Below are 57,671 nucleotides of genomic sequence, written 5' to 3' on the forward strand. Positions count from 1 at the left end.
CGGTAACAGTTGGTACGCCAGTAGCATTATCAGCGAGTTCGTCGATAACAGCTCCATTGAATTGTACTACAGGAAATGCGCCAACAAAAGCTGTTGTAACCGTAGTTGGAATAGACGGAACATCGCCATACCAATACAGTTATGATGGAGGCTTAACATACTCTACAAATGATAAATACGAAACATACGCAGGAATTAGATTCGATGTTTATGTTATGGATGCCAACGGATGTAAGTTCAAATTAGCAGATGGAGTTAATGTTCCGGCATTAAATGCTCCAACTGATATGGACATTACAGGAACTCTAGTATTCTGTCAGCCAGCTGCCAGACAAACAAGTACAGTTACAATAAATTCAGTAACTAAGGGAGTTGGAACACCTCAATATGAGATTTTATCTCCTATTGTAAGAGCAAAACAGTTATTAAATGTATTTGCAGGATTGGCTCCAAGTAATGATCCTTATGTATTCCAGGTTACAGACGCAAACGGATGTACGTATCAGGAATCATACATTGTAAAACCAGCGGTAAACATTACAGTTTCAGGAACAGTGGTTAGCGATGTAACTTGTAATCCAGGTGCAAACGGAGAAGTATTATTTACAGTAGGTAACTTTACAGGAACTTACAGTTATGTACTTAACGGAGGAGTTCCGGTTACAGGACAAACAAGTAAAACAATATCAATTACAGGATTAAGTGCTGCAAGTACACAAAGTATTGTAGTTACTGATGAAGTTACAGGTTGTATAGCTCCGGCTTCAGTAAATGTTATTCAAAACCCTGCATTAGCATTGTCAGTTATTGCCAATGTACCTGCAAATTGCGATAACAAAGCTAAAGTACAAGTATTAGCTTCTGGCGGAGTTGCACCTTACGAATATTCATTTGTAGTTTCAACAGCAACAGGACCAGGTACCTTTACACCATCAGATACTGCATTTTTAGATACAGCGACTTCTTTCAATTGGAAAGTTTATGTAAAAGATGCTAATAGTTGTATAATTACAGCACCACTTGCGGTAATTATTACCAAAGATGCTGCACCAGTTATTGCGATGCCNGCATTGTCAGTTATTGCCAATGTACCTGCAAATTGCGATAACAAAGCTAAAGTACAAGTATTAGCTTCTGGCGGAGTTGCACCTTACGAATATTCATTTGTAGTTTCAACAGCAACAGGACCAGGTACCTTTACACCATCAGATACTGCATTTTTAGATACAGCGACTTCTTTCAATTGGAAAGTTTATGTAAAAGATGCTAATAGTTGTATAATTACAGCACCACTTGCGGTAATTATTACCAAAGATGCTGCACCAGTTATTGCGATGCCAGCTTCAATATGTTATGTTGGATCAAATGTTACAATAGATTTGGCTGCATTATCTACAGTAGCCGTGGCTCCTGCGAAATATACACTAAACGGTGTAGAAATACCAGGTACTACTTATACGGTTACAGGTGCGGGAACTTATATATTTGGTATCATTGACGGTAACGGATGTAAATCAAACCAAGTAAGTTTTGTAGTAAAACCACAAGTGTTTTTACAAGCAGACCTGAATCAGGATTTAACATGTGCTGTAGATGCTACGATCAAGTTAACTCCAAGAGGAGGAACAGGAACATATAATCTTTACGAAGTAGATATTGATGGAGCTGGATATAATGCCTTCACAACATTGCCATATGTTGCAACAGTTGATGGAACGTATACTTTTAGAGTAACAGATTCTCAGGGATGTCCTGCAGTATCAAATGCTGTAATAGTAACTCCAAAAACAGTTCCAAAAGGAATTGCAGTAGCAACGAAAGTAAGTTGTTTTGGAGATAGCAACGGAAGTATTGTTGTTACAGCTTCAAACGGAATCGAGCCTTATAAATATAGAATCRWTGGAGGAGCTTTCCARGATTCAAATGTATTCAAAGGATTGGCARCAGGATCTTATAATATTGAAGTTAAAGATGCTAAAGAATGTATCTCAGTATTAATTCCGGTAACAGTTGGTACGCCAGTAGCATTATCAGCGAGTTCGTCGATAACAGCTCCATTGAATTGTACTACAGGAAATGCGCCAACAAAAGCTGTTGTAACCGTAGTTGGAATAGACGGAACATCGCCATACCAATACAGTTATGATGGAGGCTTAACATACTCTACAAATGATAAATACGAAACATACGCAGGAATTAGATTCGATGTTTATGTTATGGATGCCAACGGATGTAAGTTCAAATTAGCAGATGGAGTTAATGTTCCGGCATTAAACGCTCCAACTGATATGGACATTACAGGAACTCTAGTATTCTGTCAGCCAGCTGCCAGACAAACAAGTACAGTTACAATAAATTCAGTAACTAAGGGAGTTGGTACACCACAATTTGAGATTTTATCTCCAATTGTAAGAGCAAAACAGTTATTAAATGTATTTGCAGGATTGGCTCCAAGTAATGATCCTTATATATTCCAGGTTACAGACGCAAACGGATGTACGTATCAGGAATCTTATATTGTAAAACCAGCAATAGTTATTACAGTTGCTGCAGGATCAACTACCGATCCTTCTTGTAATGGTGGAGCAAATGGTTCAGCGAAATTTAATGTAGATAATTTCACAGGAACTTATTCAGCAGCACTTATTGCAGGAACGGGAACGGTATCTCAAGTAGGTAAAGTTGTGACAGTTACAGGACTTGTAGCAGGATCTTATACTTTAGAAGTTACGGACAATGTTACAGGATGTAAAAACACTGCAACTATTAAAATAGGAGAGCCAGCTGTTCTGGACGTTAAATTAATTTCTCAAACAGCAGCAAATTGTTATTCAGGAGCTATTGTTACAGTAAAAGGAATTGGAGGAACACCGAAATACAAATATGCATTTGTTGTTTCTGGAGCGACACCACTTGCCGGGGATTATTTTGAAGAGGATTTTGCAGTTTTAGATTTTGCAAAAGGACCTAACTGGGATGTTTATGTACTAGATGCAAACCTAACATGTTCTAATAAATTAGCGATAACAATTACTAAAGATGATGCACCAACAATAGATGTTATCACAGATAAATATTGTTATACAGGTGGTCCGGTTCCAATTAAAATTAATGGTACGACTGATCCGGATATCGTAAATCCACCAATGTACAGCATTGGAAACGGATATTATTTAAGTCCTAATTTCACATTAAATGCACCAGGAACGTACGACTTCTATATTAAAGACGGTAATGGTTGTATTGCACATGCGAAATACACATTAAAACAAGAATTATTATTACAGGCAACACTTGTACAAGATTTGAATTGTACAACAAATGATGCTACGATTACATTATTGGCGACTCAGGGAACAGGAATATATCCTACTTTCCAAGTTTCCAAAGATGGAGGTCTTTATAATACAGTTACATCACCGTATAAACCTACAGTAGCAGGAACTTATACATTCAAAGTAAATGATGGTCAATGTGATGCGGTTTCTATACCAGTAGTTATTACACCAATTACAACTTCAAAATTTACAACTACTCACGTTGATGTAAGATGTAAAGGAGATTCTAACGGTAGTATAACCGTTACAGCTTCAAATGGAGTTGCACCTTATGAATACAGTATTAATGGAGCAGCATTTGGTTCATTGAATGTTTTCTCTGGATTAAAAGCAGGTACTTATACTATTGTAGTTAGAGATGCTAAAAAATGTCCATCGCTTCCAGTTGATGTTACAATTGCAGAACCGGAAACATTAACAGCAACTCATGTGGTAACACCATTTACATGTAGTACAACAAATACTGCACAAGATGCTTTCATCACACTAACAGCTCATGATGGTACAACGCCATATAGTTATAGTTTTGATAATGGAGTAACTTTTGGAACTTCTCCGGTACATACCATGAATGCTGCAGGAACAATTAACTATGTAATTGTAGACATTAATGGTTGTAGAGCAACAGGATCAGCGACAGTTGTTCCTTATACACGACCTACTAAGTTTGATATTGCTACAACACCAATTTATTGTAAAACTGCAGGTGGTTTCAGTACAATATCTGTAGATCCAACAACTATTGTTGGAGGAGTTGCACCATACAAATATGCAATAATCAGCCCGGCAGCTTCGGCTACTGCGCCAAGTGCAGTAAATAGTTTTGCTGGTTTATTGCCTGATACTTATGTAATAGAAGTTACTGACGCTAACGGTTGCAGCACAACAAATTCGATTATTGTTAAAAAAGCAAGCGAAATTAATGTTGAGGCTCAATTATTAAGTGATGTATTATGTAATGCAGGATCAACAGGATCAATTGCATTCACAGTAAGTAACTACATTACAGTTAATAATTATGATTTTGGATTAAATCCGAATAATGGAACATTTACACAAACTGGAGATGTTATTACGTACACAGGATTAACTGCGGGTAAATATACTTTCACGGTTACGGATAGAACTTCAGGATGTACAGACAGTGTAGTTGATTTTGAAATCAAACAACCAACTGCAGCGCTTACATTTACGACTGTGGCAACAAATATTAGTTGTAACAATAAAAATGCGACAATTACTGTAACTGCTACAGGTGGAACACAGGCTTACAGTTATGCAGCGGTTGTTGCAGGTAAACCGGCTCCAACAACTTTCAGTGCAGATAACAAAATTGTGGTAGACACTAATAATGGTGTAGATATGGTTTGGGATGTTTATGTGAAAGATCTGAACGGATGTTCAGCAGCTATACAACAGCAAACTATTTCAGTAGATCCATTACCAAGTGCTATTGCAGCAATTGTTACAAGTCAATGTGCAAGTCCGGCAGGAACGTATGAATTTATAGTTTCGGCTACAGGAGTAGCTCCTTTACAATATAGTATTGGAGGTGATTTCCAAACAGATCCTAAATTTGTTGTAACAGCTCCGGGATCTTATAACATTACAGTAAAAGATGCCAACGGATGTACAACAACTGTAAATGCAGCGGTTGTTATTGAAGGTGCTTTAGATTTACAAGTTCAGACTAAAGCTTTACCAAGTTGTGATTTCCAAGACGGAATTGTAATTGCTAAAGCGACAGGAGGTTCAGGAAGTTACAAATATAGTTCTGGGGCTTATATCCCGGTTATAGTAGGAACTACTGCCACATTCAACAATATGCCTGCGGGAACTCATACAATATTGGTAAGAGACCTTGTAAACGGTTGTACAGATACTGTAACTGTTGAGTTGAAAAAAGCAACAGAAATTACAGGTTTAAGTTTAACTGGTAACGATGTTTCTTGTAATGGAGGTTCTGACGGATTAATTATCGTTAACCTGGATCCGGTTAAAGACGGAGTAAATGATAACCCGGTTTACATGTACACGTTGACTGGAACAACAGTAGGAGGAACTCCGGTAAGTACAATTCCGCAGGAATCAAATGTATTTGATAACCTTGAAGCAGGAGATTATACAGTACTGGTTACTTCAGGAAGAGGTTGTCATGCTCAGGTAGATAAACGAATCAAACAGCCTAAAGCGATTATAGTTAATGCTCCGGTTGTGACATCATTTAAATGTACAACAGGGACAAACGCGGTAAATTTTGCTACAATTACTGTTAATTCAGTTCTGGAAGGTTCAGGTAAATATGTTCGTTATGAGTTTAGTAAAAACGGAGTAGTAGTTCAAAACACGGACTCGAATGTTTATACTGAGTTTGATCTTAAAGGTGGTTCTTATACTGTAAGAGTATTTGATGATAAAGGTTGTGAAGGTTCTTGGACAACTCCAATTATTATTGACTCATTCATAACAATGGATAAAGTTAACGTGGCAGTTGTTAAACCAATTACTTGTCTTGCAAACGAAACAATTCAGGTTTCTGTTGCAACAACAGGAGGAACGCCAGCTTTATTAAGCTATACGCTTACAGGAGTAAACGGAACAGTCTTTAGTGAAACTAATTCAACAGGATTATTTAAAGACTTAGCAATTGGTAACTATCAAATTACTGTTTTCAACGCGACAACAGGTTGTACAATAACAGATTACCACTATGTATTTGATCCTAACACTTTTGCGATTGATGTTAAATCAGTGAAAAACGAACTTTGTTATGGAGATGCAGACGGAAGTGTTAATTTGACTTTTGTTGACAACCAATTAGTTCCAATAAATGATGCAGGACCATTTACTTATGTAATTACAGGTCCGGTTCCAAGCACTGGAACGACGACTTCTGCAGGACCAATTTTGGTTTCAGGATTAAAAGCGGGAGTGTATACTGTTACAGCAACATTGAGCGACATTAACGGTCCTTCTTGTACCGTAACAAATACATTTACGATTGATCAGGCAGCAGCTGCTTTAGTAGCAACTAAAACACAATCAGAGATTACTTGTCTTGCAGGTAATAAAGATGGTGTGATAACTGCATCAGCAACAGGAGGATGGCCAGGTGACTATTTATATGAGTTAAGATTAGGTACGACAATTGTAAAAGGTTACAGTACTTCACCGGTATTTGAGAATTTAACAGCAGGAGATTATACTGTTTATGTTAAAGATAGTCATGGTTGTGAAGCGTTTGTTAATGCTAAACTAGTAAACCCAAAACCAATAAAAATTCAGATAAGTGCAACTCCAATGTTAACTTGTTTTGATAATGAGAACGGCGTTGTGACTATTGACTCAGTAACTGGTGGTTCAGGAAATTATACTTATACATTAAACGGTGTATTAGCTGATGGAACTGTAATCGTTGTGGAATCACAAGGTACTAACCAATTTACAGGATTAAAAGCGGGAACTTATACAGTTACAGCAAAAGATACCTGGAGTTGTGAGAACATTTCTAACAAAGTAGTTATTGATCAGCCAACAGAAGTAAAACCTTCTTTAACTATATCAAGAAATGAAACATGTCAATTAGTACCAATCTTGAAACTTACAGTAACAGGTGGAAATGCGCCATATTACTATAGTGAAGACGGAACAAATTATTCAGCTTCATTTAATTCAACCATTGATATTACATTGCCAAAAACAACTGTAAGTAAGGATTACCAATATTTTGTAAAAGACCAAAATGGATGTGTTAGCACTGTATCAAACATCGTTAACGTTCCGGTAATTCCAAAATTAGATTTTACAACTCTTGTAGATGTAGATATTAAATGTAAAGGAAGTGCCGAAGGTACAATTACAGCTATAGCAACAGGAGGTTTAGGAAACTATGTATATACATTGCTAGACGCTGCGGGAGTTAATATTACACCAGCACCAACACAGCTTACTCCAGGAGTATTTACTGGATTGCCAGTTGGAAAATACATAGTAAAACTAGAAAGTTCTGATTGTTCATTGAACTCAGCAGTAGTTGAAATATCAGAGCCTAACGTAGTATTATCAGCTACTGCGATACCAACAGACATTACTTGTAATGGTTACAATAATGGAAAAATTACTGTAAATGCTGCAGGTGGAACAGGAGTTTACAAATATGCAATAGAACCTGAATTCAGACAGTTCTTTGACAAAAATGTATTCGAAAACTTGAAACCAGGCTTCTATGATGTATTAGTTCAGGACGAAAATGAATGTTACATATTCATCAAAGATGTCGAAGTAAAAGAACCAGCCCCATTATCTGGAGCATTAGTAGACGGTACTTTATTCCCTGAAACATGTGCTGGAGAGAAAGATGGTGCGTTTAGTATTATACTTTCAGGAGGTACATTAGATTATAAAGTGAGTCTGGATTCAGAAGCCGGACCATTTACTCAAGGTACTCCAGGTCAGACAACATTTGATTTTGATAATCTGTCAGGAGGTCCTCATGTTGTTTATTTTGTAGATGCATCAGGTTGTAACGGTCAGGTAGACATCGCAATGGATTATGCAGTAACGCTTAATCCAACAAATGAAGTTAACTATGACTGTGTGAACAATGCAGCTTCGAATATGGTAACAGTAGATCCTGGTTATGATGGAGATCCTGCTGACATTGATTACAGTTTAGATGGTGGTAAATGGCAAATGAATAACATCTTTACAGGTCTTACACCAGGCGATCACACAATTACAGTGAGACATACAAATGGATGTAAAGCAGAAACAAGCTTCAACATAAAAGTTGTTAATCCGTTACTATTGACTTTATCTGAAGAGAAAGGTGTTTGGAACGTGATCACAGCAACTGCTACAGGCGGAAGCGGAAATTATGAATACAGTATAGATGGTATCAACTTTAGTTCTGAAAATAAATTCACGATCTATAAAACAGATACTTATACAATTACAGTTAGAGATAAAAACGGTTGTACAGATACAAAATCTATCCCGGTTAAATATGTAGATGTATGTCTGCCTAATTATTTCACACCAGATGGTACTTACTATACCGGATGGGGACCTGGATGTACAAACATTTATACTAATTTAATATTCTCAATTTTCGACAGATACGGACGTGAAATCGCTAAATACCATTACGGTCAAAAATGGGATGGTAGGTATAACGGTCAAGAATTGCCTTCAGGTGATTACTGGTATGTTCTTAAACTAAATGACGAGAAAGATGCAAGAGAGTTTGTTGGACATTTCACTTTATACAGATAACAAAATAACAGCCCCTATGATGTTATCTAAAAAAATTATTACAATGAAAAAATTAATTTTATCCTTAGTACTCATGGCTGTAACAACAAGTTACAGCCAAGAGTTAAACCTACCAGTGTTTACTCAGTATTTGGCTGATAACCCTTTTGTGCTTTCTCCTGCTTATGCAGGTATTGGTGATAATCTTAGAATTAGAGCCAATGGATTAACCCAATGGGTTGGAATTAAGGATGCCCCGGAGAATCAATCGCTATATGTCGATTTTAGAGTTTTGGACCGTTCCGGAGTTGGTATCTCGCTTTACAATGATAAAAACGGATATACCAGACAAACCGGTGCTAAAGTGTCTTTTGCACATCACATTATTTTGGATTATTACTCAAAGCAGTATTTGTCATTTGGACTTTCATACAACTTTAATACATTCAAAATAGATACAGACGAGTTCAACACAGATCCATACGAACATCCTGTTATTGATCCGTCAGTTACAGATAATCGCTATAATGCAAACAACAACTTTGATATTAGTGCTTTATATCGTAATAAAAACTTTTTTGTAAGTTTTAATGCCAATAACGTTCTAAAGAAAAACACCAATAAATACAGAGGAGTTGAACCTAATTTACTTTCAAACTATCAGGTTTATTCAGGCTATACTTTTAAAGATAAAGAAAACAGTCGTATTGAATATGAACCATCAATGTATTTTCAATACTTTGCTAGTGATAAAAGATCTTCAACCGATTTAAACTTCAAGTACAGACGTTACAATCGGTACGAAGATTATTATTGGATAGGAGTTTCATATCGTTTCCTGAACGATCAGTTCCCAAAGCCATTATCAGTAGGACCAATGGCCGGATTCATGAAGTCTAAATTCTATTTTGGATATTCTTATCAAGTAATGTTCAATGATCTTGGAGCTTACAATACCGGTACACACGTAATCACAATTGGATTCGACTTCTTACAAGCAATCAGTGATTGTCCTTGTACACAAGGACCTGTTCATGATTAATTAGATCTGTAAGCATTTTTAGCATTTTTAATACATAATTTATTTTTTTTGATAAATTACAACGTTTTCGTTGTTATTGGTGTATTATTTTTAGATTTTTCAAATTTAATAGTACTTTAAAAGTTCTATATTTGTTTTTCTATCAGAAAAATTAAAAAATTATCAAAATGAAAACTTTAAACGATTTCGATTTTAAAAATAAGAAAGCAATTATCCGTGTTGATTTTAATGTGCCACTGGATGAGAATTTTAATGTAACAGATGCAACCCGTATTGAAGCTGCTAAGCCTACAATTGACACAATTTTAGCGCAAGGCGGAAGCGTAATTTTAATGTCACATTTAGGAAGACCAAAAGGAGTTGAAGAAAGATATTCATTAAAACACATTTTAAAAACAGCTTCTGAAATTTTAGGACTTCCCGTTAAGTTTGCTGAAAACTGTGTTGGAGAAGTAGCTCAGACAGCTGCTAAAAATTTACAGCCGGGAGAAGTTTTATTATTAGAAAATTTACGTTTTCATGCAGAAGAAGAAGCTGGAGATGTTGCTTTTGCAAAAGAATTAGCTTCCCTTGGAGATATCTATGTAAACGATGCTTTTGGAACAGCACACAGAGCACACGCATCGACTACAATTATTGCACAATTTTTTCCAACAGAAAAATGTTTCGGAACATTATTGGCTAAAGAAATCGAAAGTTTAAACAAAGTACTTAAAAACAGCGAAAAACCGGTAACAGCAGTTTTAGGAGGATCTAAAGTTTCTTCAAAAATTACAGTTATCGAAAACATTCTGGACAAAGTAGATCACATGATCATTGGTGGTGGAATGACTTTTACATTCGTTAAAGCACTAGGTGGGAAAATTGGAAATTCTATCTGTGAAGATGATAAACAAGAATTGGCACTTGAAATTTTAAGATTAGCTAAAGAAAAAGGAGTTCAAATTCATATTCCGGTTGATGTAATTGCGGCAGATGATTTCTTAAACACTGCAAATACAAAAGTAGTTGATGTAAGAGAAATTCCTGACGGATGGCAAGGTCTTGATGCAGGTCCTAAATCATTGGAGAACTTCAAAAAAGTAATTTTAGAGTCAAAAACTATTTTATGGAATGGTCCATTAGGAGTTTTTGAAATGGAAAGTTTCTCTAAAGGAACAATCGCATTAGGAGATTATATAGCAGAAGCTACAGAAAAAGGCGCTTTTTCATTAGTTGGAGGAGGTGATTCAGTTGCTGCTGTAAAACAGTTTGGATTTGAAGATAAAATGAGCTACGTTTCCACTGGTGGCGGGGCAATGCTTGAAATGTTAGAAGGAAAAGTTTTACCTGGAATCGCAGCGATTTTAGACTAAAATATCACAATTAACATTTTTTTGCGTATTTTTCATCGTTAATCTATTTAAGTTTGCAAAAGTAAGGCTTCTGTAATGGTTTGAATTATAGGATTTTAAAAAAATGTTATATGATTGTAAAAAAATTATCAATAGTGGTTTCGGCTTTTTTTTCAATGTCGATGTTTGCGCAAGAAGTTGCAACAACATCAACAATAGAAATTAAACCAGAAGTAAAGTTATCTTATCTGGATTCAGTTAAAGGAACTTTCAAAAAAGATGATGTAGCTACCCGCGTAGATAGTCTCTGGATGAAAGAACTTACAAGTTTAGATATTTATGACGATTTGACAAAAGACATTCAAACCATCAATACAGACGTTACCGTTGATGAAGAATTGCCAACAGAGTTGCTAAAACAGCGACTTGCAGCAATGAATGAGAAATCACCTTTTGACATTGAATACAATCAAGGATTAGAAAATATAATAAAGTCATTTCTTAAGAATCGTAAAAAATCGTTTTCTCGATTAATGGCTTTGTCAGAATATTACTTCCCAATTTTTGAGGACGCTTTTGCCAAACAAAACGTTCCTTTAGAAATTAAATATTTAGCCGTTGTAGAATCTGCTTTAAATCCTAAAGCAGTTTCTAAAATGGGCGCCACGGGACTTTGGCAATTCATGTACGGAACCGGAAAACAATACGCACTTAAGATTGATTCTTATATTGACGAACGCAGCGATCCACTTAAAGCTACAGCTGCAGCATCAGAATACATGACCAAGATGTATAACATTTTTGGAGATTGGGAACTGGTTTTGGCTTCTTATAATTCAGGACCGGGAAATGTAACAAAAGCAATTCGTCGCTCTGGCGGAAAAACAAAGTACTGGGATATTCGCAGTTATCTTCCAAAAGAAACACAAGGTTATGTTCCGGCTTTTTTAGCAACAATGTATCTTTTTGAATACCATAAAGAACACGGAATTAATCCCGAAAGAGCTGTTGTTAAAAACTTTGAAACAGACACAATCAATATCAAAAAAGAAATAACATTCAAGCAAATCGCAGATTTGTTGGACATGCCACAATCTCAAATACAACTTTTAAATCCTTCCTATAAATTAAATGTAGTGCCTTATTATCAGGGAGAACAACATTTCCTGCGTTTACCGAAGGACAAAATTGCCACTTTCGCTTCAAACGAAAATAAGATCTATGATTATGTTGCCTATCAGTCAGAAAGAAGAACTCTTCCTGCTAAGTTAGCCTTAAAAGTAGCTCCAAAAGCAAAACCTATGGTAAAAGAGAAACTGGAATTGGCTAAAGATATTCAGTTTTACAAAATTAGAAAAGGAGACAACCTGGGCACAATCGCTGCAAAATATGATGTAAATGTTTCGGATTTAAAAAAATGGAACAATCTTAAATCAAATGCAGTTGCACTTGGAAGAACTTTAAAAATTAAATCAGACACCGATCCGATTGCTAAAAATATTGAAGAGGCAAAATCATCTCCTGCAGTTGAGAAAAACACCGAAACAGCAATTGCATCTTCTGATGAGAATGAAAAATCAAATACAGTAAATCAGGAATATATTGTTGCAGCCGGAGATAATTTGGGAAGTATTGCCAAAAAATTTGGTACGACTGTTGCTGACTTAAAAGATCTAAACAATCTAACATCAAATAATGTTGGTTTAGGTAAAACGCTAATTGTCTCAAAAATTATTACTACAGTCGAAGGAAACAATATTACAACGGCAATTGCAGTAAATAATTCTATGGATCCGTTCAAGAAAAAAGCAGTTTCTGCCAGAACCTTGGGAGAAGATTATTACGTTAAAAAAGGAGATTCGTTATATAGTATTTCTAAAAAATATCCTGGAATAACAATTTCAGACATTAAAAAATGGAATAATATTAAAGATGGAGATATTAAACCCGGAATGAAGCTTAAAATAAACGGATAATAAAAAATCTTATTTAAATTTGGGTTTTATTTCATAAATTAATAAAATGAATAAAACCCATTTTTTTTTGTTGCTATTACCATTTGTGCTGATTTCGTGTTTTAAAAGCGAAAGACAATCCCAGCCTGTATCCGGTAAAACAAATACAATTTCTATAATCATAGACGACCAGTTATGGTATGGAGAAGTGGGCGATACCATTAGAAATAAATTTGCCTCGCCGGTTTGGGGACTTACCCAGGAAGAACCACTATTTACAATCAATCAATATCCGGCTAAATTACTCGAAGGTTTTGTTACCGATAGCCGAAGTATTATAGTGGTCAAAAAAGCAGCCACTGACAAATTCGAGATTATTAGAAGTAAAGCATTACCACACAATACATTTCGTATTTACGGAAAATCCGTAGATGATATAATTTGTAGTATCGAATTGAATTCGGCACAAATTATAAAAATCATTAGAGATGCTGAGATTCAGAAAATTCAGGAAGATAACAGCAAGTCATTACTACATCCCGCTGTGATCAAGAATAAATTTCATATCGACATACAGATTCCAACAGGATATGAATACATGTTGCACAAAAAGAACTTTATTTGGCTGAAAAAAGACATTATCAGCGGAAACACGAGTTTGCTTATTTATCAAATTCCCCTTCACGATTTTAAAACCGGTTCTAACGTAGTTGGAAGTATCATCAAAATGAGAGATTCAGTAGGTTATTATATCAAAGGCCGAGAACCCAATACAAGAATGATTACCGGAGAAGCTTATGCGCCTTATTTTTCGACCACAGAATTAGACGGAAAAAAAGCTTTTGAAACTAAAGGAAGCTGGGAACTAAAAAACGATTTTATGGCAGGTCCGTTTATAAATTATGCCATTGTAGACAAAACTTACAATAGAATATTAGTCATCGAAGGATTTTGTTATTCACCTTCAAACGAAGAACGAGATTTGATGCTGGATCTTGAAGCGATAATAAAATCAGTCAAAATTGATAAAAGGTAATTTGGGAAATTTTTCATAATTTTGTTTTAATAATCATTAAATCAGTTAATTATGAAAAATTTTTATATCACACTATCAATGTTAGCATTGTGTTTTGTTTCATGTAAAAAAGATGTAAAAGCTGACACTGAAACGACAAAAGTTTCAGATAGTGTTAAAACAGAAGAACCAATTGCCGAACAACCTTTAGATTCGGCAGCACAAATGAAGGCGTGGACGGCATATGCCACACCGGGAAATCCACACAAAATGATGGCAGATGAAACCGGAACCTGGAACTGCGATATGACTTTTTGGTCAGAAGCCAATGGAAAACCTGAAAAAGCATCTTCGACAGCAAATATCAAAATGATACTTGGCGGTCGTTATCAGGAAGCTAATTACCAAGGTAAGATGATGGGACAGCCATTTGAAGGAAAAAGCACATTAGCCTACAATAATGCCAGTAAAGAATATACCACCACATTTATTGACAATATGGGAACAGGTATGATGGTTGCCACTGGTAAATATGATAACAAAACGAAAAGCATGGAATTCAAAGGCGAAGTAGTAAGTCCGTTAAACGGAAAAAAAGCACCTTTCAGAGAAATCTATACTATTGTAGATGCAACAACCCGCAAAATGGAAATGTTTGATACCAAGAACGGATCAGAATATAAGAGTATGGAAATCATAATGAAGAAAAAATAATCGGAAGATTAAATTCTTCGATGAAACAAAAACTGACTATATCTAGTAGTCAGTTTTTTTGTTTATATCTGATAAATCCTCGTATTAGTAAGTTTTTTGAATTAATTTAGTGCCCATAAAGTCAACAACAGTAATAATGGAATTAAAATGGAAAATAAAGCCGTTTGAAGCGCTAACGGTTCATGAGTTATATGATTTGCTTAAACTACGAAGTGAGATCTTTGTACTGGAGCAAAATTGCGTTTATTTAGACCTTGACGGCAAAGACAAGAAAGCATTACACTTAATTGGAGAATATGATGGCAAAGTAGTGGCGTACTCCCGAATTTTTGATGCAGGAATTAGTTTTGATAACGCATCTATAGGAAGAGTTGTAGTTGATGCCAATTACAGAGATAAAAAATGGGGACACGATTTAATGCGCGAAGCGATTGCGGGAATAAAAACACATTTTGATAAAGACGCAATCACGATTGGAGCACAATTGTATTTGAAGAAATTTTACGAAAGTCACGGATTTGTTCAATCCAGCGAAATGTATCTGGAAGATGATATTGAGCATATAGAGATGATTCGCGGATAATTTTCCTTTAGAAAAACATATCAAAAACATATCTGTAAAATCATTTTTTATTTGATTCTACAACGCTTCAGACCTTTATCTGCTTTTGCAGATAAAGGTTTTTTCATTTAATCAGTTTTGAATTACATTTTTAATTATTTTAGAAGAAAAAAATTAACTATGAAAAAACTTCTTCTATTCATTTTCGTTTTAACGATATCACTTCCAACTTCTAGTCAAAACAAACTTAAAGTTGGTGAAAAAGCTCCAAAACTTAATATCACTGATTATCTTCAAAATGTTCCAAAAGATAAAAGTCTCGAAAACAAATATATTTTGCTGGAATTTTGGGCAACGTGGTGCCAAACCTGTCTGGAAGAAGTACCAAATCTAAATAAAACCCAAGAACGATTCAAAGACAGAAAAGATTTTGTTTTTGTTTCGATTACAGATGAATCCCCGGCAAAAACGAAGAAAACATTAGAAAGAGTAAAGTTTAATTCGATTGTAGTAAGCGATCAGACAAAACAGGCTTTAAATGATTTTGTTGTTGACGATGCTTATGGAGGATTTGCTTTACCAAAGACAGTTTTGATCGATAATAAAGGAATCGTAAGATGGATTGGAAAACCTTATACAATAAACGATGTTGTAATTAATAAATTTTTGGAAGGAATAGAAATTCTGGAATCTGATAGCGCGGTTTTAAACAGACCTGCAGAACCAACTTTCAAATAAATAATTTTAGATGAGTACTCTATATAAAGAGTACTTTAATGATTATTAAAAAATTGTTAATGTAGTGATGTTGCGATAAAGCAACCGTTTTTTATTTTTAGATATAAAATGTTTAAATGTAATTGATTACTAGTTATGTTTAGAGTAAAACTTTAAGTAAAAAAGTACTAGTGTCTTCAACTTTGTGAAATATACTCTAAACTTTTGTTATCACAAATTCAACACGGCGATCTAAAGCATCGCCTTTTTTTAGCGGATATTTATTGCCGCAACCCAGATAAGTCATACGGCTTTTTGAGACTTTTTTAGAAATCAGATAATAGAAAACGGTTTTGGCGCGGTTCCAGGAAAGCCTTCTTTCTTTGGTATCCCTGTCTATTGCGTCGCTATATATTTCCGGAGTGCAGCAAACGTGACCTCTAATTTCAAATTGATAATTTCTTTTCTGAAGTAGTTTTTCTGCGATTTTATCTAATTCTTTTTTTGAATCATTGGTTAGTTTTGAACTTCCAAGATCAAACAAAATACTATCAAGATAGATTTTATCACCAACTTTTAAATCATTTCTAAGGGAATTATAAATTCCTTTACCAAAACTGTTTCTTTTTACAACAATCAAATCAACGCGACGGTTTTTGGATCTTGTTTCGTGAAGATTTTCGACAGTATCAGGACGTACCACCACGCGCCCTTTTCCTTCCAGAATCACAATGCGGCTTTGATTAAAGCCTTTTGAAATTAATAGTTCCTGAATAGTATTGACACGGTTATTTGATAAACGGAAGTTATATTCGTCATTACCGCGATCGTCGCAGTATCCATAAATCTGTATTGACTCTACTTTTGAAGTGTCAATAGTTTTAATGAAATTAGTTACAACTTCGGTTTGCTGATTCGTAAGATCATACTTGTCGAAATCAAAATAAATAGTTTCGATAGGTTTTTGCTGTGCCGATAAATTGTAAATAATAAACAGAAATAGGGCTCTACAAATCTTCATTATGTTTTTACATTTTTAAAATCGTCTTGTACTCAGTTTGATTATTTAAAACGTTTACTGCTCTTTTAATTTCCGAATTATTTTTGATGTAATATTGATACAAACCTTCCTGATATTGGTATCTTTTGATAAGTTCTTCCTGAATCAGGTTTCTAATTTCTTTTTGATTTTTGTCTAACAATGTAGTCTCGCTTTTTTCAAGAGCGTTTAGTAATTGTTGATATTCCGGCGCAATCGTTTCGTCTATTTTTTCAGTTTTGGCTGCAGCCAAAGTGTTTTTCAAAGCAACTTCAGTGTCCGTATCAAAAGTTATTTTGTTGGTTTTCAGATATTGTTTGAAAGTAGAATAATCAGCATCCGTAACCGTTGGAATCTTATCGCCTAAATTTGGATTTTTGTAATAATATGAGGTTGCGTAATCAAAGATTCCGTCATTTTTTAATAATGCAGTTGTAATAGGACTCATCTTAGCTTCGTCCAATTCGATATCTGGCAAAACACCTCCACCATCGTAAACCGTTCTTCCTTTTCTGGTTTTAAAAGCATTAAAGTTTTTAGCATCTGTTTTTTGAGCAACACCATTTTTGTCTTTATGAGCATAATCCAAAGCCTGAATACAACGACCGGAAGGCGTATAATAACGGGAAATAGTTACTTTTAGTTGAGTTCCGTAAGTCAAATCAACAGAACGCTGCACCAGTCCTTTACCAAAACTACGACTTCCTAAAATTACCGCGCGATCTAAATCCTGCAAAGCTCCCGAAACAATTTCAGATGCAGAAGCACTTCGTCCGTTCACTAAAATTGCCAACGGAATTTGAGTATCTACCGGCTCTTTGTTCGTTTTATACGTATTATTGTGTTTTTCGATTCTTGATTTTGTAGTTACAATAACCTCATTTTTGGGAACAAATAAATTACAAATATCAATTGCCTCATTTAGTAAACCTCCCGGATTTCCTCTCAAATCAAGGACAATTTGAGTAGCTCCATCAGCTTTTAGTTTCTCAAGCGCGTCTTTTACTTCATTGGATGCCTTTCGGCTAAAGTGTGCCAAAACAATATAACCCGTTTTCTCATCGATTTTTCCGAAGAATGGAACCGATTTAATATCAACTTCATCCAAAACCAATTCGGTTGTGAAAGTTTTGCCTTGACGAATGTATTTTATGCTGATTTTTGTGTTTTTTGTTCCCTTCAATAATTGCGACGCATCATCTTTAAAATCAGCAATTAAAACGTCTCCAATCTGAATAATTTCATCGCCGGCTTTTAATCCGGCTTTATCGGCAGGATAATTTTTATAAGGCTCACGAACAATCAAACGATCTTTCTTTCTGGCGATCATGGCACCAATTCCGGTATATTCGCCAGTATTGTTAATCTTGAAGTTTACAACATCCTGCTCATTAAAGTAAACCGTATATGGATCTAAACTTCCCAACATGCTTTTAATCGCCTTATCCATCAAATCACCCGGATTCGTTTCATCGACATAATTGGTATTTACCGCTTTGAATAATGTCGTGAAAATCTCTATTTGTTTCGCAATCTCAAAGAAATCATCTTTGAAACTGGCTCCAACAAATAAAAATCCAGCTGCAACGGTTGGAATAATGAACTTCTTTTTGAAATAAGGATACATGATTATATTTTTTTTCTTTTAAATCTTTTTCTAATAAAATAGGCAAGTACGCAAATTAAAATAATAAACGGCCAAACACTAATAAGGGAGAGTAAAAAATCTGACAAACTAAAGAATCCGGACTGAATGGAGTTCCAGATTTTTGATCCGTATGAAATTTTCACGCCTTCTTTTTGAGCAATAGTTTTGTAGAATTCAATTGTAACAGTACTTTCAGAAACCCGGCTTTCTAAGTATTTTAGCTGACCTTGTTTCGCTTCAATTTCTTCTCTAATAGCTGAGATCTGTTTTTCAATTTCAAGAATCTCACTTACTTTAGTCGCTTTTTTTAATATTTCGATATAACGCTCTTCGAGTTTACGTTTTGTGTTTAACCTCGAAGTTAAGTCAATATATTCTTCTGTAACATTTTGAGACGAAATGTTCTTTTCGTCAAAATAAGAAACACCTTTGGATATGGATTCTAAAAATGCGTCAAAGTTTTGACTCGGAATGCGTATAGTAAGTCTTCTGGTGATTGTGCGATAATCTTTTTCCTGAGAATCACTTTGAACACTTGCCTTGTTCGCAGTAATAGCAGTTTTAATTTGATTATAAGTGCTTTCTAAATCATCAGTTTCAAATTTAAGATAAGCTTCTTTAATTATTTTTTGAGATATTACATCATTTTTATCTTCATTTGGTTGGCTCGGTGATGAAACTCTAATCTCTGAAACGGCATCGTTTGATACATCAGCACTTCCAACTTGTTTTTCACAACTGGATAAGGTCAGAACAGCAAAGAATAAAAGGAAAAATTGTCGCATAAATATTTCAAATTAAAGCTAAAACTACAATTTTTTTATAATTTTTCGTATAATTTGATAAATAAAGTTGCTTTATGAAGTCTGCGGCTCTGTTTTGGTTTCAGAATCCGGGCTTTTATTTACCTGAGACAAGAATTTCTCAAACAACTGAATCGTTTTGGTATTGATTTCTTCGTAGGATAATCTGTCTTTTGTCTGATAAAAAAACATAATAGTATAAGGTTCCTGAATATTGTCTAAAAGTAAATGTTTGTTTAGACGGTAGGTTTCTCTCAAAACACGTTTAAAATAATTACGATCGACGGCTTTTTTAAAGTATTTTTTAGAAACAGAAACGCCCATTTTGATTTTTTCTTCCGGATTTCCTTCCGCTTGACGGTAAACCAAACGCAACGGATATTTAGAAACCGATTTACCTTCAGAAAACAGTAAATCAATTGTTGTCTTGCTCTTTAGGCGTTCATTTTTAGGGTAAGTGAAGTTCATTTAATTCAGAAAAAATTTGCAATTTCAGGGACAAAGGTACAATAGCCGTGTTTATATGAAGTGATTTAATACAAATTCTTTAAACCAATTCGGAAAATCTTCTTCATTTATATGAAGTTTTAGTGATTTGCCATCATTTATTTCAGCAATTAAAATGAGTCTTTCACCTGAATTATCAAAGAGATAGCTTTTATTTGAAATTTCTATTGCTGGAAATAAATTATTTAGAGTTCTTGTATATCTGTTTTTTATAATTTCACTGTCAACAGCATGTCCACCTTTCTGAACTCTGTTTTCAACACGAGAGATGTTTACTTCAGGATCATCTATGCATACAAAATACAAGTATGAAGTGTAGCCTAAAGAATTTGCTTCGGTGATATCTTCTAATTTTGAAACATGACTCATAACAGTTTCAAAGCAAAAGCCTTTATTCTCTTTAAGAAGTTTTTCTCTTAAAAAAGAGGAGATTAGTGAGCCTTCATAACTATTGGGATTCTTTGAAAGTGATAATATAAAGTTTTCTTTTATCTCAAGAGCTATTTGAAATCCTTTTTCGTTGGCAGTTTCTATTAAAGTTTTTGTGTTTTCTTTTTTGTAAAAACTTAGTAACTCTTCCTGAGATGATTTTATATCATAAGAATCTAAATCTATTAAACCTTTAGTTTTTAAAATCTTTTCCAGATAATCTGCATTTATAAAATGCCCTGTATTGTAATTTTTCGAAAATTCTTCAAAGAGAGTGCTTTTTCCAGAGCCGTTTGGTCCGGCAAATATTCTCAGTCTTTTTTTTATTTCCTGCATAAAACCATTCCTTTTTTCAAACCTTTCTCACTATCCTGTTTCTGCTGAAGATCTCGAAGTATTTTAATTTCCCCGTTCGGAAGTTTTTCTATTATTTTTTTTCCTGAAATAGATTTTATAGTTAGTCCTAAAGCTTTAGATTCTCTAATGGCATAACTTGAACTTCTTGAAGCAGATTTTATTAGGATATCTGTTTCATTAGTATTGAGTTTTTCTTTATGTTGCTTTATAACAAATCGTACTATCTTACTTTTCATGACTTTCTAAAAACAAGTTTATTGTCAAATTTACGACTTTTATCTGATTTTCAACCTTACTAATCTAGGCCAATAAAGTTCATTTAATTCAGAAAAAATTTGCAATTTCAGGGACAAAGGTACAATTAAACAAGAAAAACGGTTATTGTTTTCAATTTTTATACCGCTAAAAATTTATTTATTACTTTTGGCCTTTAATTTTCAAAGCATGCAAAAAATAATTTCGTATCCCATATCCGTAATTTACTATTTGTTTTTTAGTTCGGTTTTATTGGTGTTTCATCCAATACAGTGGTTTTGCCTAAATGTTTTTGGCTACCAGGCGCACAAAGTAAGTGTTGATTATTTGAATTTTTTCCTTTTAAGATGTACAAATCTGATAGGAACGACCTATAAAATTGAAAACAGAGAGCGTATTCCAACCGGAGTTCCAATAATTTTTGTTTCAAACCACCAAAGCATGTACGATATTATCACAATGATTTGGTATTTTAGACGATTTCATTGTAAATTTGTAAGTAAGAAGGAGTTAGGAAAAGGAATTCCGAGTGTATCGTATAATTTACGTCACGGAGGATCTGTACTAATTGACCGTAAAGACCCTAAACAAGCGATTCCGGTAATCAAAGGCTTGTCTGAATATATAGAAAAAAACAATAGAGCTGCAGTTATTTTTCCTGAAGGAACAAGAAGTAAAACAGGAAAACCGAAAGAATTTGCTCAAAGTGGTTTAAAAATCCTATGCAAATATGCACCTTCGGCATATGTTGTGCCTGTGAGTATTAATAATTCATGGAAAATGGTAAAATATGGTCTTTTCCCGGTAACCTTAGGAAATCGTCTTACCTTTACCGTTCATGAACCAATGGCAGTAAAGGATTATGATTTTGCCGAGTTAATGAGATTAACAGAAAAGGCTGTTGTAGAAGGAGTAAACGAGTATAAATAGATTTTTGATTCAGAAAATATCTGAAATAGAAATCCCAATCTTAAATAAGTAATGTCTATAAAAAACATTAGATTAGAAGTAATGCAGTTTTTAGAAAAAAACGTGGATAGCTTCGTAGAACAGTATTTAATTCCAGTGGAAAAAATTTGGCAGCCGTCAGACTTTTTGCCTAATTCTGAAGGAGATAACTTCTTTGAGGAGGTAAGAGAGTTACGTGAAATTGCTAAAGAATTACCATATGATTTCTGGGTAACGCTTGTTGGTGACACTATAACTGAGGAAGCTCTACCAACTTATGAGTCGTGGTTAATGGATGTAGAAGGTATAAATCAGATCGAAAATGGTGGAAACGGCTGGTCTAAATGGATTCGTCAATGGACCGGAGAAGAAAACCGCCACGGTGATTTACTAAATAAATACTTGTATTTGTCCGGTCGTGTGAACATGCGTGAAATCGAAATGACAACACAGCATTTAATCAACGACGGTTTTGATATTGGAACTGGATCTGACCCATACAAAAACTTTGTATATACGAGTTTCCAGGAATTAGCAACTTATGTTTCGCACAATAGAGTAGCCCAAATGGCTAAGAAGTTTGGTGATAACAAATTGTCTAAAATGTGTAAAATGATTGCAGGTGACGAAATGCGTCATCATCATGCGTATAGCGAATTTGTTACCCGTATTTTTGCAGTTGATCCTAGTGAAATGATGTTGGCGTTTCAATACATGATGAAACAAAAAATCGTTATGCCGGCACATTTCTTAAGAGAATCCGGTCAAAAGATCAGTTCTGCTTTCGAACAATTTTCTGATTCTGCACAACGTATTGGGGTTTACACTGCAAACGATTATGTAGATATCATGCAAAAATTAATTGATAAATGGGAAATTGACAAAATTTCAAATTTAACGGATGAAGCTGAAAAAGCACGTGATTACCTAATGAAATTGCCAGGACGTATGGCAAGAATCTCTGAGAGAATTGTAATTCCGCAAGAATCACACATCTTTAAATGGGTAGAACCGGCTAGATTGTAAAATTTTAGATTTCTGACTTTAGATTTTAGATTATTCTAATGCTAATTTTAGATTGAAATTGTAAATATATTTGTTGATTGTTAGAGTTTTCAAGCTTTGACAATCAACATTTTTTATTCAATCAACATTTTCGAAAGAGCAAATTAAAAATAATCTGTGCAAAACCCGTCTAATCCGCGTCATCTGCGTGTCATTATCATCACAAGAAAATACAACTATGAATAATTCAGATTTAATAAATAAAACAATAGCTTTCGTAAAAGAAAAACTAAGCGATGCCGAAGGCGGACACGATTGGTTTCATATCGAACGCGTTTATAAAAATGCACTTTTAATAGCAAAAGATACAGATTGCGATTTGGTTGTAGTACAATTAGGAGCTTTGCTTCATGATATTGCCGACAGTAAATTTCATAACGGAGACGAAACTATCGGACCAAAAACTGCACGTTTGTTTCTGGAATCAGAGCATGTTTCTGCAGCTATTATTCAGCATGTGGTTAATATCATCGAAAACATCTCATATAAAGGCGGAAATTTCGAAAAGAAGTTTTCTTCTGTAGAATTAGACATCGTTCAGGATGCGGATCGTTTAGACGCAATCGGGGCGATTGGAGTAGCAAGAGCGTTCAATTATGGCGGATTTAAAAATCGTGCCTTATATGATCCGGAAATTGCTCCAATAACCAATATGACAAAAGAAGAATACAAAAAGAATTACGCACCAACGATAAATCATTTCTACGAAAAGCTTTTACTCTTAAAAGACAAAATGAATACCGAAACCGGAAAACAAATTGCTGCTGAAAGACATAAGTTTATGGAATTATTTTTGGCTCAGTTCTATGCAGAGTGGGAAGGAGTGAAGTAAGTATTCAGTCTCAGTATTCAGTCTCAGTTTTCGGTCTCAGTTTTCAGTCTCTTGATTACTGAAAACTGCGACTGCGACTGAAAACTGAAAACTGAAAACTGAGACTGAATACTTTCTAAAGCGAGTTGATAAACGCTAATAAATCATCGCGATCTGTTTTTGATAGTTTTTTATATTTGTCTTTTGCATTTTGGGCTTCTCCTCCGTGCCATAAAATTGCTTCTTCGACATTTCTGGCTCTTCCGTCGTGCATCAGGTTGGTATGTTTGTTGACCGTTTGTATCAGGCCAATTCCCCATAAAGGCTGCGTTCTCCACTCAGATCCTGTTGCTTTAAAATCGGTTGCATTATCAGATAAACCTTCTCCCATATCGTGTAACAGTAAATCTGTGTAAGGACGAATAGTTTGGTTGCGAAGTGATGTTATAGAATGTGTATTTCCGGTTAGAATCTTCGGAATATGACAACCGGTACAATTGATGGTTTCAAAAGTCTTTTTACCTTTAAGTACATTCTGATCCGTATAGTTTCTGCGAGCCGGAACCGCCAATGTTTGCGCATACAAAGCCATTCGGTTTAAGTTAATTTCTGAAATTTCCGGAGTTCCGCCATTTGGGATTTTTGTTAAATCAACTCCAAAAGGCCCGCTTTCATTAGGAAATAAAGTAGAAGTAATTCCCATATCGCCGGACAATGCGCCAGCAATTTGCTGACGTACATTTGGCTGATTTGCTTTCCATCCAAAACGCCCCATTTGAGTTGTATTGGTTGCAAAATCATGAACATAATTTGGTCTTCCCGAAATACCATCTTTGTTAGAATCGTTTTCATCGGCGAAGCCTAAAATAGTATTTTCAGGAATTGCCTCTAATAATCCCAAACCAATAATTTGATTGGCAATTCTTGGAGATATATGAACATTTGCCAATGCTCCATAACCTAAATTAGTAACACTATAAGTTGGTTTTTGTAAAGTAACAACAGTTCCATCTGCGAGAGTTTCTGAAATTTGCTGATAAATAATTCTAAATTCCCCTTCAGGAGTTTGTCCCAGAATTGAATTGTCCTGTAATTGTCCGCCATAAACAGGATCCGGAAATGCAAGTCCGTTTGCATCTTGTCCATCCATCGAAAAACGTAAAAGAAGACCTTTACCTAATTCTCCGTCTGTTGCCGGTGGTCTTCCTCGTCCATCTTTAAAATGACAGCTTGAACAAGAGATAGCATTAAAAAACGGTCCTAAACCATCTCGTGCAGTAGTTGAAGACGGTGCTGAAATCCAAGTCTGCCTGAAAAAAGAATTTCCTACTCCAAAATCTGTTTGTTCATCTAAATTTAAAGATGTTATAGAAAAACCAAAAGCTTCTTCACTAACATTAAAAACGGTCGCATCTCCTCCCGAAAATTGTTCGCGATCTTCAGCCGTTAACGGAGTATATTTATCATCGTCATTATTACTACAGCTATAGAAGTTAAGACTCAGAATAACAAGAAAATAAGTGGTAAAATTCTTCATGATATAATGCTAAAAAAGTGCTCCCGAAAAGGAACACTTTTTGTTTAATTGTTTTCTTGTTTTTTGCTTAACCGTTTACAGTTATTTTAATTTTTGTAGCTCCTTTTAGTAAAGTAGCACCAAAGTTTAATAATTGTTGCACAGCAGTTTTTACTTTAGCACCTTCAGGAGAATCCGGTCCGCCAGAAATAGCTAAGTCAAACGGAATCGAAATTGCTGCCACTTTTGCAGTAGCAGAATTCAATGAAGTTAAAGTCTCATCATAAGTGGCAACATCAGCTTGCTTTACTAAATCTTCTAAAGAAGGCCCTTCAACATTTTCATATTTTCCTTGGTAAACGTTGATTACACCTTGTAAATTTAAAGCAATATCTCTGTGAGTATTATCACTAAAACAAGAATGTTCGTCTTCTTGATCCGCATTTTCCAATGCAACTTCCATACGCTCGATTGGTAATTCAGCAGTAACAAGAGTCGTTATTCCAAGATAAATGTTTTTGATTGCAATATCTTCTGGCATAGCAAGGAAAGCATTTCTATAAGAACCACCGGATTTCCATTGTTGCACTAAACTATTTAAATCATCGATCAATATACTAGCACAAGCTTTTAAGTAATCTGCTCTACGACCTTGATTTGTAGCAGTTCCAGTTGCTCCATTTACATAATCAGTATAAGGTCTTTGTCCAGGCAATTTTGCAGATGGAGCAGTCAAATCTTGTCCCCACAATAAAAATTCAATCGCGTGATATCCAACACTAATGTTTTTTTCAGGATTGCTTCCTCCAGAATTTGCTTCAATTAAAACCGTTTTGCTGATAGTAGGAAATTCAGTTAAACTATTTATTATTCCTGCATTTGCAGCACCATCAACATAATCAATATAATTTTCATCTAAAGGCCAGGAATTCATATATGCTTCTGGTCCATCTAAGGCCTCATTGTCAATTGGTCCGTTTGCAAAACGAAAAGCTTCCGTAGTACCGTAACTTTCTCTTGATGTTTTCCAAGCCGTTTTTGCCGCTGTGAAATTTGCATTAGTAGGAGTTGTTGTAAATGTTTTGATAGCAGTTTCTAAAAGTACTGCATCATCATATGCCTGTTTGTAGTTAGCATAAACAATGTTCGTGTAGTTTTCGATAACTTGTTTTTTTGTAACAACAGCTTTAGAGTCGTTATTATCATTACTGCTGCAAGCAAAAAAAGTTAGTCCTGCAAATAGTGCAAAAGCAACTTTTGGATATAGGTTTTTCATATTTCGGTTTATTTAGAACAATTAAATTTAGGCAAATGTAAATAATTCTTACATCCCTCCAAATTTTATTTAGAATAAATATGCTTAAGTTAATTGCGCTTTTGTATTTTTGTCGAAATATTCAACAAAATGAAAAAAATAATTTTCCTTTTAGGTTTAGTTGTTACTATAATTGCTTGCTCGTCAGGTGATAATAGTGGAGAGAATTCAGGTGGAAAAAATTATGATCGTGCCGCTCTTTTAACTAATTGGGCAGACAATATAATTATCCCTAGTTATGAAAATTATCAGACAAAATTGGCAACATTGTCAACAGACGCTGCAAATTTTACAGCTACACCTACAACCGCAGCTTTACAAACTCTGAGAACAAGTTGGTACGAAGCTTATAAAGCATATCAATATGTTGCGATTTATGGTTTTGGAAAAGCTTCGGATATTAACCTGAAAGAAATTGCAAATACTTTTCCAACAAGTACAACAGGTATTGAAGATAATATTACATCAGGAACTTATAATCTTAGCCTGCAAGCACAATATGCCAAACAAGGTTTTCCCGCGTTGGACTATTTACTAAATGGTTTAGGTGCCGATGATACAACAATTGTGACATTTTATACCACAAATGCAAAATCAGCAAATTATAGAAAATATCTGGTTGATGTAACCGGAAAACTTAAAACTACTATCGATACAGTTGTTACAGATTGGAAATCGGGAGGTTATAGAGCTGCATATATTGCTAATACAGGAACTTCTGTAAGTGGAGCGGTAAATGTAACGGCTAATAGTTTTGTCAAGAATTTAGAGAAAGACATTCGGACGCTAAAGATGGGTATTCCGGCAGGTGTAGATTCAGAAGGAGTTAAATTCCCTGAAAAAACGGAAGCTTTGTATAAAGGAAATGTTTCAACAGAATTGCTTAATATCTCCATAAAAGCATCTCAGGATTTCTTTAACGGAAAATACTTTAACGCAACAACAACAGGTGTAAGTTTAAAAACATACTTAGATTTTGTAAATGCTGCTCCTGACGGAAAAAAATTAAGCGACATAATCAACACACAATATGCGGCAGTTTTTACTGCAAATAATAATTTGAACGCGAGCCTTACCGATCAGATTAATACAGATAACACTAAAGTTATTACAGCATATAAAGCTTTACAGCAAGCTGTAGGTTTTACAAAACTGAATATGCTGCAAGCGCTCAACATAACAATTGATTATGTAGATGGCGATGGAGATTAATAATGAAAAATAACATTATAAAATATTTAGAAACGAATACTCATGCCGCAACGCTAGCTTTTTTTAGGCTGGCGTTTGGTTTTATGATGACCCTTAGTTTGGTTCGTTTTATGAGTTACAATTGGGTAGAAAAGTTTTATATCGAACCAGTTTTTCATTTTACATATTATGGTTTCGGATGGGTAAAGCCTTTCGGGACGCCCACTTACCTGCTTTTTGTGCTTGCCTTAGTCTCATCAGTTGCAGTTGCTATAGGTTATCGATACAAAGTTGCATCAACGATTTTCTTTCTAAGTTTTACTTATATCGAGCTAATGGATAAGACGACCTATCTTAACCATTATTATTTTATTTCGGTGGTAAGTTTCGTTCTGATTTTTCTGCCGGCAAATGCTTATTTTTCTGTTGATGGGTATCGAAATCCTAAAATAGTCTTTCAAAAGATTCCGCGTTGGACAACTGATATTTTAAAACTGCTTTTAGGAATCGTATATTTTTATGCAGGTTTGGCAAAGATCAATTCCGATTGGCTTTTCAAAGCAATGCCTCTTAAAATTTGGCTTCCAACAAATCATACTCTTCCCTTAATTGGTGGTTTTTTAAATGAAAACTGGGTTCATTTTGCCTTTAGCTGGAGCGGAATGATTTATGACTTAAGCATTCCTTTTTTGTTGCTTTACAAACGAACACGAACATTTGCCTTTGTTTTGGTTGTCGTTTTTCATTTAATGACCAAAATCCTATTCCCAATTGGCGTTTTTCCTTATGTAATGATCGTAAGTTCGTTGCTGTTTTTTGAAAGTGATTTTCATAAAAAATGCCTGAACTATATCGCCGGACTTTTTCGTTTTAGTTTAGAGGTATTTGAAAATGGAAAAGAAAAAGTAATAACATTTACAGGACTTTATAAAGCTAAAATGGCAATTTTGGTTTGTTTTTTAATTTTTCAATTGACATTTCCGTTTCGCTATTTATTTTATCCCGGAGAATTATTCTGGACCGAAGAAGGTTTTCGCTTTTCATGGCGTGTCATGTTGATGGAAAAAGCTGGTTATACCGAATTTACCGTTAAAGACAGTAAAACCAAAAAACAGATAAAAGTAAATAACGGTTATTTTTTGACTGCTTTTCAGGAAAAACAAATGGCATTTCAGCCGGATTTCATTTTAGAATACGCCCATTTTTTACACGATTATTATCAACAACAAGGCTTTAACGATCCCGAAGTTCACGTAGAAAGCTACGTCGCACTCAACGGACGATTGAGCAAACTTTATATAGACCAAAACATTAACCTCGCAAAAGAAAATGAATCATTCGATCACAAAACCTGGATTTTACCTTTCAATGATGAAATTAAAGGATTTTAGCTTTATTATATTTTTACTTTTTTCATTAAATGCCATTTCTCAAACTCATGTTTCAGGAGTTTTGGTGGGAGAATCCGGCGAAAAATTATCCTATGTTGAGGTTTATAATAAATCAAACGGAAGTAAAAGTACCACCAATAAAGAAGGTGCTTTTGATGTTGTTGTTGCCAATTCCGGAACATACACTTTTGTTTTTTATAAAGATGATTACTCCGTTTTAGAGCAGGAAATTACAGCTCCAAGCTCTGGTTTGGTGATTACTTTAAGTAAAATTACCAATTTGTCTGAAGTTGTTGTGAAGAACGAAAGAGACAAAGTTTTTGCGCTTAATAAATTAAAGGATATTGAAGAAACGGCGATTTATGCCGGTAAAAAAACAGAAGTAATTAAGGTCGATAAACTTACGGCGAATAAAGCAGCAAATAATCCGCGTCAAATTTATGCGCAAATTGTAGGTTTGACCATTAACGAAAGTTCAGACGGAGGTTTACAATTGAGTGTTGGAGGTCGTGGATTAGATCCCAATCGAAGTGCAAATTTTAATATACGTCAGAACGATTACGATATAAGTGCCGATGTTTTGGGTTACCCCGAAAGTTATTACGCAACACCGGCAGAAGCTCTGGACGAAATTCAGATTGTTCGTGGAGCCGCTTCTTTGCAATACGGAACGCAATTTGGAGGTTTAATTAATTTTAAAATCAAAAGCCCAAGTACAAAACCAATCGAACTTGTGGAGCGTAATACGATTGGTTCGTATGGTTTGTATACCAATTTTACGAGTTTAAGCGGCACAAAAGGAAAATTTAGTTACTATACTTTTTTTAATTATAAACGAGGAGATGGCTTTCGCCCGAATTCCGGTTTTCATAGTACAAACTTCTTTGCAAACTTAAACTATCAGTTTACGGAGAAAACCTCTGTACATTTTGATTATACGCGTTTTGATTATGTAGCGCAGCAAGCAGGTGGATTAACAGATCAGATGTTTGAGCAAGATCCTACGCAAAGTAACAGAACCCGAAATTGGTTTGCCGTAAACTGGAACTTATTTGCTTTACGTTTCAAACATCATTTTGACAACGATGCTGATTTCTCATTACAATTATTCGGTTTAGACGCAAGTCGAAAAACAGTTGGATTCAGACCAAATCGAGTTGAATTAGCAGATCCGGGTGGTGCACGTGATTTGATTTTGGGAGATTTTGTCAATTGGGGAGCAGAAGCCCGTTATTTGAAAAAGTACAATATTAACGGAAATTCAAATGCTTTCCTGATTGGAGCTAAATATTATCAGGCGCAAAATACGGGAATTCAAGGTCCGGGAAGTTCAGGAAGTGATGCTAATTTTAATTTGGCTACAGCCGAATTTCCGCAAAACCCAAATCAATCCGATTATAAATATCCGAATTTGAATATTTCTGTTTTTGGAGAAAACATTTTCAAAGTAGCTGAAAAATTCTCAATTACACCGGGATTTAGATATGAGAATATAAAAACGCAAGCGAACGGAAGTTATAGAAAAATTAATTTTGACGGCGCCGGAAATATTATTTTAGATAAAACTGTTGCCGAAAACAATGTTAGAAAACGTGATTTCTTTTTGTTTGGAGTTGGTTTAAGTTACAAACCAAAAAACGGAATTGAATTTTACGGAAACATTTCGCAAAACTATCGTTCTGTAACCTATAGTGATTTAAGAACAGTTTATTCGAGTTATGCGATTTCAGCCGATATTACAGATGAAAAAGGTTTCACTTCAGATGTTGGGATTCGAGGTCAGATAAACGATAAAATCAGGTTTGATTCAAGTATTTATGCTTTGTATTACAATGATAAAATTGGAGATTATTGGACGAAAAATGCCGATGGGGTTCCAACTATGTTGAGAGATAATATTGGAACCGCCATTACATATGGTTTTGAAACCATGATCGATTGGAGTTTAAGCAAAACTTTCTTTGAAGCAAATCCTAATTTAATCTGGAATGTATTCTCAAATGTGGCAATTACAGATTCTGATTATTTAAAATCACAAGCTACAGGTGTTAAGGGTAATAAAGTAGAATTTGTTCCGCTTTTTAATATCAAAACAGGAACAGGAATTGGATACAAGAATTTCATGTCAAGTATTCAGCTTACTTATGTTACATCGCAATTTACCGATGCAACCAATCAGGTGGTTAGTACAAACTCAATAAGTGCTGGGATTTCAGGTAAAATCCCAACGTATTATGTAGCAGATTTCTCATCTTCATACAAATGGAAAAACTGGAAATTAGAAGCCGGAGTTACCAATTTTACAGATAATAAATATTTCACAAGACGTGCAACAGGTTATCCGGGTCCCGGAATTATTCCGTCAGATGCGAGAACTTTCTATACAACTCTGGAGTTTATATTCTAAGGAGCTTTCTGTAAAAATATCATTCGACTTCGTTCCGGAAGACAAATTCATAATAGTTGAGATTTGTCAGACTGAATGAAGTCGGAGTTTTTATACCTAAATGAAAGCTGATTTTTCGAAAATTCAGAAGTTGATCTTAATTTATTGCTTTCCCATAAAGAAATAAATAATTATTGACGCAGAAAAAAAGCCTATCATAAACCATAATAAGCGTGATACTCTGTTGTCGCGGATTATCTCAATTTTTTCGAATTTTGGCATTTTACTTTGATTTTAAAAATTTCTCAAAATTACATGGAATGTAAGAGTTAGAACGCCAGTAAAAGCCATTTTTACACCAAAACAGGACAAAGGTTCTTTTGTAAAGTTTCAGAGGAACGATTTGTTTTGTAGCAACGTCCCGAAGCTTAATGTTATTTAAGGTAAGCTTTTAAAAAATAAAATTATTGCAGATCAAATCCGTTTTTATCCGCGTTTTTACGAAGTAAATCTGTTTTATCCGCGTCAAAATTAGACGCTGATTTTACTGATTCGCTAAAGCGAAAACGCTGATAAAAACGGATTTTTCTAATTAGTTTTTTGATTAAACTGTTAAGTAATTTTATAGATTTCCCCGTAATTTAATGACATTGCCCGAAACTTCGGGATTAATCCGTCCAAAGTCAAAGATTTTGAATATAAAAACCTTTGCAACTTTGCACCTCTTTTAAGAACACCCACAATTTCCATCACCGCAATCCTTTTTCTTTTTAGATTTCCAAAAGAATTTCTTGATCAAAAAACCAACGGCAATAAGTAAAATGGCAAAAGCTATAATTTCTTGTATCATGGCGGTTTATTTTAAAAGTTGATAGGCAAGCAGAGCCACTACATAAGCTAATCCGCTCATAAGAACGAGTTGCAAGGCAGGCCATTTCCACGTATTGGTTTCTTTTTTGGTAATCGCAAGCGTACTTGCACATTGCATGGCGAAAGCATAAAAAAGCAGTAACGAAATTCCGGAGGCAAAATTGAAGATCTTTTGACCTGTCTGCGGATTTATTTCTTCCTGCATTTTGCTTTTTATAGTAGCTTCATTATCACTATTTCCAACACTATAAATGGTTGCTAAAGTTCCCACAAATACTTCGCGGGCAGCAAAAGAACTTATAATTGCAATTCCAATTTTCCAGTCGTAACCCAAAGGTGCAATGGCAGGTTCGATTACACGACCCATAATCCCAATGTAAGAGTTCTCTAGTTTTTGAGAAGCAACTTCGTTGTCGAATTCTACTTCAGTCAAAGATTTGTCTGCAAATCTTTCTTTTACAATAGTTTCAGCTTCATTAAAGTTTTCGCCAGGACCGAATGAAGCAAGAAACCATAGAATAACCGATATTGCTAAGATGATTTTTCCGGCTCCAACAACAAATGCTTTTGTTTTTTCAACGACATTAATTCCAACATTTTTGAAAAGAGGCATTTTATAGCTTGGCATTTCAACAACGAAATAAGTTTTGGAGCTTATTTTTAGTATTTTATTTAAGATATAAGCCGAAAGAATCGCAGTTCCAAAACCTAATAAATACAATAGCATCAATGCTAATCCTTGCATATTTAATATTCCAAAAAGGCGTTCATCCGGTATGACCAAAGAGATTATAATAGTATAAACAGGTAATCTTGCAGAACAGGTAGTAAACGGAGTTACCAGAATAGTGATTAAACGTTCTTTCCAGTTTTCAATATTTCTTGTTGCCATAATTGCCGGAATTGCACAGGCAGTTCCTGAAATCAAAGGCACAACGCTTTTTCCGGAAAGTCCGAACTTGCGCATGATTTTATCCATCAAAAATACAACGCGGCTCATATAACCACTTTCTTCCAATATCGAAATAAACAAAAACAAGAAGGCAATTTGCGGAATGAAAATAATAACCCCGCCAATTCCCGGAATGATTCCTTGCGAAAGTAAATCGGTTAGAATTCCACTTGGGAGTTCCTGTGCAGTCCAACTGCTCAAAGAAGCAAAAGTGCTGTCGATGAAATCCATAGGAATAGTTGACCAGCTAAAAATCGATTGGAAAATCAAAAACAAAATAGCTAAGAAAATTACATAACCCCAAACTTTATGTGTCAAAACACGATCTAGTTTGGCTCTGATATCTTTTGCCATCGATTCATCAACTTGTAAACCTTGTTTTAAAACATCATTTATAAACTGGTAACGTTTGATGGTTTCCTTTTGCTGTAAACGTTTTAATTCGGAATGCGACTTCGTGAAAGTGCTTCTGATTTCATTTCGTTCTAAATTCAAAAAGTTCACATCTTGCGTAATCACCAACCACAATTTATACAAAAGTTGATTTGGAAAAGCATGTTGTAACTTTTTAAAATACTCAGCGTCAATAACCGAAGCATTCAAACATGGTTCGTGCGGAATGGTTTTATAAGAAACGATTAGCTCTTTCAATTCATCAATTCCTAAACCTTTACGAGAACTTACTAAAGCAATTTTGGTTTTTAGCTTTTCTTCCAAATAAGGAATATCAAGCGTAATCCCTTTGCTTTCCATACGATCTGACATATTTATGACTAAAATCGTCGGAATTTCAAGGTCTTTTATCTGAGTGTAAATCAGTAGATTTCGTTTCAGATTTTCGACATCTGTTACAACTACCGCGACATCAGGATATAATTTATCGTTTTTATTCAGCAGAAGCTCGATTACAACACTTTCGTCCATAGAACTTGCATTCAAGCTATAAGTTCCGGGTAAATCCAGAATATTAGCTTTAATGTTGTGTGGCAATTTGCAGAAACCCATTTTCTTCTCAACTGTAATTCCGGGATAATTCCCCACTTGTTGATTCAGTCCTGTAAGCTGATTAAAAACAGAAGTTTTTCCAGTATTTGGATTCCCAATAAGGGCAACATTGATATTTTGAATGCTCATTACAAATTGGTTTTGATAAGTTCAACTTCAATTTCACGAGCAGTTTCAACGCGAATGGCTACATGCGAGCCATTAATATCCAAATATAACGGATCTCCAAAAGGAGCAATTTGAAGTAATTCGACTAAGTTGCCCGGCAAACATCCCATCTCTAGTAATTTTAAAGGAATCAAATCGATATCAAAATCTTTGATAATGGCTTTCTCGCCTTTTTTTAAGTTATGGATAGTATTTCGCAAAGCTTATTTAGATTGAATTTAGATTGCAAAAGTAGGCAATTATTCTATATTACAAGGTATTTAACACTTTTGTAAATGCTAAATCTTTCTAAAAATAAAGGATTTTACTCTTGACACAAGAAATTGATGTCTTCAATCAGACGTTGAATTTCTTCTTTATTTGTTCCGTCATAAAAACCACGAACGCGTCTTTTTTGATCTACTAAAACAAAATTTTCTGTATGAACCATATCATATAGCTGATCTGGTCGACCTAATTTTACGGCGAGATAAGATTTTCTTGCCATAGTATAAATTTCTTTTTTATCTCCGGTAACCAAATTCCATTTGCTATCAACAACATGATGTTTTATGGCATATTCTTTAAGGACCGGAATACTGTCAACCTCAGGAAAAACGGTATGAGAAAGTAACATTACTTTTGGGTTATTCAAAATTGCTTTTTGAACATCTTCAAGATTGGTTGTCATTTTTGGACAAATAGATCCGCAAGTTGTAAAGAAAAAGTCAGCAACATAAATCTTTCTTTCGTAGTTTTTCTGAGTAATGGTATCACCGTTTTGGTTTACAAACTTAAAATCGGCAATAGTATGATATTTGCTTTTATATTGAATAGTACTGTCAACCAATTCAGGATTTACATCAGCAGGATTGTAAATTGGCAACGTTTTTTGTGGCTTTAAAGCCGAATAAAATAAGGAAATAGTAACAGCTGAAAATACAATTAGAACAATAAAGAATTTTCGATATTTATATAGGAAGGATTTCATAAGTGCAATTTGTGCCGCAAAAATACGAAAAGCACATTTTAAAAGCCGTAGTTATAACACTTTTTAACAGATTAGGGAATTAGAGTTTTTGCCACGAATTTCACGAATTAACACCAATCAGGTTGGCAATAAATTAAATTTCTCGAATTTTTTTTTAATTGAGTTTATTTTCAAAATACAAATAGAAAGAATTCGTGAAGATTCGTGAAATTCGTGGCAAAAGAATCATTTCAATTTAGATTTCCGAATCGACTTATTTACCAAATATAATCCCATTAAAGTAACGGCAACCCCAATAACAATAGATTGTGTAAGAGGTTCTCCGAAGATAAAAAACGCTAAAACAATAGCTACAATTGGATTCATATAAGCATAAATACTGCTGACTTCTGTTGGAAGATGCTGCAACGTATAAATAAAAGCCACAAAAGTCAGGATTGAACCAATAATTACCAGATACCCAATTGCCCACCAGGATGTTAATGGAATTTCGGATAAGGAAATGTTCATTCCGGCAGCTTCAGTAATTCCGAAAAGGATAAAACTCGAAAGTAACATCTGTAATCCCAAACTAAAATACGGATTGAAACTTGCTGCTTTTTTCTTGGTATGTAAAATTCCAAAAGCCCATGTAATAGTCGAAGCTACAGAAAGGAAAATACCAAATTGAAAGTCAGGTCGCAGGAAATCACCAAGATGATCCGCAAAAATAATACAGATTCCGCCAAAGCAGATTAAAAGTCCCGTAACCGCCAATTTTGCAATACGCTCGCCTTTAAAGAAACAAATGATAACAATCCAGATTGGGAAGATGGCACCAATTATGGCTCCCAATCCTGAGCTGATATATTTTACACCCCAAGTGCTTAAACCATTACTGCAGCAAAAATTCAAAATTGCCAAAATCAGAATCGTGCGCCATTGTTTGCCCTTTGGCCAAGGTTCTTTCTTGATGATAAAATAACCCACGTACATGATTCCGCCCAGAAACTGACGAATCGTTGCCAGTTGCAAAGCTGGCATATGTTTCACACCTTCTTTGGAGGCCAACCAGGTTGTTCCCCAAAAAAAGCTCACCCAAAATAAAGCCAGAATCGGAAGTCCGATTGCTTCCACTTTTCCCGAAAAGGCAGTTTGTATCCTAGTTCTCACGTTGTTATTTTTATTTAGACAAATATTCTAAAAACAAATCCAATTAAACAGGAAAACGCTCAGTTATATTCATGAAAATATTAGTTGGTTTAGATGATGTATTTTCATTAAAAAAGGCAAGATATTATTGCGGGATTTTAACACTTTTTTTCGAATATTAACAATAAGTTTGTATGTACACAAAAATCACACTCGAAAATGAACAAACAGCTTACTAAACCTTTGTTTTGTGCTTTTTCTGCAATACTTTCATTTACTGCAGTTCAAGCTCAGAGCACAGCTCCAAAAGAGCCAGGGATTAATGTTTCGTATATGAATACGAAAATTAGCCCAAGCCAGGATTTTTTCCAATACGTAAACGGAACCTGGTTAGATAAAACTGAAATTCCAAGTGACAGAACAACTTGGGGAAGTTTTAATGAATTAATCAAAAAAACAGACAAAGATGCGATGGCAATTTTGAAGGATGCTTCAAAAAACCCAAAGTATAAGTCAAACACCGATCAGGGTAAGGCTGTGAACTTATTCAACACTGTTTTAGACACAATTGGAAGAAACAAAAGAGGAGTTGCGCCGCTTCAGCCGTATTTAAAGAAAATCGATGCAATTAAAAATGTAGCAGATCTTCAAAAATATTTGGTTGAGATGGAGCCTGAAGGAGGAAATGACTTTTTTGGAATTTATATTGGTGCCGATGATAAAAACAGTTCTAAGAACTCTGTAGCTTTAGGCGTAAGCAGATTAGGATTGTCTGATAAAGATTATTACAATTCAGACGATAAAGATTCTAAAGAAAAACGTGCAAAATATGAGCTTCATGTAGCAAGAATGATGCAGTTTATTGGAGAAACTCCAGCTAAAGCAAAACAAAGTGCTGCCGAAATTTTAGCTTTAGAAACTACATTATCAGCTCCAAGACTGGATCGTGTTGAGAGCAGAGACAGTCGTTTGCAATATAACCCAATGACAATTGCTGATCTTCAAAAGTTAACTCCGGCAATTAAATGGGATGCCTATTTTACAGGTCTTGGTCTGGTAAAACTGGATAGCGTTATTGTAACAGAACCACGTTACATGAAAGCAGTTCAAACTGTTTTTACGGAGAACAAAGTTGCACAATGGAAAGAATACTTGAAATGGACTTTGTTAAACAGATCGACATCACAATTAACAACAGATATCGAAGCTGCAAATTTTGACTTTTACAGCAAAACTTTAAGAGGAGCAATTAAGCAATTACCTCGCGAAGAAAGTGCTTTGTCTGTTGTAAATCGTGGTATTGGAGAAGCTCTTGGTAAATTGTATGTAGAGAAAGTATTTCCTGCTGAAGCAAAAACAAAAGCGCTGGATATGATTCACAATGTGATTTTGGCATACAAAAATCGTATTAATAATTTAACGTGGATGTCTGATGCGACAAAAGTGAAAGCAATCGAGAAATTAAATAAAATTACCATTAAAGTTGGGTATCCTGATAAATGGAAAGATTATTCGGCTCTTGAAATTAAAAGTGTTACTGAAGGCGGAAGTTATTTTGAGAACCTAAGAAATTTATCAAAATGGACTTTTAAGGAAGATATCGAGAAATTGAAAAAACCGGTTGATAAGACAGAGTGGGGAATGTCACCACAAACTGTAAACGCTTATTACAACCCATCTTACAACGAAATTGTTTTCCCTGCGGCGATTTTACAATCTCCATTTTATAATTATCAAGCGGATGAAGCTGTAAATTATGGTGGAATTGGCGCTGTAATCGGACATGAGATTTCACATGGTTTTGATGATTCCGGAGCACGTTACAATGCTGAAGGAAATCTTGTTGACTGGTGGACTGCTGATGACTTGAAACAATTTACAGCTTTAGGAACTGCTCTTGCAGATCAATACAGTGCTTTAGAGCCTTTACCTGGAATTCACGTAGATGGTAAATTTACTTTAGGTGAAAACATTGGTGACTTAGGTGGTATAAATGCTGCATTCGATGGTTTGCAATTGTACTTAAAAGCACACGGAAGACCTGGTTTAATTGACGGATTTACACCTGAGCAACGTTTCTTTATTTCCTGGGCTACGGTTTGGAGAACTAAATCAAGAGACGAAGCGATTAAGAATCAGGTAAAAACAGATCCGCATTCTCCTGGAATGTACAGAGCTTATGTTCCAATTCAGAATGTTGATGCGTTTTACGATGCTTTCGGAATTAAAGCCGGAGATAAAATGTATATAAGTCCAGACAAACGAGTTAAGATCTGGTAATCTTTAAATTATAAAAAAACGGCGCTAATTTTAGCGCCGTTTTTTGTTTTAGTTTCATCATAATCTTTCCAATCAATTAGTTAAAATTTGTAACATAAATTTTAAATGAATACTAATATATTTGTATATACTAAACACTATAAATAAAATGATAAAACAGCTTAACAAATCTGTGTTTTGTGCATTTTCAGCAATGCTTTGTTGCGTAACTATAGAGGCGCAAAATGCAAAACCTAAAGAACCGGGTATCAATCTTTCTAATATGGATACCAAAGTTAGTCCGGGACAGGATTTTTTCCGTTACGTAAATGGAACCTGGCTAGACAAAACTGAAATTCCGAGTGATAGAAATTCATGGGGAAGTTTTAATGAATTACGTCAGAAGACTGACAACGATGCACTTGCAATTTTAAAAGAAGCATCAAAAGATCCAAAATATAAGTCGAATACAGATCAGGGTAAAGCAATTGCTTTGTTCAATACTATTATGGATACTATTGGGCGTAATAAAAGCGGTGTAACGCCACTTCAGCCTTATCTAAAAAAAATTGATGCGATTAAAAACGTAACCGATTTACAAAATTTCTTTGTCGAAATGCAGCCTCAGGGAGGTATTGGCTTTTTTGGAGTTTATGTGGGAGCTGATGCAAAAAACAGTAACAAAAACTCGGTTAACTTAAGTCCGGGAAGTTTAGGATTATCGGATAAAGATTATTACAACTCTGATGATAAAGATTCAAAGGAAAAACGTGAAAAATATGAAGTACACGTTGCCAGAATGATGCAGTTTATTGGTGAATCTTCTGCCAAAGCAAAAGAAAGTGCTAAACAGATTCTAGCTTTAGAAATTGAATTATCCGCTCCAAGATTAGACCGTGTTGAGCGCAGAGATCGCAGAAAACAATACAATCCAACTGCTGTTGCTGATTTAAAAAAGAATACACCTTCAATTCAATGGGATAAATATTTCACCGGAATTGGAATGTCAAAATTAGATACAGTAAATGTAGCGCAGCCAAGATATATGATCGCTTTAGAAAAAACATTTTCTGAGAAGAAAGTAGAAGCTTGGAAAGAATATCTAAAATGGTCTTTATTAAACAAATCAGCTTCAATTTTGTCGACTGATATAGAAAATGCTAATTTCGATTTCTACGGAAAAACATTAACAGGTGCGTTAAAACAACGTCCGCGTGAAGAAGTAGCTTTACAAGTAATCAACGGTGCAACCGGAGAAGCTTTAGGAAAATTGTATGTAGAAAAGTTATTTCCTGCTGAAGCAAAAGAAAAAGCAAAGAATATGATTGCTAATGTAATGTTAGCTTACGAAAACAGAATCAATGCGCTGGCTTGGATGTCTACAGAAACAAAAGCAAAAGCAATCGAGAAGTTGAAGAAACTAACCATTAAAATTGGATATCCTGATAAATGGAAAGATTATTCGGCTTTAGAACTTAAAAATGTTACTGAAGGCGGAACTTATTTTGATAATTCAAGAAGTATAGCAAAATGGGCTTATGCCGAAAACTTAGCGAAATTGGGTAAACCGGTTGATAAAACAGAATGGGGAATGTCACCACAAACTGTAAACGCTTATTTCAATCCATCTTATAACGAGATTGTTTTTCCTGCAGCAATTTTGCAACCTCCTTTCTACAATTACCAAGCTGATGAAGCGGTTAATTATGGTGGAATTGGTGCTGTAATCGGGCATGAGATTTCTCACGGATTTGATGATTCAGGTGCACGTTATAATGCAGATGGAAATCTTGTTGATTGGTGGACTGCTGATGATTTAAAACAATTTACAGCACTTGGAGCTGCTCTTGCGGCGCAATATAGTGCATTAGAGCCTTTACCGGGAATTCATGTTGATGGTAAATTTACTTTAGGTGAAAACATTGGCGATTTAGGCGGAATCAATGCTGCTTACGATGGATTACAATTGTATTTGAAAGCAAATGGAAACCCTGGTTTAATTGACGGATTCACACCAGAACAGCGTTTCTTTATTTCATGGGCTACCGTTTGGAGAACAAAATCAAGAGATGAAGCTATTAAAAGTCAGGTAAAAACAGATCCGCATTCACCGGGAATGTACAGAGCCGTTGTTCCAATTCAGAATGTTGATGCTTTTTATCAGGCTTTCGGAATCAAAAAAGGAGATGCAATGTATGTTGATCCGGAAAAGAGAGTTAAAATCTGGTAATTTTTTATTGTATGATATAAAAAGGGGCTTTCTCAAAAGATGAGAAAGCCCCTTTTTTATAAGAATGTAATGAAAACAAAGCTTTTCATTTTTTTACACCAGCTTATCATTCCGTAGGAATGTTTCATCGGTAGAAAAATAGTAGCCGGTCAAGTTTACGTTCCGTAGGAACGTTTGGAGTGTTAGATTGTTTAAAAAAATGATGACGTCAAAGCAAACGTTCCTACGGAACGTAAAACACCAATACTAATATAATTTTCTACAGATGATATGTTCCTAATGGAACAAGGAATATATAAAATAAAAGCGGCGCTAATCTTAGCGCCGTTTTTGTTTTATCTATTTATTGCAATGAAAATGTCAACTTCTGCATTTTCGGGATTTTGTGCTTTTTCGCCGTAAATTTCAAAATCAGATGTAAAATTTCTGTCCAGATCTGAATTCCAAATTTTCATCCATTCTTTATAAACAACGCCTTCAGAGAGGTTTCCTCTTGCGGTGAATTTCTTGTAATGAACGCCTTCGATAGTTTTACCCGTCATTTCTTCCGGAATTGAATCTAAACTTTCTACGGCACATCCCAAAATAGTTGTATAAGGTTTTGTATGATCTTTTTCGTAATCCGTATAAACGAAAATAACATCATTGCTTACTTTATTCGGAATCTTTTCAGCAATTCCTCCACCTATAAACTTCTTTAAAAGTGCAGGAATATCTTGTCCTGATTGTCCATTTTCGTTAGTTGTTCTAACGGAAATCCCGATAACGTTGAATTTTTGAATATTCATTTTACTTAAATTATTGATTTGAATCCAAATTTATAATATGGCGGTGACAACAGTATGTCAACAGTAAATCAAAAAAGATAATTTTAAGCACTATTTCAAATTGCTGTAAATATAAGTTTCAATAGCTTTCAGTTCCTCGTCAGACATTGCCTGCGTTACAGGGAAGTTGGTTTTCATAACCGCAAACTGACTTGGATCAACAATTGGATCTGCATTTCCTTTCAGGAACGTAACAATATCCCCTTTTTTGTCTTTATAGGTTTTTGCAATTTCCTGCAAACTTGGACCAATTACTTTTTGATCGACCTGATGACAGGAAATACAGTTTCCTTGCCCTTCAAATATTTCTTTACCTAAAGCTTCCGGTGTTTTGGCTTTCGCCGATTCTCCTTCTGAATAAGATTCTGTTTTGTTCTCTGTTGGATTTTCACTTGACTCTTTTTTGCAAGATGCAAATGCTAAAACGGCAGATAAGAATAATACTTTTTTCATTATTATTTGTTTAAAATTACAGCAGCCTCTTTTGCAAAGTAAGTCGAGATTATACTCGCACCCGCACGCTTAATGCAATATAGTTGCTCTATCATAATTTTGTCATGATCTAACCAGCCTCTTTCGGCCGCGGCCTTTACCATAGCGTACTCACCAGATACTTGGTAAACAGCAACCGGCACATGAACGGCATTTTTTACTTCGCGAACAATGTCTAAATATGCCATTCCGGGTTTTACCATTACTATATCTGCACCTTCTTCAACATCCAATAATGCTTCGCGAATTCCTTCAATTCGGTTCGCATAATCCATTTGATACGTCTTTTTGTCTTTCGGAATATTTTGAGAATCTACCGGAGCAGAATCCAAAGCATCACGAAATGGTCCGTAAAATGCCGAAGCATATTTGGCACTATAACTCATAATTCCAACATTGTGATGTCCGTTTTGTTCCAATGCTTTTCTGATTGCTAAAACTCTTCCATCCATCATGTCACTTGGCGCAACAAAATCAGCTCCGGCTTCAGCATGACTTAAACTCATTCGGGTTAAAGCATCAACAGTCGCATCATTGATCAATTGACCATTTTCGATAATTCCGTCATGACCATAAATTGAGTACGGATCTAAAGCTACATCCGGCATTACAATCATTTCAGGAACGGCATCTTTTATGGCACGAATAGTTTGTTGCATTAAACCATCTTTGTTCCAGGCTTCAACACCTTTATTATCTTTTAAGCTATCACTTACTTTTACATAAATATTAACCGCTTTGATTCCTAAATCCCAAGCTTCTTTTACTTCTTTAATGGTATTATCCAAAGAATGACGATAGATTCCCGGCATCGAAGGAATGGCAACTTTTACATCTTTTCCTTCCGCAACAAACATAGGAAGCATAAAATCCTGAGGACTTAAACTGGTTTCACGAACTAAAGAACGAATTGATTCATTGGTTCTTAAACGACGGTTTCTTTGTAATGGGAACATGATATTTTAAATTTTAGATTTTAGACTGTAGATTTTAGATGCTCTTAAAGTCTGTTTTTATATAATTGAATTAATTGTCTTATGTAATTGAAGCGGTGTAAATCTCTCTAATTGTTTTACTTAGTTTCGTGTTAAACTCTTCATCAGACTGATTGGCAAAAAGTCCTTCAGATAATGCTCTGGAGAAACTGGCAATCAAACCGTGATTTTGCGAAAGTTTATTATTAGCTTCATCTTGTGGATATCCACCGGACAATGCAACAACACGCACAACATGTGGATCGGACATTAGTTCGCTATAAAAGTCATTCACAGTTGGAATAGACAATTTCAGCATCACTTTTACATCTTTATCTAGTAAACTAAGTTGTTTCTTGATTTCTTCTTTCAGAATTTCTTCTGATTTTTCTTTGTCTGCACTATAAATATCGACTTCAGGTTCAATTATTGGCACAAGTCCTTTTGCAAAGATTTGTAAACCAACAGCAAATTGTTGTTCAACAACCAGGCGAATTCCGTCGGCATTTGCTTCTTTAATAACAGAACGCATTTTAGTTCCAAAAACATTTCGTTCTACAGCTCGTGTTAACAATTCATCTAAACCGGAAATGGGTTTCATAATTTGCACACCATTTACAAGGTCAGCAAGTCCTTTGTCTACTTTCAAAAAAGGAACAATATTTTTCTTTTCCCACAAATAATCAGCAGTCCATTGTCCGTCAATTTTGCGATCCATTGTGTTTTCAAACAAGATTGCGCCCAGAATATATTCGCTGTCAAATGCAGGGCTTTTAATAATGCGCGTCCTCATCTCATGCACAAGTGTGTACATTTCTTCTTCATTCGAATAACTGCTTTCCTGTACGCCGTATTGTGCCAGCGCTTTTGGGGTACTTCCGCCGCTTTGGTCTAATGCGGCGATAAATCCTTTTCCGGAATGCATTTGGTTTAATTTTGCCGTGTTAATCTCTCTCTTTTCCATAATATTTTAAATTTTAGACTGAAGATTTTGGATTAGTATAAATATTTATAAGCCTGTTTTTTGATTTACTTTCTCATAAACCTCTTTTACTTTTCTTGGAGGATCAAATCGATATCCCACACTGAATTTCAAAGTTGATATGTTGTCATTCAATCGCGCTTCAGCATCACCATTCTGAACGAAATTAACGGTGTTTAAGCTCGTATAAGCGAAAAAACGATCACTATTGTAGGCAAGCTTTAAATTAAAGTCTAATTGAAGCAAAGCTGAGGTTTCTCCGTCAACATCATTAATTCCTGCTCCAAGGGCAAGTCCCGAACCAATTAAAATATGATCACTGATAACAAAATTATAAAAATAGGAGGGAGCTAGCGAAAAAACATAAATATCACCATTTGATGAATTAGGGACATCATTCAAATTAAGATTGGTGTAGTAAAACGAAAAACTCGGAATAAAACTTCCTGAACTTTTGGTTTGCCATTCGTTCTGATTGACTAATGTTTTATATGAGAAATTATCATTAAAAACATATGATGTTGATCCTCCAATTTTTGTGGTTCGCATTCGCGGAAATCCTACCTGAATAGTTTCTTCACTGGCATAAAACCCTTTTTGATTGATGAAAGTGAAAGATTGCATCCATTTTTTATAATAAAATCGGGTATTAAAACTAAATAATTTAGAATCGGAGTTGTCTTTGTTTTCGCTAAAAAACTTTGGTGCAAAACCTAAACTGATATCGACAAATTGAAAACTCAAACTTAAGCCTAATTGTTCACGTCGGTTTGGAGTAAGATCCAGATATTTTTTTTTGCCTTCGGAATCAAAACCAATTTGAAAACTATTAGAAGTGTCTAAATAATAAATACTAGCCGTAACTTTATCATTATACGATTTAAAATAGGGATTCTGTAGCGTATCCTTTTGGGCAAAACACCCAAAAACGCTTCCAAAAAACACTATATAAATCAGTTTTAATTTCATTTACTAAATATTAAAATAAATTTACAAAATTTATATAAACATATTGGCTTTTAATGATTTACACTTTTTGGGTTTAAATCCAGTCAACCGGATTTTCTAATACATTTACCAATTTTTCTTCAATGCTTCCTGCTTCTGCATGATGATCATAAACCCATTGCACGTGTGGAGGTAAACTCATCAAAATACTCTCAATTCTTCCGTTGGTTTTCAATCCGAATAAAGTGCCTTTGTCGTGAACTAAATTAAACTCAACATAACGACCACGACGAATTTCCTGCCATGTTCTGTTTTCAGCTGTATATTCTAAAACTTTTCTTCTTTCCACAATTGGAACATATGCTTCAAGGAAACTATTTCCAATTTCGGTTACAAAATTGTACCAATCTTCCATTGACATTTCTTCATTTGCTTTGCAATAATCAAAGAACAAACCGCCAATTCCGCGGGCTTCATTTCTATGGGCATTCCAGAAATAAGCATCACATTGTTTTTTATATTTTGGATAAAACTCAGGATTGTGTTTATCGCAAGCCGTTTTACAAGTTTGATGAAAGTGTTTTGCATCTTCTTCAAACAAATAATAAGGCGTTAAATCCTGTCCGCCGCCAAACCATTGTTCAATCACTTTTCCATGTTCATCATACATTTCAAAGTATCGCCAATTAGCGTGCACAGTAGGAACCATCGGGTTTTTAGGATGTAAAACCAAACTCAGTCCGCAAGCAAAGAAATCAGCTTCACCAACGCCAAACATTTTTTGCATCGCTTCCGGTAATTTCCCATGAACGGCTGAAATGTTTACACCGCCTTTTTCGAAAACATTTCCATTTTCAATAACACGCGTTCTTCCACCACCGCCTTCAGGACGTTTCCAAAGGTCTTCACGGAATTTTGTTGTTCCGTCCACAGCTTCTAATCCGGCGCAAATCTGGTCTTGCAGTTTTTGTATGTATGCGTAAAATTTATCTTTCATTATTTCAATTCTTTTAATCAGTGGCATTTAGTTTGTTAACTACTTTTTCACCTGTCTTTTCTTCGATTTCCAGTTAGTTACAATCTGTAACCAAGTGATTTACCTCTTGTAATCAGAATTTTATCTTTCATTGCTATTATATTCTGATTTGAGTAATCCAAAATAAACGACATCTTCAAATGTTCCGTCGCCAGTGGTGAATTCTTCACGTAATATTCCTTCTTGTTTAAAGTGATGTTTCAAGGCAATTTGCTGACTTGCTTTGTTGATTTTTGAAGTACAAATAAATACCTTATTCATGTTTAAAGTATTGAAGCAAAAATCTAATGCTTCTGAAACCACTTTTGAGGTAATTCCTTTTCCTTGAAAATCTTCATCAACAAAATAGCCTAATTCACATTTTGATAGTCGAAGATTAATACTTTTAACACATAAATAACCAATTAAAGTATTGGTTTTTAGATCTCTTGGGTAAAAAAAGTATCCTTCTTTCTGATTTTCTATATTTTGGTTAAAAACAATAAATTGCTTTGTTTTCTCCAGATCAAGACAATGTGATAGCGTTACAGGAAAAGTCTTTTCAATGTGGTTTTTATTCTTTTCGATGAGGTAGTAAAACTCTTCCGGAAGAATACTGCTAATTGTTTCTGTTTTCCAATCTGTAAAACTCATCTTTATTTGTTTTTAGCGGAAGCAATTTTGATATTTATTCCAAATGAAAATACTTTGCTTTCTTGTTGAATATATTGGTAAATGGCAAGTGCTTTGCCTAAAAATTTAAATTGTTTTTCTTGCGATAAGGCAACTAATATATCTGCAAATTGTTCCTGCTGATTCCAATCTAAATGACATTGTTGTAATAGAATGATTAGTTCTTCTTCTGGTATTTCAATAGTTCTCTGTAAGCTTAATCCAAAACTTTTTAGTTGCTCATCTATAAGACTTATGTCTTCGGCATTCCAAAATTTAGGAACAAAAATAAGTGCATGCAAAGTTCTTAGAGTATTCTCTATTCTGATACTTTCTTCGTCTCTAAGGCCTTTGTTTAGCATGATTTTGAGTTTTCAGTCTCGGTCGCAGTTTTCAGTTTTAAAGTAGAGACTGAAAACTGCGACTGAAAACTGCATATTAATTCCCGTATTCCTTAACCGCGTCGATAAACGCTTTTGCATGGTCTACAGGAATATTTGGTAAAATTCCATGACCTAAATTTACGATATATTTATCTTTTCCGAATTCGTCGATCATTTCGTGAACCATTTTTTTGATAGTTGGAATTGGAGAAAGTAATCTTGACGGATCAAAATTTCCTTGTAACGTAATATTTCCACCAGACAAATAACGAGCATTTCTAGGGGAACATGTCCAGTCTACACCAAGAGCAGACGCTCTACTTTTACCCATTTCGCCAAGAGCAAACCAACATCCTTTTCCGAAAACAATAACCGGAGCATGATCTGCCAAAGCTTCAACGATTTGATTGATATACTTCCATGAGAATTCCTGATAATCAACCGGAGAAAGCATTCCTCCCCAAGAATCAAAAATCTGAACAGCATCAACTCCTGCTTTTACTTTTTCTTTTAAATATAAAATGGTAGTATCTGTGATTTTTTGTAATAATGTATGTGCTGCAGCCGGGTTTGAAAAAGCGAAACCTTTTGCAGTATCAAAACTTTTAGAACCTTTTCCTTCAACAGCATAACAGAAGATTGTCCAAGGCGAACCAGCGAAACCAATTAAAGGCACTTCGTCGTTCAGCATTTCTTTGGTCAATTTAATAGCATCCATTACGTAACCCAAACTTTCCTGAATATCCGGAACGTAAACTCTGTGAACATCAGCCAATGAACGAATTGGATTTGGTAAAAACGGACCAAAATTCTCTTTCATCAAAACTTCGATTCCCATTGCTTGCGGAACAACTAGAATATCTGAGAATAAAATCGCTGCATCCGGAGCAATTCTGCGAATAGGCTGAACGGTGATTTCTGCTGCCAATTCCGGAGTCTGACAACGGGTAAAGAAATCATATTTATCACGCAAAGCGATAAATTCAGGTAAATATCTTCCAGCTTGACGCATCATCCATACTGGCGGACGTTGAACAGTTTCTCCTTTTAATGCTTTTAAAAATAGGTCGTTTTTTAACATTTCTTATTTGTTTATTCTGCAAGGTTTCCAGAACCTTGTAGGTATTGTTGTTGATTAATTTATACCTACAAGGTTTTGGAAACCTTGCAGGAAATCTTGTTCGTTATTTATATTCTTCAATTACATCTTCGATTACGTCTTCGACCGTTGGCTGATCAGCAATAATGATGTTTTTTGTAATTTTATCTAAAGCTTCGGCTGTGGTTTCTCCAATGCAAAAGCACTTTTCTTTCTTAATAGTATTGTCTTTCAAATAACTTTCAACGCCGGATGGACTAAAAAATAAGATGCCATCAACGGCAGTTTTTATTTTCTGAGGCGTTAATGAAGTATCATAAACCTGAATTTCATTTAGTTTAACATCGGCATCTTTCAAAGCTTTTGGTAAAGTTTCTCTACGAAGGTTTCCACTGAAAAACGTAAAGCTTTCACTGCGATAAATCAAAGTGATAATTTCGGCTAAATCTGACGCATAACCTGTGTAAGCGACAACATTAAAGCCACTTTCAGACAAAAGGATCTTGGTTTTTAAACCAACACAAAATACGTTCTTGTTTTTTAATTGTTCAGATTTAGGATCTGATAAAACGCTGTGAACGGCATTTTGACTTGTGAAAATCAAATTTTCGTTGAGGTCTTTTAATTCGAAAGATTTATTTTGCGTTTGAATGAAATCTGCTTCGTGAACTTCAATATTGGCTTTTACCAATGCTTGTTTTTGTTCGCCCGAAAGCTTTTTTGTAGATAATATTTGAATTGATTTACTCATTATTTTTTTAAAGATTCTTTAATAGATGCCATTAATTCGGCTCCGCCATTGTTCAGGATTTCCTGAGCGGCGAAGAATCCTAATTTTTTCCATTCTGCAATGTCAACTGTTTTGTCGACTTCAAGTTTTTGTTTTCCATCAACAGAAAGTAAAACACCTTGAAAGTGTAAAGTGTCTTCATCTTCGTTATATTTCACCAAAGCCCCGATTGGCGCGGTACAACCGCCTTCCAGCGTTCTTAAAAATTGACGTTCGATATAAGTACAAATTTCAGTTTCGATATGGTTTAATTGCGAAAGTGCATCGAGCGTATAATTGTCATTTTCCATCGCCACCACTAGCATTGCTCCTTGTGCAGGCGCAGGAATCATCCAGTCTAAATCTATATAATTTCCCGGTTTTAGGTTAATGCGCTCCAAACCTGCAGCGGCAAAAACAGCTCCATCCCAGTTATTATCTTGTAATTTTTGCATGCGCGTGTTTACGTTTCCACGTAAATCAACCACCGTATGATTTGGGTATTTATTGAACCATTGCGCCTGGCGACGTAAACTTCCGGTTGCAATAGTACTTGGATTCGTAAAATCAGGATTTCCTTTATGAACTAAAATATCCAGAACATTCGCTCTTTCTAAAACGGCTGCCTGCACAATTCCTTTTGGTAAAGCCGTAGGAACATCTTTCATAGAATGAACCGCAATATCAATATCACCATTAATCATAGCAATATCTAATGTTTTGGTAAAAATTCCAGTGATTCCAAGTTCGTACAACGGTTTGTCAAGAATAATATCGCCTTGTGATTTTACCGCAACAATTGAGGTTTTGTACCCTAAATCATTTAGTTTCTTTTCGACAGTATGTGCTTGCCAAAGTGCCAATTCGCTATCGCGAGTTCCAATTCTAATTGTTTTTTCAGCCATTATTTATTTAAAACCAAGTTTTTTTGTTTTTTTACCATTAAGATATTAAGGTAATTAAGCATTGTGTTGAATTTTTTATCATTAAGTTGATTAAGCATGCTTTGCTTAATTTTTCTTAATCTCTTAATGGTTCAATTACTTTTTTATTAAACTATGTTTAATTTAAGTTATTGATCTATTAATCTTGCAAAATGATCATTTACAAGTGGTTTCATTGATTTTGTTATGTTGAGAGTATTAAAGTTAATTAACAAGCCTTGAGGTCTTTGCAATAATTTCATGTATGTTAGTAATTGTGCTTCGTGAATTGGTAAAAGATTTTCTATTGTTTTTAGTTCAACAACTACACAGTCATTTACAAGTAAATCAATTCTTAAATCAGATTCTAATTCAAGGTCGTAATAATCTATTTTAACTACTAATTGTTGTTTGACCTCATATCCATTTTGTTCTAATTCGTATTTGAGGCATTGTTCATAAATGCTTTCTAAAAGTCCAGGTCCCAAAGCTTTATGCACTTTTATAGCAAAACCTGTTATTTCATATGCTAATTGTGTTACCTCTTTTTTTGTCATAGAACTTTTTATTCTTTTTACCATTAAGATATTAAGTTTATTAAGGCAGCTTCTTGTAAAAAGGATAACGCTTAATTCTCTTATATGCCTAATAGATTGTCATGTTTTTAACCGCAAAGCTTAATTAACTTAATATCTTAATGGTAAAAAACTAGGATGCTTTTATTTTGAAGACTTTTTCAATCCATTCGATGCTTTCATCAACCATGGTATCGTCGTCTTTTAAGTGGTTTGCAAAATGTGTAGTGATTTTTTGAATGATTCTGTTACTGATGATTTCAGCTTGAGCTTCGTTGAAATCTGCAATTTTTTTACTTTGAAAATCTAATTCCGAAACTTTAATAGCATTCAGTTTTTCTTTCAAAGCATTTATAGTTGGAGCAAATTTTCTTCCTTTTGTCCAGATAACAAATTCCTCTTTTACTTCTTCGATAATTGCTTCGGCAGCAGGAATGTGTAATTTTCTGTTTTCAAGAGTTTCATCTGTCAATTGCGACAAATAATCCATGTGAATCAACGTTACACCTTCTAAGTCTTCTACATTTTCATGAACGTTCTTCGGAATCGACAAATCTAAAATCAATAAAGGTTTTTTTAGATTCAGGATTGCTTTGTCAACCGTTGGGTTTTGAGCGCCCGTTGCAACGACAACTAGATCAGCTTTTTGAAGTTCCAAGTGTAACTCTGAATAATCCTTAACAATCAAATTTAGTTTTCCTGCTAATTTCTCAGCTTTATCTTTAGTTCGGTTTATTAAGGTGATATGTTCGTTTTTAGTATGTTTTACAAGATTTTCGCAAGTATTTCTTCCGATTTTTCCTGTTCCGAAAAGTAAAATGTTTTTATTACCGATATCTTCTACATTTTTGATAATGTATTGTACCGACGCAAAAGAAACCGAAGTCGCTCCAGAACTGATTTCTGTTTCGTTTTTGATTTTTTTACTTGCCTGAATCACCGCGTTTACTAATCTTTCTAAGAAAGCATTTGATAAATTCATAGATTTAGAATGAGCAAAACTTGTCTTGATTTGGGATATAATTTCAAAATCGCCTAAGATTTGACTGTCTAAACCAGTTCCAACACGAAACATATGATTAATTGCTTCCTGATTTTTATAAACGAATCCTACTTTTTGAAAAGCATCCACAGATCCATTGCTATTATCGCAAATTAGCTTTATTAATTGAAAAGGGTGTTCGGCAAAACCGTAGATCTCGGTTCTGTTGCAAGTCGAAGTAACAATTAGACTTTCTATTCCTTCTGTTTTAGCTTGTTCCAGTAAACGTGTTTTGGCAACTGCATCCAAACTAAATTGACCTCTGACCTCAGCATCAGCTTTTTTATAACTCAGACCAACTGAGTAAAAATATAGGTGTTTCGGTACGTTATTGTTTTCCATAAATTCACTTTCATAAAAGTGCAACAAAATTATCATTATAGTGTTTACAAAAGTAACGCTCAAAGTACTATTTGTGTCGCTATATGTTTTTTTGTTTCTAAACGTCTGTTTTTATTCAAAAAGAAGTATTTTTGTAGCAAAATCAAGTTGTTTGAATTGATTTGTTTAGAGTGATTCTAAATAACATTCTGTGTTAGCTTTGATTTTTATCTAAAAAAAATATCGCTATGAGTTCTCAGGAAATTATAAAAATTGAAGACGACTTTACGCTTATCCGTTTTCAAAACGACAGTCCGGAACCTTTTTTCGGGCAGCATGAAGTTGGTAGTGGGCTGATACAGTTTCACTTCGGGATAAAAGGCAATGCCAAATTCTTGTTTAATCAAGGCAGTTACGCTTTAGATTTGAAAGAAGAAAAATCGTTGCTTTTGTACAATCCACAGAAAGAATTACCACTCAATTTAGAGTTGGCTCCAAATTCGTGGGTGATTTCGGTAATTGTTTCTATTAAGAAATTTCACGCGTTGTTTTCTGCCGAAGCAGATTATATTACTTTCTTAAGTCCGGACAATAAGGACAAAAAGTATTATAACGAAGGAAATATAAGTCCGTCTATGGCAATTGTTTTGAGTCAACTATTTCATTATAACTTACATCCGTCCATAAAAAATCTTTATTATAAAGGAAAAGGATATGAATTACTGAGTTTATATTTTAACAGAACCGAAGATCCAAACGCAGAACAATGTCCGTTTTTGATTGATGAAGATAACGTTCTGAAGATTAGAAAAGCCAAAGAAATTATCATCGCCAATATGGCTGAACCGCCAGGATTACAAGAGTTGGCAGATGAAATAGGTTTGAATTTGAAGAAACTTAAAATGGGTTTCAAGCAAATTTACGGCGATACGGTTTATGGTTTTCTATTTGATTATAAAATGGATTTCGCCCGAAAACTTCTCGACAGCGGATCTTATAATGTAAACGAAGTAGGATTGAAAATAGGCTATAGTACCGGAAGTCATTTTATTGCGGCGTTCAAGAAAAAGTTTGCCACAACTCCAAAGAAATACCTGATGTCAATTAATACGAATGTCTAAATTGATGAAAAATGTTGTTTTTCTTACACTTCTCGTTCTGTTGGGATTTCAAAACACGAGCGCTCAGGAAATTTCGAAAATTGATTATTATAAGTTGACGAAATTAGAAGGAATGGAGTATTCAGGAGGAATAACTTTTTATATAGAAAAGAAAAGTGAAATCTTGATAGCAATTCAAAATGAAACTATTAAATGGAAAGCTGATGTTGTTAAAAAGTGTGGGAAAAGTAAAGTTGAAATTAATTCTATTTTTATAAGAAGTGGAACATTAAAAGTTTCTTTTGGAAAAAACAGTATTGCCTTTGTCAATATAGAAAATGGAGAAATTGAATGTTTGACAGTAGACAAACAAAAAAGAAAAGATCAGGAGAAGGAGCAAATCAATTTTACAAATCAGAGTATAAATAAAAAGTAATAATTATCATATTTCTAAAAAGTAACAAGTTCTACTTTTGACAAAAATTAAAAACAAAGCTTAAAGCCAAGAGCTTAAAGCCTAAAGCAAAGAATAAATGAAAGGCGTATTATTAGTAAACTTAGGATCTCCAGAAAGTCCAACTACAAAAGATGTAAAACCATATTTAGACGAATTTTTAATGGATAAATACGTGATTGATGTTCCGTATTTGTTAAGAGCTTTTTTAGTTCGTGGAATTATTTTAAGAAAAAGACCAGAAGAATCAGCGCACGCTTACGCGAAAATTTGGTGGGAAGAAGGTTCTCCGTTAGTAGTTCTTTCTGAAAGAATGCAAAAGAAAGTTCAACCATTAGTAAATGTTCCGGTTTCATTGGCAATGCGTTACGGAAGTATGACGATCGAAAAAGGACTTCAGGAATTGCACGATAAAGGAGTTACCGAAGTGTTGCTTTTTCCGTTATATCCACAATATGCAATGGCTTCTACTTTGACTATTTTAGTGAAAGCCGAAGAAATCCGTAAAAAGGAATTTCCACAAATGACTTTTACTGATGTTCCTGCGTTTTATAATAAACCGGATTATATCAAGAATCTGGCAGACTCAATTCAGAAACATTTAGTGGGTTTTGATTATGATCATTTATTGTTTTCGTATCATGGTATTCCCGAGCGTCATATTCGCAAAACCGATGTAACCAAATCACATTGCAAAATTGATGGTTCTTGTTGTAACACACCTTCATCGGCGCACGATTTTTGTTACCGTCATCAATGTTATGAAACTACAAAACAAGTCGTTAAATTATTAGGACTTCCTGAAGATAAATACAGTCTTACTTTTCAATCTCGTTTAGCGGGAGACAAATGGTTAGAGCCTTATACTGATGTTGAAATTGATAATATGCCAGCAAAAGGAATCAAGAATCTGGCGGTTGTAACTCCAGCTTTCGTCTCGGATTGTTTAGAAACCCTTGAAGAAATCGCTATGCGCGCCAAAGAAGATTTCGAAGCAAAAGGAGGTGAAAATTTCTTAGCAATTCCGTGTTTGAACGATGATGATGAGTGGTGTCATACAGTTGGGAATTGGATTAATAATTGGGCTAAATAGAAAATAGAGTAAAGAGTAAAGAACAAAGATTGTTGCGTAAAAATCAACTTTAAAAAAAACCTGAAACCTCAAACTTGAAACAAAAAGTATGGAATATTATAACTACTTAAAATCACTGCATCTTATTTTTGTAATAACTTGGTTTGCAGGTTTGTTTTATATTGTGCGTTTGTTTGTGTACCAAATTGAAGCCAACGAAAAACCATCTCCTGAAAAGGAAATTTTACAAGCACAATACAAAATAATGACGTATCGTTTGTGGTATATTATTACGTGGCCATCAGCAATTTTGGCAAGTATTTTTGCTTTTAGTTTATTGTATCTCAATCCTGGATTAATATATTTGGATTATATGCAGGTTAAATTTGGTTTCGTTTTTGCACTGTACTTATATCATGCAAAATGTCATCAGATTTTTAAGCAATTACAGAATGATGAGGTAAAATATTCTAACAATTTTATGCGTTTATGGAATGAAGGTGCAACAATTATACTATTTGCTGTAGTTTTTTTAATAATTGTAAAAAGTGCCATCAACTGGATTTTCGGCGTAATTGGAATCTTTTTATTCTCAATTATAATAATGCTTGGTTTCCGATTTTATAAACGTATTCGCGAGAGAAAATAGTATTCAGTCTCAGTTTTCAGTCACAGTTTCTAATCTGTCGCTGAAAACTGCGACTGCGACTGAAAAAGAAAATTTATGTTTAACAACTTCAAAATGTCGATGCTTTCTCTTCGTGTTAGGATATTCCTTTCGATGATTGTATTGATTGTTGTGGCATCTTTTTTATTGGCTTCCATATCGATAATTCAGTTTAAGAATGAAGCCAAAGAATATCATCAGGAACGTCTCGAGCGAAAAGAAAATGCAGTAAAAGAACATATCAATTATGTGCTTTCTACGACGACTTATCCTTTAAAAACAGCGAATCTGGATTTAATCTTTAAAGATAAAATCCACGAATTAGCACAGATTCACAAAATCGAAATCAATATTTACAGCCTTGACGGGAAATTGCTAAAATCATCCAAAGAATCCTTTGCGGTTGATAAAGTAGCGCCGCCGGTTCCAGATTATATTCTGAAACTAGTGCGTTCTTCGATCGAAAAGCGTTTTGTAGATATTAAAACCATCGATGGAGTCAAAAATCGATCTTCGTATAGTTTAATTAAAGACGAAAAATTTAAACCACTTGGGATTTTAAATCTTCCTTATTTAGAAGATGATGGTTATTATGACAACGAATTGAATACTTTCCTGATTCGGTTAAGTCAGGTATATTCATTTATGTTGGTTGTGGCTTTTGCATTAGCTTATTTCCTTTCGACTTATATTACAAAATCACTGAAAACCATTTCAGATCGTTTAGAAGAAACCAATTTAGATCAGAAAAACGAGAAGATTGTTTTAGAAGCTAATAGCAAAGAAGTCAACTTTTTGATAAAAGCTTATAACGGAATGGTGGATAAACTAGAAACCAGCGCTATAAAACTGGCACAAAGTGAGCGTGAAGAAGCTTGGCGCGAAATGGCGAAACAAGTGGCGCACGAAATTAAAAATCCGCTTACGCCGATGAGGTTAACGGTTCAGAGTTTTCAACGAAAGTTTGATCCGACAGCTCCTGACGTAAAACAGAAATTAAACGATTATTCCGAAACCTTAATTCAGCAAATTGATACGATGACGGCGGTAGCTTCGGCGTTTTCGAATTTTGCTTCAATGCCCGCACAGCAAAACGAAACCTTAAATGTGGTGGAAGTTGTTGAATTGGCGTTGGATATTTTCAACGAAGATTATATTGTTTTCGAAAGCGAAGAGGAAGAAATCATCTCCAAAATGGATCGTACGCAATTGATTCGTGTGATTACGAATTTGGTTAAAAATGCAACTCAGGCGATTCCCGAAAGTCAGTTTCATAAATCTATTGTTGTTACGGTAAAACGCAGAAACAACAATGTTGAAATTGCGGTAAAAGACAACGGTATCGGAATCCAGAAATTGGATATCAGTAGAATATTCGAACCAAAATTCACCACTAAAACTAGTGGAATGGGACTTGGACTCGGAATTATAAAAAACATCATAGAAAATTACAAAGGAACAATTACCTTTGAATCAACTTACGGAAAAGGAACCACATTTAGAGTTTCTTTGCCTATCACAAACTCATAAAACCAGCGTCATGAACTACGAAAATCTTTTAATCTCGATTGAAGAAAAAATTGCAACCGTAACCATTAATCGTCCGACAAAATTAAATGCGTTAAACAAAGCTACGATCAGCGACTTGAGTAAAGCAATTAAATTATTGGGTAAAAATGATGATGTTCGTGTTATTATAATCACCGGAAGTGGCGAAAAAGCATTTGTTGCCGGAGCCGATATTTCGGAATTTGCAAATTATACTATTATCGAAGGCGCACAATTAGCCGCTGAAGGACAAGAAAGCTTATTTGATTTTATCGAAAATTTAAAGAAACCTGTAATTGCTGCCGTAAATGGTTTTGCTCTTGGAGGCGGATTAGAACTGGCAATGGCTTGTCATTTTAGAGTAGCATCAGACAATGCCAAAATGGGATTACCCGAAGTAACTTTAGGTTTGATTCCGGGTTACGGAGGAACACAGCGTTTGCCACAATTAGTAGGTAAAGGTCGTGCGATGGAAATGATCATGACCGCAGCAATGGTTTCTGCTGATGAGGCAAAACAATTCGGTCTTGTAAATCATGTGGTGCCGCAAGCTGAACTTCTTGAATTTGCAAACGGAATTGCGCAAAAAATCATTAAAAATGCTCCTTTTGCAATAAGCAAAGCGATAAAAG

At 34.7% G+C, this 57,671-nt stretch carries 48 protein-coding genes (1 of these 48 running past the window's edge); 22 read left to right on the forward strand and 26 right to left on the reverse strand.

Features of this window, described 5'->3' with window-relative positions:
- Positions 1 to 56: 56 nt before the first annotated feature.
- The 8 genes from EAH81_RS25145 to EAH81_RS25180 all read left to right on the forward strand — a co-directional run bounded on the left by EAH81_RS25145 (position 57) and on the right by EAH81_RS25180 (position 15,951).
- Positions 57 to 8,612, forward strand: coding sequence for a T9SS type B sorting domain-containing protein (locus EAH81_RS25145; protein ID WP_206669114.1), 8,556 nt, complete (start codon positions 57 to 59; stop codon positions 8,610 to 8,612).
- 43 nt (positions 8,613 to 8,655) lie between these two features.
- Positions 8,656 to 9,633 (forward strand): type IX secretion system membrane protein PorP/SprF, encoded by a 978-nt coding sequence (locus tag EAH81_RS25150; RefSeq protein ID WP_241676657.1) that lies wholly within the window; start codon positions 8,656 to 8,658, stop codon positions 9,631 to 9,633.
- A gap of 167 nt (positions 9,634 to 9,800) precedes the next feature.
- Positions 9,801 to 10,988, forward strand: a complete 1,188-nt coding sequence (locus EAH81_RS25155; protein ID WP_140511749.1) for a phosphoglycerate kinase — start codon at positions 9,801 to 9,803, stop codon at positions 10,986 to 10,988.
- 110 nt (positions 10,989 to 11,098) lie between these two features.
- A complete protein-coding gene (locus EAH81_RS25160; RefSeq protein WP_140511750.1) occupies positions 11,099 to 12,943 on the forward strand; it encodes a LysM peptidoglycan-binding domain-containing protein in 1,845 nt (614 codons plus the stop codon).
- Between the two features lie 46 nt (positions 12,944 to 12,989).
- On the forward strand, positions 12,990 to 13,958 hold the full coding sequence (locus EAH81_RS25165) for a DUF4837 family protein (RefSeq protein ID WP_140511751.1): 969 nt from the start codon (positions 12,990 to 12,992) through the stop codon (positions 13,956 to 13,958).
- Positions 13,959 to 14,009: 51 nt separating this feature from the next.
- Complete coding sequence (locus tag EAH81_RS25170) at positions 14,010 to 14,651, forward strand: DUF1579 domain-containing protein (RefSeq protein ID WP_140511752.1); 642 nt, start codon at positions 14,010 to 14,012, stop codon at positions 14,649 to 14,651.
- 136 nt (positions 14,652 to 14,787) lie between these two features.
- Positions 14,788 to 15,234: a GNAT family N-acetyltransferase gene (locus tag EAH81_RS25175; protein ID WP_140511753.1), complete on the forward strand. Its 447-nt coding sequence runs from the start codon at positions 14,788 to 14,790 to the stop codon at positions 15,232 to 15,234.
- A 159-nt stretch (positions 15,235 to 15,393) separates the two neighbouring features.
- Positions 15,394 to 15,951 (forward strand): TlpA family protein disulfide reductase, encoded by a 558-nt coding sequence (locus EAH81_RS25180; protein WP_140511754.1) that lies wholly within the window; start codon positions 15,394 to 15,396, stop codon positions 15,949 to 15,951.
- A 196-nt stretch (positions 15,952 to 16,147) separates the two neighbouring features.
- Here EAH81_RS25180 and EAH81_RS25185 read toward each other — a convergent pair whose 3' ends face one another.
- From EAH81_RS25185 to EAH81_RS25210, 6 genes are all read right to left on the reverse strand, one after another.
- On the reverse strand, positions 16,148 to 16,951 hold the full coding sequence (locus EAH81_RS25185; protein WP_140511755.1) for an OmpA family protein: 804 nt from the start codon (positions 16,949 to 16,951) through the stop codon (positions 16,148 to 16,150).
- A gap of 7 nt (positions 16,952 to 16,958) precedes the next feature.
- Complete coding sequence (locus EAH81_RS25190; RefSeq protein ID WP_140511756.1) at positions 16,959 to 18,596, reverse strand: S41 family peptidase; 1,638 nt, start codon at positions 18,594 to 18,596, stop codon at positions 16,959 to 16,961.
- Between the two features lie 2 nt (positions 18,597 to 18,598).
- A complete protein-coding gene (locus EAH81_RS25195) occupies positions 18,599 to 19,402 on the reverse strand; it encodes a DUF4349 domain-containing protein (protein ID WP_140511757.1) in 804 nt (267 codons plus the stop codon).
- 72 nt (positions 19,403 to 19,474) lie between these two features.
- A complete protein-coding gene (gene rnpA, locus EAH81_RS25200) occupies positions 19,475 to 19,888 on the reverse strand; it encodes a ribonuclease P protein component (RefSeq protein ID WP_140511758.1) in 414 nt (137 codons plus the stop codon).
- Between the two features lie 51 nt (positions 19,889 to 19,939).
- Entirely contained in the window at positions 19,940 to 20,692 is a 753-nt protein-coding gene (locus EAH81_RS25205) for a hypothetical protein (protein WP_140511759.1), read from the reverse strand.
- Positions 20,680 to 20,949: a hypothetical protein gene (locus EAH81_RS25210; protein WP_140511760.1), complete on the reverse strand. Its 270-nt coding sequence runs from the start codon at positions 20,947 to 20,949 to the stop codon at positions 20,680 to 20,682. Before EAH81_RS25210 ends, EAH81_RS25205 begins: the two co-directional genes overlap by 13 nt.
- Positions 20,950 to 21,157: 208 nt before the next feature.
- Here EAH81_RS25210 and EAH81_RS25215 point away from each other — a divergent pair, with 208 nt between their 5' ends.
- From EAH81_RS25215 to EAH81_RS25225, 3 genes are all read left to right on the forward strand, one after another.
- Entirely contained in the window at positions 21,158 to 21,898 is a 741-nt protein-coding gene (locus EAH81_RS25215; RefSeq protein ID WP_140511761.1) for a lysophospholipid acyltransferase family protein, read from the forward strand.
- Between the two features lie 51 nt (positions 21,899 to 21,949).
- Positions 21,950 to 22,942 carry an acyl-ACP desaturase gene (locus EAH81_RS25220; protein ID WP_140511762.1) on the forward strand — a complete coding sequence of 331 codons (993 nt, stop codon included), beginning with the start codon at positions 21,950 to 21,952 and terminating at the stop codon, positions 22,940 to 22,942.
- A 217-nt stretch (positions 22,943 to 23,159) separates the two neighbouring features.
- A complete protein-coding gene (locus tag EAH81_RS25225; protein WP_140511763.1) occupies positions 23,160 to 23,813 on the forward strand; it encodes an HD domain-containing protein in 654 nt (217 codons plus the stop codon).
- 115 nt (positions 23,814 to 23,928) lie between these two features.
- On the opposite strand, the gene EAH81_RS25230 is transcribed toward EAH81_RS25225, so the two are convergent.
- Together EAH81_RS25230 and EAH81_RS25235 are read right to left on the reverse strand one after the other, a co-directional pair.
- On the reverse strand, positions 23,929 to 25,329 hold the full coding sequence (locus EAH81_RS25230; RefSeq protein ID WP_140511764.1) for a di-heme oxidoredictase family protein: 1,401 nt from the start codon (positions 25,327 to 25,329) through the stop codon (positions 23,929 to 23,931).
- 67 nt (positions 25,330 to 25,396) lie between these two features.
- Positions 25,397 to 26,584 carry an imelysin family protein gene (locus EAH81_RS25235; RefSeq protein ID WP_140511765.1) on the reverse strand — a complete coding sequence of 396 codons (1,188 nt, stop codon included), beginning with the start codon at positions 26,582 to 26,584 and terminating at the stop codon, positions 25,397 to 25,399.
- Positions 26,585 to 26,713: 129 nt separating this feature from the next.
- On the opposite strand from EAH81_RS25235, the gene EAH81_RS25240 reads away from it, so the two are divergent.
- From EAH81_RS25240 to EAH81_RS25250, 3 genes are read left to right on the forward strand one after another with little or no spacing between them, the layout of a single operon-like run.
- A complete protein-coding gene (locus EAH81_RS25240) occupies positions 26,714 to 27,835 on the forward strand; it encodes an imelysin family protein (RefSeq protein ID WP_140511766.1) in 1,122 nt (373 codons plus the stop codon).
- A gap of 2 nt (positions 27,836 to 27,837) precedes the next feature.
- Positions 27,838 to 29,205, forward strand: coding sequence for an HTTM domain-containing protein (locus EAH81_RS25245; RefSeq protein ID WP_140511767.1), 1,368 nt, complete (start codon positions 27,838 to 27,840; stop codon positions 29,203 to 29,205).
- Entirely contained in the window at positions 29,144 to 31,612 is a 2,469-nt protein-coding gene (locus tag EAH81_RS25250; protein ID WP_317130511.1) for a TonB-dependent receptor domain-containing protein, read from the forward strand. Before EAH81_RS25245 ends, EAH81_RS25250 begins: the two co-directional genes overlap by 62 nt.
- Before the next feature lie 706 nt (positions 31,613 to 32,318).
- Here EAH81_RS25250 and EAH81_RS25255 read toward each other — a convergent pair.
- The 5 genes from EAH81_RS25255 to EAH81_RS25275 all read right to left on the reverse strand — a co-directional run bounded on the left by EAH81_RS25255 (position 32,319) and on the right by EAH81_RS25275 (position 36,708).
- Positions 32,319 to 32,441, reverse strand: a complete 123-nt coding sequence (locus EAH81_RS25255) for a FeoB-associated Cys-rich membrane protein (RefSeq protein WP_082421244.1) — start codon at positions 32,439 to 32,441, stop codon at positions 32,319 to 32,321.
- Positions 32,442 to 32,447: 6 nt separating this feature from the next.
- Complete coding sequence (gene feoB, locus EAH81_RS25260) at positions 32,448 to 34,547, reverse strand: ferrous iron transport protein B (RefSeq protein WP_140511768.1); 2,100 nt, start codon at positions 34,545 to 34,547, stop codon at positions 32,448 to 32,450.
- Complete coding sequence (locus tag EAH81_RS25265; RefSeq protein WP_140511769.1) at positions 34,547 to 34,786, reverse strand: ferrous iron transport protein A; 240 nt, start codon at positions 34,784 to 34,786, stop codon at positions 34,547 to 34,549. The genes feoB and EAH81_RS25265 overlap by 1 nt, the downstream gene beginning before the upstream one ends.
- A 104-nt stretch (positions 34,787 to 34,890) precedes the next feature.
- Positions 34,891 to 35,556, reverse strand: coding sequence for an SCO family protein (locus tag EAH81_RS25270; RefSeq protein WP_140511770.1), 666 nt, complete (start codon positions 35,554 to 35,556; stop codon positions 34,891 to 34,893).
- A gap of 225 nt (positions 35,557 to 35,781) precedes the next feature.
- Positions 35,782 to 36,708: a DMT family transporter gene (locus EAH81_RS25275; RefSeq protein ID WP_140511771.1), complete on the reverse strand. Its 927-nt coding sequence runs from the start codon at positions 36,706 to 36,708 to the stop codon at positions 35,782 to 35,784.
- Positions 36,709 to 36,906: 198 nt separating this feature from the next.
- Between EAH81_RS25275 and EAH81_RS25280 the strand changes: the two genes are divergently transcribed.
- Positions 36,907 to 38,967 carry a M13 family metallopeptidase gene (locus tag EAH81_RS25280; protein ID WP_140511772.1) on the forward strand — a complete coding sequence of 687 codons (2,061 nt, stop codon included), beginning with the start codon at positions 36,907 to 36,909 and terminating at the stop codon, positions 38,965 to 38,967.
- Positions 38,968 to 39,115: 148 nt separating this feature from the next.
- Positions 39,116 to 41,176 (forward strand): M13 family metallopeptidase, encoded by a 2,061-nt coding sequence (locus tag EAH81_RS25285; protein ID WP_140511773.1) that lies wholly within the window; start codon positions 39,116 to 39,118, stop codon positions 41,174 to 41,176.
- Positions 41,177 to 41,511: 335 nt separating this feature from the next.
- Here EAH81_RS25285 and EAH81_RS25290 read toward each other — a convergent pair whose 3' ends face one another.
- The 13 genes from EAH81_RS25290 to hemA all read right to left on the reverse strand — a co-directional run bounded on the left by EAH81_RS25290 (position 41,512) and on the right by hemA (position 52,219).
- Entirely contained in the window at positions 41,512 to 41,964 is a 453-nt protein-coding gene (locus EAH81_RS25290) for a GyrI-like domain-containing protein (protein WP_140511774.1), read from the reverse strand.
- A gap of 90 nt (positions 41,965 to 42,054) precedes the next feature.
- Positions 42,055 to 42,456, reverse strand: coding sequence for a c-type cytochrome (locus tag EAH81_RS25295; RefSeq protein WP_140511775.1), 402 nt, complete (start codon positions 42,454 to 42,456; stop codon positions 42,055 to 42,057).
- 2 nt (positions 42,457 to 42,458) lie between these two features.
- A complete protein-coding gene (gene hemB / locus EAH81_RS25300) occupies positions 42,459 to 43,451 on the reverse strand; it encodes a porphobilinogen synthase (RefSeq protein ID WP_140511776.1) in 993 nt (330 codons plus the stop codon).
- A 79-nt stretch (positions 43,452 to 43,530) separates the two neighbouring features.
- The gene (locus tag EAH81_RS25305; RefSeq protein ID WP_241676658.1) at positions 43,531 to 44,433 is read right to left on the reverse strand and encodes a fructose bisphosphate aldolase; all 903 of its coding nucleotides are present in this window, start codon (positions 44,431 to 44,433) and stop codon (positions 43,531 to 43,533) included.
- Positions 44,434 to 44,478: 45 nt separating this feature from the next.
- Positions 44,479 to 45,420 (reverse strand): DUF4421 family protein, encoded by a 942-nt coding sequence (locus tag EAH81_RS25310; RefSeq protein WP_140511777.1) that lies wholly within the window; start codon positions 45,418 to 45,420, stop codon positions 44,479 to 44,481.
- A 73-nt stretch (positions 45,421 to 45,493) separates the two neighbouring features.
- A complete protein-coding gene (hemF, locus tag EAH81_RS25315) occupies positions 45,494 to 46,396 on the reverse strand; it encodes an oxygen-dependent coproporphyrinogen oxidase (protein ID WP_140511778.1) in 903 nt (300 codons plus the stop codon).
- A gap of 120 nt (positions 46,397 to 46,516) precedes the next feature.
- Entirely contained in the window at positions 46,517 to 47,068 is a 552-nt protein-coding gene (locus EAH81_RS25320) for a GNAT family N-acetyltransferase (RefSeq protein WP_140511779.1), read from the reverse strand.
- Positions 47,069 to 47,070: 2 nt separating this feature from the next.
- Entirely contained in the window at positions 47,071 to 47,448 is a 378-nt protein-coding gene (locus EAH81_RS25325) for a hypothetical protein (RefSeq protein ID WP_140511780.1), read from the reverse strand.
- Between the two features lie 76 nt (positions 47,449 to 47,524).
- Positions 47,525 to 48,550 carry a uroporphyrinogen decarboxylase gene (hemE, locus tag EAH81_RS25330; protein ID WP_140511781.1) on the reverse strand — a complete coding sequence of 342 codons (1,026 nt, stop codon included), beginning with the start codon at positions 48,548 to 48,550 and terminating at the stop codon, positions 47,525 to 47,527.
- Between the two features lie 103 nt (positions 48,551 to 48,653).
- A complete protein-coding gene (locus EAH81_RS25335) occupies positions 48,654 to 49,319 on the reverse strand; it encodes a uroporphyrinogen-III synthase (protein WP_140511782.1) in 666 nt (221 codons plus the stop codon).
- Entirely contained in the window at positions 49,319 to 50,242 is a 924-nt protein-coding gene (gene hemC, locus EAH81_RS25340) for a hydroxymethylbilane synthase (protein ID WP_140511783.1), read from the reverse strand. Before hemC ends, EAH81_RS25335 begins: the two co-directional genes overlap by 1 nt.
- A 167-nt stretch (positions 50,243 to 50,409) precedes the next feature.
- On the reverse strand, positions 50,410 to 50,817 hold the full coding sequence (locus tag EAH81_RS25345; RefSeq protein WP_140511784.1) for a GxxExxY protein: 408 nt from the start codon (positions 50,815 to 50,817) through the stop codon (positions 50,410 to 50,412).
- A 151-nt stretch (positions 50,818 to 50,968) separates the two neighbouring features.
- Positions 50,969 to 52,219, reverse strand: coding sequence for a glutamyl-tRNA reductase (hemA, locus tag EAH81_RS25350; protein WP_140511785.1), 1,251 nt, complete (start codon positions 52,217 to 52,219; stop codon positions 50,969 to 50,971).
- Between the two features lie 227 nt (positions 52,220 to 52,446).
- Here hemA and EAH81_RS25355 point away from each other — a divergent pair, with 227 nt between their 5' ends.
- The 6 genes from EAH81_RS25355 to EAH81_RS25380 all read left to right on the forward strand — a co-directional run.
- Positions 52,447 to 53,319, forward strand: coding sequence for a helix-turn-helix domain-containing protein (locus EAH81_RS25355; protein WP_140511786.1), 873 nt, complete (start codon positions 52,447 to 52,449; stop codon positions 53,317 to 53,319).
- Between the two features lie 112 nt (positions 53,320 to 53,431).
- On the forward strand, positions 53,432 to 53,734 hold the full coding sequence (locus EAH81_RS25360; protein WP_140511787.1) for a hypothetical protein: 303 nt from the start codon (positions 53,432 to 53,434) through the stop codon (positions 53,732 to 53,734).
- A gap of 97 nt (positions 53,735 to 53,831) precedes the next feature.
- Positions 53,832 to 54,845, forward strand: a complete 1,014-nt coding sequence (gene hemH / locus EAH81_RS25365) for a ferrochelatase (RefSeq protein ID WP_140511788.1) — start codon at positions 53,832 to 53,834, stop codon at positions 54,843 to 54,845.
- An 88-nt stretch (positions 54,846 to 54,933) separates the two neighbouring features.
- Entirely contained in the window at positions 54,934 to 55,473 is a 540-nt protein-coding gene (locus tag EAH81_RS25370; protein WP_140511789.1) for a CopD family protein, read from the forward strand.
- Positions 55,474 to 55,605: 132 nt separating this feature from the next.
- A complete protein-coding gene (locus EAH81_RS25375; RefSeq protein WP_089354059.1) occupies positions 55,606 to 57,021 on the forward strand; it encodes an ATP-binding protein in 1,416 nt (471 codons plus the stop codon).
- Positions 57,022 to 57,031: 10 nt separating this feature from the next.
- Positions 57,032 to 57,671, forward strand: the 5' portion of a protein-coding gene (locus tag EAH81_RS25380; RefSeq protein WP_140511790.1) for an enoyl-CoA hydratase/isomerase family protein. 143 nt of this gene lie beyond the right edge of the window; 640 of the gene's 783 nt are visible here — the first part of the coding sequence; it begins with the start codon at positions 57,032 to 57,034; its stop codon lies off the right edge, out of view.

This window comes from Flavobacterium pectinovorum (assembly GCF_006438875.1).
Taxonomy (GTDB): domain Bacteria; phylum Bacteroidota; class Bacteroidia; order Flavobacteriales; family Flavobacteriaceae; genus Flavobacterium; species Flavobacterium pectinovorum_A.

Excerpts from the sequence above, each read along its gene's own strand:
- EAH81_RS25150 (WP_241676657.1), top strand. The coding sequence starts at position 8,656 with ATGAAAAAATTAATTTTATCCTTAGTACTCATGGCTGTAACAACAAGT.
- EAH81_RS25155 (WP_140511749.1), top strand. The coding sequence starts at position 9,801 with ATGAAAACTTTAAACGATTTCGATTTTAAAAATAAGAAAGCAATTATC.
- EAH81_RS25160 (WP_140511750.1), top strand. The coding sequence starts at position 11,099 with ATGATTGTAAAAAAATTATCAATAGTGGTTTCGGCTTTTTTTTCAATG.
- EAH81_RS25165 (WP_140511751.1), top strand. The coding sequence starts at position 12,990 with ATGAATAAAACCCATTTTTTTTTGTTGCTATTACCATTTGTGCTGATT.
- EAH81_RS25170 (WP_140511752.1), top strand. The coding sequence starts at position 14,010 with ATGAAAAATTTTTATATCACACTATCAATGTTAGCATTGTGTTTTGTT.
- EAH81_RS25175 (WP_140511753.1), top strand. The coding sequence starts at position 14,788 with ATGGAATTAAAATGGAAAATAAAGCCGTTTGAAGCGCTAACGGTTCAT.
- EAH81_RS25180 (WP_140511754.1), top strand. The coding sequence starts at position 15,394 with ATGAAAAAACTTCTTCTATTCATTTTCGTTTTAACGATATCACTTCCA.
- EAH81_RS25185 (WP_140511755.1), bottom strand. The coding sequence starts at position 16,951 with ATGAAGATTTGTAGAGCCCTATTTCTGTTTATTATTTACAATTTATCG.
- EAH81_RS25190 (WP_140511756.1), bottom strand. The coding sequence starts at position 18,596 with ATGTATCCTTATTTCAAAAAGAAGTTCATTATTCCAACCGTTGCAGCT.
- EAH81_RS25195 (WP_140511757.1), bottom strand. The coding sequence starts at position 19,402 with ATGCGACAATTTTTCCTTTTATTCTTTGCTGTTCTGACCTTATCCAGT.
- rnpA (WP_140511758.1), bottom strand. The coding sequence starts at position 19,888 with ATGAACTTCACTTACCCTAAAAATGAACGCCTAAAGAGCAAGACAACA.
- EAH81_RS25205 (WP_140511759.1), bottom strand. The coding sequence starts at position 20,692 with ATGCAGGAAATAAAAAAAAGACTGAGAATATTTGCCGGACCAAACGGC.
- EAH81_RS25210 (WP_140511760.1), bottom strand. The coding sequence starts at position 20,949 with ATGAAAAGTAAGATAGTACGATTTGTTATAAAGCAACATAAAGAAAAA.
- EAH81_RS25215 (WP_140511761.1), top strand. The coding sequence starts at position 21,158 with ATGCAAAAAATAATTTCGTATCCCATATCCGTAATTTACTATTTGTTT.
- EAH81_RS25220 (WP_140511762.1), top strand. The coding sequence starts at position 21,950 with ATGTCTATAAAAAACATTAGATTAGAAGTAATGCAGTTTTTAGAAAAA.
- EAH81_RS25225 (WP_140511763.1), top strand. The coding sequence starts at position 23,160 with ATGAATAATTCAGATTTAATAAATAAAACAATAGCTTTCGTAAAAGAA.
- EAH81_RS25230 (WP_140511764.1), bottom strand. The coding sequence starts at position 25,329 with ATGAAGAATTTTACCACTTATTTTCTTGTTATTCTGAGTCTTAACTTC.
- EAH81_RS25235 (WP_140511765.1), bottom strand. The coding sequence starts at position 26,584 with ATGAAAAACCTATATCCAAAAGTTGCTTTTGCACTATTTGCAGGACTA.
- EAH81_RS25240 (WP_140511766.1), top strand. The coding sequence starts at position 26,714 with ATGAAAAAAATAATTTTCCTTTTAGGTTTAGTTGTTACTATAATTGCT.
- EAH81_RS25245 (WP_140511767.1), top strand. The coding sequence starts at position 27,838 with ATGAAAAATAACATTATAAAATATTTAGAAACGAATACTCATGCCGCA.
- EAH81_RS25250 (WP_317130511.1), top strand. The coding sequence starts at position 29,144 with ATGAATCATTCGATCACAAAACCTGGATTTTACCTTTCAATGATGAAA.
- EAH81_RS25255 (WP_082421244.1), bottom strand. The coding sequence starts at position 32,441 with ATGATACAAGAAATTATAGCTTTTGCCATTTTACTTATTGCCGTTGGT.
- feoB (WP_140511768.1), bottom strand. The coding sequence starts at position 34,547 with ATGAGCATTCAAAATATCAATGTTGCCCTTATTGGGAATCCAAATACT.
- EAH81_RS25270 (WP_140511770.1), bottom strand. The coding sequence starts at position 35,556 with ATGAAATCCTTCCTATATAAATATCGAAAATTCTTTATTGTTCTAATT.
- EAH81_RS25280 (WP_140511772.1), top strand. The coding sequence starts at position 36,907 with ATGAACAAACAGCTTACTAAACCTTTGTTTTGTGCTTTTTCTGCAATA.
- EAH81_RS25285 (WP_140511773.1), top strand. The coding sequence starts at position 39,116 with ATGATAAAACAGCTTAACAAATCTGTGTTTTGTGCATTTTCAGCAATG.
- EAH81_RS25290 (WP_140511774.1), bottom strand. The coding sequence starts at position 41,964 with ATGAATATTCAAAAATTCAACGTTATCGGGATTTCCGTTAGAACAACT.
- EAH81_RS25295 (WP_140511775.1), bottom strand. The coding sequence starts at position 42,456 with ATGAAAAAAGTATTATTCTTATCTGCCGTTTTAGCATTTGCATCTTGC.
- hemB (WP_140511776.1), bottom strand. The coding sequence starts at position 43,451 with ATGTTCCCATTACAAAGAAACCGTCGTTTAAGAACCAATGAATCAATT.
- EAH81_RS25305 (WP_241676658.1), bottom strand. The coding sequence starts at position 44,433 with ATGGAAAAGAGAGAGATTAACACGGCAAAATTAAACCAAATGCATTCC.
- EAH81_RS25310 (WP_140511777.1), bottom strand. The coding sequence starts at position 45,420 with ATGAAATTAAAACTGATTTATATAGTGTTTTTTGGAAGCGTTTTTGGG.
- hemF (WP_140511778.1), bottom strand. The coding sequence starts at position 46,396 with ATGAAAGATAAATTTTACGCATACATACAAAAACTGCAAGACCAGATT.
- EAH81_RS25320 (WP_140511779.1), bottom strand. The coding sequence starts at position 47,068 with ATGAGTTTTACAGATTGGAAAACAGAAACAATTAGCAGTATTCTTCCG.
- EAH81_RS25325 (WP_140511780.1), bottom strand. The coding sequence starts at position 47,448 with ATGCTAAACAAAGGCCTTAGAGACGAAGAAAGTATCAGAATAGAGAAT.
- hemE (WP_140511781.1), bottom strand. The coding sequence starts at position 48,550 with ATGTTAAAAAACGACCTATTTTTAAAAGCATTAAAAGGAGAAACTGTT.
- EAH81_RS25335 (WP_140511782.1), bottom strand. The coding sequence starts at position 49,319 with ATGAGTAAATCAATTCAAATATTATCTACAAAAAAGCTTTCGGGCGAA.
- hemC (WP_140511783.1), bottom strand. The coding sequence starts at position 50,242 with ATGGCTGAAAAAACAATTAGAATTGGAACTCGCGATAGCGAATTGGCA.
- EAH81_RS25345 (WP_140511784.1), bottom strand. The coding sequence starts at position 50,817 with ATGACAAAAAAAGAGGTAACACAATTAGCATATGAAATAACAGGTTTT.
- hemA (WP_140511785.1), bottom strand. The coding sequence starts at position 52,219 with ATGGAAAACAATAACGTACCGAAACACCTATATTTTTACTCAGTTGGT.
- EAH81_RS25355 (WP_140511786.1), top strand. The coding sequence starts at position 52,447 with ATGAGTTCTCAGGAAATTATAAAAATTGAAGACGACTTTACGCTTATC.
- EAH81_RS25360 (WP_140511787.1), top strand. The coding sequence starts at position 53,432 with ATGGAGTATTCAGGAGGAATAACTTTTTATATAGAAAAGAAAAGTGAA.
- hemH (WP_140511788.1), top strand. The coding sequence starts at position 53,832 with ATGAAAGGCGTATTATTAGTAAACTTAGGATCTCCAGAAAGTCCAACT.
- EAH81_RS25370 (WP_140511789.1), top strand. The coding sequence starts at position 54,934 with ATGGAATATTATAACTACTTAAAATCACTGCATCTTATTTTTGTAATA.
- EAH81_RS25375 (WP_089354059.1), top strand. The coding sequence starts at position 55,606 with ATGATTGTATTGATTGTTGTGGCATCTTTTTTATTGGCTTCCATATCG.